42 protein-coding genes, 2 tRNA genes and 1 rRNA gene (1 of these 45 running past the window's edge) are annotated in these 57,671 nt (G+C 39.4%); 35 read left to right on the plus strand and 10 right to left on the minus strand.

Annotated elements, in window-relative coordinates:
- The first annotated feature begins 136 nt into the window (after positions 1–136).
- The 4 genes from rrf (at position 137) to BN6556_RS11300 (ending at position 3,235) form a co-directional block, all read left to right on the plus strand.
- Positions 137–251: ribosomal RNA gene (rrf, locus tag BN6556_RS11285) — 5S ribosomal RNA — on the plus strand.
- Between the two features lie 26 nt (positions 252–277).
- A tRNA-Met gene (locus tag BN6556_RS11290) sits at positions 278–354 on the plus strand.
- A gap of 2 nt (positions 355–356) precedes the next feature.
- Positions 357–433, plus strand: a tRNA-Asp gene (locus BN6556_RS11295).
- Between the two features lie 1,056 nt (positions 434–1,489).
- Positions 1,490–3,235 (plus strand): glycoside hydrolase family 32 protein, encoded by a 1,746-nt coding sequence (locus BN6556_RS11300; RefSeq protein WP_235817514.1) that lies wholly within the window; start codon positions 1,490–1,492, stop codon positions 3,233–3,235.
- Positions 3,236–3,295: 60 nt separating this feature from the next.
- Here the strand turns inward: BN6556_RS11300 and BN6556_RS11305 are convergent, their stop codons facing one another.
- Positions 3,296–3,778 carry a MarR family winged helix-turn-helix transcriptional regulator gene (locus BN6556_RS11305; RefSeq protein ID WP_066191345.1) on the minus strand — a complete coding sequence of 161 codons (483 nt, stop codon included), beginning with the start codon at positions 3,776–3,778 and terminating at the stop codon, positions 3,296–3,298.
- Positions 3,779–3,903: 125 nt separating this feature from the next.
- Between BN6556_RS11305 and BN6556_RS11310 the strand changes: the two genes are divergently transcribed.
- The 7 genes from BN6556_RS11310 (at position 3,904) to BN6556_RS11340 (ending at position 8,600) form a co-directional block, all read left to right on the plus strand.
- Positions 3,904–4,491 carry an NAD(P)H-dependent oxidoreductase gene (locus BN6556_RS11310; protein ID WP_066191348.1) on the plus strand — a complete coding sequence of 196 codons (588 nt, stop codon included), beginning with the start codon at positions 3,904–3,906 and terminating at the stop codon, positions 4,489–4,491.
- 113 nt (positions 4,492–4,604) lie between these two features.
- Entirely contained in the window at positions 4,605–5,582 is a 978-nt protein-coding gene (thiL, locus tag BN6556_RS11315) for a thiamine-phosphate kinase (protein ID WP_066191351.1), read from the plus strand.
- Between the two features lie 4 nt (positions 5,583–5,586).
- Positions 5,587–6,042 carry a tRNA (adenosine(37)-N6)-threonylcarbamoyltransferase complex ATPase subunit type 1 TsaE gene (gene tsaE, locus BN6556_RS11320; RefSeq protein ID WP_066191354.1) on the plus strand — a complete coding sequence of 152 codons (456 nt, stop codon included), beginning with the start codon at positions 5,587–5,589 and terminating at the stop codon, positions 6,040–6,042.
- Complete coding sequence (gene tsaB / locus BN6556_RS11325) at positions 6,039–6,743, plus strand: tRNA (adenosine(37)-N6)-threonylcarbamoyltransferase complex dimerization subunit type 1 TsaB (protein WP_066191359.1); 705 nt, start codon at positions 6,039–6,041, stop codon at positions 6,741–6,743. Before tsaE ends, tsaB begins: the two co-directional genes overlap by 4 nt.
- The gene (gene rimI / locus BN6556_RS11330; protein ID WP_066191362.1) at positions 6,730–7,176 is read left to right on the plus strand and encodes a ribosomal protein S18-alanine N-acetyltransferase; all 447 of its coding nucleotides are present in this window, start codon (positions 6,730–6,732) and stop codon (positions 7,174–7,176) included. The genes tsaB and rimI overlap by 14 nt, the downstream gene beginning before the upstream one ends.
- On the plus strand, positions 7,173–8,201 hold the full coding sequence (tsaD, locus tag BN6556_RS11335) for a tRNA (adenosine(37)-N6)-threonylcarbamoyltransferase complex transferase subunit TsaD (protein ID WP_066191365.1): 1,029 nt from the start codon (positions 7,173–7,175) through the stop codon (positions 8,199–8,201). Before rimI ends, tsaD begins: the two co-directional genes overlap by 4 nt.
- A 111-nt stretch (positions 8,202–8,312) precedes the next feature.
- Positions 8,313–8,600 (plus strand): hypothetical protein, encoded by a 288-nt coding sequence (locus BN6556_RS11340; RefSeq protein ID WP_066191368.1) that lies wholly within the window; start codon positions 8,313–8,315, stop codon positions 8,598–8,600.
- Position 8,601: 1 nt separating this feature from the next.
- Here the strand turns inward: BN6556_RS11340 and BN6556_RS11345 are convergent, their stop codons facing one another.
- Both BN6556_RS11345 and BN6556_RS11350 read right to left on the minus strand, forming a co-directional pair.
- The gene (locus tag BN6556_RS11345; RefSeq protein ID WP_066191371.1) at positions 8,602–9,507 is read right to left on the minus strand and encodes a nuclease-related domain-containing protein; all 906 of its coding nucleotides are present in this window, start codon (positions 9,505–9,507) and stop codon (positions 8,602–8,604) included.
- 284 nt (positions 9,508–9,791) lie between these two features.
- Positions 9,792–11,717 (minus strand): ABC-F family ATP-binding cassette domain-containing protein, encoded by a 1,926-nt coding sequence (locus BN6556_RS11350; RefSeq protein WP_066191374.1) that lies wholly within the window; start codon positions 11,715–11,717, stop codon positions 9,792–9,794.
- A 269-nt stretch (positions 11,718–11,986) separates the two neighbouring features.
- On the opposite strand from BN6556_RS11350, the gene BN6556_RS11355 reads away from it, so the two are divergent.
- Positions 11,987–12,655 (plus strand): redox-sensing transcriptional repressor Rex, encoded by a 669-nt coding sequence (locus tag BN6556_RS11355; protein WP_066191381.1) that lies wholly within the window; start codon positions 11,987–11,989, stop codon positions 12,653–12,655.
- 52 nt (positions 12,656–12,707) lie between these two features.
- Here the strand turns inward: BN6556_RS11355 and BN6556_RS11360 are convergent, their stop codons facing one another.
- Both BN6556_RS11360 and BN6556_RS11365 read right to left on the minus strand, forming a co-directional pair.
- Positions 12,708–12,914, minus strand: a complete 207-nt coding sequence (locus tag BN6556_RS11360) for a YdiK family protein (protein ID WP_066191384.1) — start codon at positions 12,912–12,914, stop codon at positions 12,708–12,710.
- A 7-nt stretch (positions 12,915–12,921) separates the two neighbouring features.
- Positions 12,922–13,629 (minus strand): CPBP family intramembrane glutamic endopeptidase, encoded by a 708-nt coding sequence (locus BN6556_RS11365; protein WP_066191386.1) that lies wholly within the window; start codon positions 13,627–13,629, stop codon positions 12,922–12,924.
- 320 nt (positions 13,630–13,949) lie between these two features.
- On the opposite strand from BN6556_RS11365, the gene groES reads away from it, so the two are divergent.
- From groES to BN6556_RS21935, 5 genes are all read left to right on the plus strand, one after another.
- Positions 13,950–14,234: a co-chaperone GroES gene (groES, locus tag BN6556_RS11370; RefSeq protein ID WP_066191389.1), complete on the plus strand. Its 285-nt coding sequence runs from the start codon at positions 13,950–13,952 to the stop codon at positions 14,232–14,234.
- 60 nt (positions 14,235–14,294) lie between these two features.
- Positions 14,295–15,926 (plus strand): chaperonin GroEL, encoded by a 1,632-nt coding sequence (groL, locus tag BN6556_RS11375; protein ID WP_066191391.1) that lies wholly within the window; start codon positions 14,295–14,297, stop codon positions 15,924–15,926.
- Positions 15,927–17,367: 1,441 nt separating this feature from the next.
- A complete protein-coding gene (locus BN6556_RS11380) occupies positions 17,368–17,844 on the plus strand; it encodes an AbrB/MazE/SpoVT family DNA-binding domain-containing protein (protein ID WP_066191394.1) in 477 nt (158 codons plus the stop codon).
- Positions 17,810–18,229 (plus strand): AbrB/MazE/SpoVT family DNA-binding domain-containing protein, encoded by a 420-nt coding sequence (locus tag BN6556_RS11385; RefSeq protein ID WP_078060073.1) that lies wholly within the window; start codon positions 17,810–17,812, stop codon positions 18,227–18,229. The genes BN6556_RS11380 and BN6556_RS11385 overlap by 35 nt, the downstream gene beginning before the upstream one ends.
- Before the next feature lie 247 nt (positions 18,230–18,476).
- A complete protein-coding gene (locus BN6556_RS21935; RefSeq protein WP_066191397.1) occupies positions 18,477–27,713 on the plus strand; it encodes a Cna B-type domain-containing protein in 9,237 nt (3,078 codons plus the stop codon).
- Between the two features lie 275 nt (positions 27,714–27,988).
- Here the strand turns inward: BN6556_RS21935 and BN6556_RS11395 are convergent, their stop codons facing one another.
- A complete protein-coding gene (locus tag BN6556_RS11395) occupies positions 27,989–29,110 on the minus strand; it encodes a response regulator (protein WP_066191400.1) in 1,122 nt (373 codons plus the stop codon).
- A 356-nt stretch (positions 29,111–29,466) separates the two neighbouring features.
- On the opposite strand from BN6556_RS11395, the gene BN6556_RS11400 reads away from it, so the two are divergent.
- The 17 genes from BN6556_RS11400 (at position 29,467) to BN6556_RS11475 (ending at position 52,185) form a co-directional block, all read left to right on the plus strand.
- Positions 29,467–32,478: a hybrid sensor histidine kinase/response regulator gene (locus tag BN6556_RS11400; RefSeq protein ID WP_066196283.1), complete on the plus strand. Its 3,012-nt coding sequence runs from the start codon at positions 29,467–29,469 to the stop codon at positions 32,476–32,478.
- A gap of 59 nt (positions 32,479–32,537) precedes the next feature.
- Positions 32,538–33,266 (plus strand): nucleotidyltransferase family protein, encoded by a 729-nt coding sequence (locus BN6556_RS11405; protein ID WP_066191403.1) that lies wholly within the window; start codon positions 32,538–32,540, stop codon positions 33,264–33,266.
- Between the two features lie 926 nt (positions 33,267–34,192).
- A complete protein-coding gene (locus tag BN6556_RS11410) occupies positions 34,193–35,989 on the plus strand; it encodes a sensor histidine kinase (RefSeq protein WP_066191406.1) in 1,797 nt (598 codons plus the stop codon).
- Positions 35,967–37,562: a response regulator transcription factor gene (locus BN6556_RS11415; protein ID WP_066191409.1), complete on the plus strand. Its 1,596-nt coding sequence runs from the start codon at positions 35,967–35,969 to the stop codon at positions 37,560–37,562. The genes BN6556_RS11410 and BN6556_RS11415 overlap by 23 nt, the downstream gene beginning before the upstream one ends.
- Positions 37,563–37,574: 12 nt before the next feature.
- The gene (locus BN6556_RS11420) at positions 37,575–38,912 is read left to right on the plus strand and encodes an ABC transporter substrate-binding protein (RefSeq protein WP_066191412.1); all 1,338 of its coding nucleotides are present in this window, start codon (positions 37,575–37,577) and stop codon (positions 38,910–38,912) included.
- Between the two features lie 417 nt (positions 38,913–39,329).
- Positions 39,330–39,947, plus strand: coding sequence for a YesL family protein (locus BN6556_RS11425; protein WP_066191414.1), 618 nt, complete (start codon positions 39,330–39,332; stop codon positions 39,945–39,947).
- A 103-nt stretch (positions 39,948–40,050) separates the two neighbouring features.
- Entirely contained in the window at positions 40,051–40,209 is a 159-nt protein-coding gene (locus BN6556_RS22120; RefSeq protein WP_161485699.1) for a hypothetical protein, read from the plus strand.
- Between the two features lie 354 nt (positions 40,210–40,563).
- Positions 40,564–41,520, plus strand: coding sequence for an ABC transporter permease (locus BN6556_RS11430; protein ID WP_066191416.1), 957 nt, complete (start codon positions 40,564–40,566; stop codon positions 41,518–41,520).
- Between the two features lie 15 nt (positions 41,521–41,535).
- Positions 41,536–42,426, plus strand: coding sequence for a carbohydrate ABC transporter permease (locus BN6556_RS11435; RefSeq protein ID WP_066191418.1), 891 nt, complete (start codon positions 41,536–41,538; stop codon positions 42,424–42,426).
- Positions 42,427–42,451: 25 nt separating this feature from the next.
- Positions 42,452–44,077: an extracellular solute-binding protein gene (locus BN6556_RS11440; RefSeq protein WP_066191421.1), complete on the plus strand. Its 1,626-nt coding sequence runs from the start codon at positions 42,452–42,454 to the stop codon at positions 44,075–44,077.
- Between the two features lie 317 nt (positions 44,078–44,394).
- A complete protein-coding gene (locus BN6556_RS11445; RefSeq protein ID WP_066191424.1) occupies positions 44,395–45,867 on the plus strand; it encodes a sodium:solute symporter family protein in 1,473 nt (490 codons plus the stop codon).
- Positions 45,868–45,879: 12 nt separating this feature from the next.
- On the plus strand, positions 45,880–47,112 hold the full coding sequence (locus BN6556_RS11450; RefSeq protein ID WP_066191429.1) for an AGE family epimerase/isomerase: 1,233 nt from the start codon (positions 45,880–45,882) through the stop codon (positions 47,110–47,112).
- Complete coding sequence (locus tag BN6556_RS11455; RefSeq protein WP_066191432.1) at positions 47,113–48,357, plus strand: neutral/alkaline non-lysosomal ceramidase N-terminal domain-containing protein; 1,245 nt, start codon at positions 47,113–47,115, stop codon at positions 48,355–48,357.
- Positions 48,354–49,121, plus strand: a complete 768-nt coding sequence (locus BN6556_RS11460; RefSeq protein WP_066191434.1) for a glucosamine-6-phosphate deaminase — start codon at positions 48,354–48,356, stop codon at positions 49,119–49,121. Before BN6556_RS11455 ends, BN6556_RS11460 begins: the two co-directional genes overlap by 4 nt.
- Positions 49,108–50,259 carry an N-acetylglucosamine-6-phosphate deacetylase gene (locus BN6556_RS11465; RefSeq protein WP_066191437.1) on the plus strand — a complete coding sequence of 384 codons (1,152 nt, stop codon included), beginning with the start codon at positions 49,108–49,110 and terminating at the stop codon, positions 50,257–50,259. Before BN6556_RS11460 ends, BN6556_RS11465 begins: the two co-directional genes overlap by 14 nt.
- Before the next feature lie 3 nt (positions 50,260–50,262).
- Positions 50,263–51,015: a sugar isomerase domain-containing protein gene (locus tag BN6556_RS11470; protein ID WP_066191440.1), complete on the plus strand. Its 753-nt coding sequence runs from the start codon at positions 50,263–50,265 to the stop codon at positions 51,013–51,015.
- A gap of 30 nt (positions 51,016–51,045) precedes the next feature.
- Positions 51,046–52,185 (plus strand): ROK family transcriptional regulator, encoded by a 1,140-nt coding sequence (locus tag BN6556_RS11475; protein WP_066191442.1) that lies wholly within the window; start codon positions 51,046–51,048, stop codon positions 52,183–52,185.
- Positions 52,186–52,239: 54 nt separating this feature from the next.
- On the opposite strand, the gene BN6556_RS11480 is transcribed toward BN6556_RS11475, so the two are convergent.
- The 4 genes from BN6556_RS11480 to melA form a co-directional block, all read right to left on the minus strand.
- Positions 52,240–53,088, minus strand: coding sequence for a carbohydrate ABC transporter permease (locus tag BN6556_RS11480; protein ID WP_205410329.1), 849 nt, complete (start codon positions 53,086–53,088; stop codon positions 52,240–52,242).
- A gap of 1 nt (position 53,089) precedes the next feature.
- Entirely contained in the window at positions 53,090–53,980 is an 891-nt protein-coding gene (locus BN6556_RS11485; RefSeq protein ID WP_066191444.1) for a carbohydrate ABC transporter permease, read from the minus strand.
- A gap of 77 nt (positions 53,981–54,057) precedes the next feature.
- Complete coding sequence (locus BN6556_RS11490) at positions 54,058–55,326, minus strand: ABC transporter substrate-binding protein (RefSeq protein WP_066191450.1); 1,269 nt, start codon at positions 55,324–55,326, stop codon at positions 54,058–54,060.
- 18 nt (positions 55,327–55,344) lie between these two features.
- Positions 55,345–56,832, minus strand: a complete 1,488-nt coding sequence (gene melA, locus BN6556_RS11495) for an alpha-glucosidase/alpha-galactosidase (RefSeq protein ID WP_066191452.1) — start codon at positions 56,830–56,832, stop codon at positions 55,345–55,347.
- A 493-nt stretch (positions 56,833–57,325) separates the two neighbouring features.
- Between melA and BN6556_RS11500 the strand changes: the two genes are divergently transcribed.
- On the plus strand, positions 57,326–57,671 hold the 5' portion of the coding sequence (locus tag BN6556_RS11500) for an extracellular solute-binding protein (protein WP_066191455.1). It continues 956 nt past the right edge of the window; 346 of the gene's 1,302 nt are visible here — the first part of the coding sequence; the start codon lies at positions 57,326–57,328; its stop codon lies off the right edge, out of view.

Below are 57,671 nucleotides of genomic sequence, written 5' to 3' on the forward strand. Positions count from 1 at the left end.
AATCGATCGAGGACTTATCTATACATGATGTTGGCTTGTCCGATGAATTCTTATCTAGTTTTGAAAGTATATAAAAAACACTTGCATTTCGTATAAGGCATGCGTTATAATATGTCTTGTCCTTATCGAAAGAAAGTCTGGTGACGATAGCGAAGAGGTCCCACCTGTTCCCATGCCGAACACAGTAGTTAAGCTCTTCAGCGCCCATGGTAGTTGGGGGTTTCCCCTGCAAGAGTAGGACGTTGCCAGGCAGTATTTTTTTCTAATTTTATATCATCGCGGGGTGGAGCAGTCTGGTAGCTCGTCGGGCTCATAACCCGAAGGTCGCAAGTTCAAATCTTGCCCCCGCAACCAATGGTCCGGTAGTTCAGTTGGTTAGAATGCCTGCCTGTCACGCAGGAGGTCGCGGGTTCGAGTCCCGTCCGGACCGCCAGATCATAACTTGACTCTAATAAATATACAAAAGGATTTTCTTATCGAGAGCCGATAAGGGAATCCTTTTTTTATTGGTTAGGAAATTATAAAATGGAATGCTTGTGGATAACTACTTGTTAACAATAGGCCACGTCCAGCTCCAAGCGCCCAGCAACTAGCGCAACTTCCCTCAGCTTCGTACGATAAGGTAACATCGGCTCCTAACGTCGCCGTGTTACCTTTATCTCCTACGCTTCAGTCCAGTTGAACGGGCGCTTTGCGCTTTTGTTCTGTATATCAGGCAGAATGATAGATTCTCAAGTTTTGTGGAAATGTTAGAGTGATATTATAGTATGGTAATGCTGAATTAAAATTGAAATGAGAATTTTTACTGAAAGCTAACCGAAAGCATAGGCTAAAAGGTTGTAGACCAAATAAAATGTTAGTCTAAAATCAGGGATTAGGCTCTTAGCAACGCTGTTCTGATGTGACGGAGAATTACGTCTATTTCTTATCTATAAGTCAACCGGTTGACATACATATTAAAAGACAGTAAACTATGGTTTAATAAGTTATTTCACTCCGAGGCACTTATTATCTGGCATTACCTAAAAATATTCAAATATCTGTTATAAAATACTATTTATTCCACGCGAGGTAGGCTTTGATGAAAAAGCATGATAAGTATAGTTTCATTTCTACACTTTTCCAATTTTCGATTGTCTGCATTTGTTATCATAGGACAACAGCTTATTGCAAGATCGTCAGATAACACTAATTTTTAAAACTTGCGATGCTTTGTTTTCTTCTCTTCTCCATGACCGAAACATAAACAGATTACTTGAAAACGATTTCTAACATTTGGTTGTTTGAGCATTAAAGGAGAGCGCTCATAAAATATTGGCTTTTGAGGAAAATTCTTTTTTAGTTTTTCTGAGGGATTTGGATAATCGACGCATCGGAGTGTTTCTAATAAAAAAAGGGGGAGTACCATCTGAAATTTAAATTCTTAATGTTGGGCTTTATGTGCATGGGGTTTCTTATTGGCTGTCAAATAATAGAGGGGGGTTCCGATGTGGAAATAGAATATAAAGCAGGTAGTGATTACTATACAGAAAAACATAGACCGCAATTTCATTTTTCAACGTTTTCAGGTAACTTGGCGGATCCTAATGGTTTAATCTACTATGAAGATGAATATCACCTATTTCATCAAAAAAATGGGATGTGGGCGCATGCGATTAGTCCAGACCTCGTTCATTGGGAGCACATGGATATTGCACTTGAACATGATGAGTTAGGTCAAGCATTATCCGGGAGTGCTGTAGTGGATTGGAATGACAGCTCTGGTCTGTTTGATGGGGAGACCGGTCTTGTCGCGATTTATACCAATACAACTGGTGGAGAAGCGCAAAGTATAGCTTACAGCAACGATAATGGAAGGACCTGGGAAAGGTATGAAGGAAATCCTGTCATTGAGAATCCTGGTATTAAAGATTTTCGGGATCCTAAGGTTTTCTGGCATGAAGAAACGGAAAAATGGGTGATGATTGTTTCAACCGATAAAAGTGTTACCTTTTATAATTCGGATGATTTAATTGATTGGGAATATCAAAGTCAATTTGGCGATGGTCATGGTACACATGTTGCTGTATGGGAGTGTCCAGACTTGTTTCGTTTACCCGTAGACGGTGACGAGGATAATCAAAGATGGGTGATGCATGTTAGTGTAGGCGATAATGAGGAAACAAATGGTTCCACTGCGCAATATTTCGTTGGCGAATTTGATGGTACACAATTTATTCATGAACAGGATCCAGAACTTGTAACGATCACGGATGCTGGACAGGATTTTTATGCCGCTCAGAGCTTTTCCGGTATGCAAGAAGAGGACGGCCGTCGTGTTTGGCTGGGATGGATGGCAAATTGGCGCTACCCTTATCAATCACCAACCGATCCATGGATGGGCTCAATGTCGATTCCAAGAGAATTATCGTTAAAAGAGAGTAACGATGGACGCATTCAACTTATGCAACAGCCGATAGAAGAGCTAGAAACACTGCGTGAGACAGAACTTTCCTTGGATCCTTTTGAAGTAGAGGGCACGTATGATGTAGACTTTGATGGCACCAATTATGAATTTCGTTTAAAAGCGACTTGGGAGGACTTAGAGGAACTCGGTATTCGATTAAGAATGGGCGAGGAAGATGAACAAACCATCGTCGGTGTTCAACCGGAAGAAGAAAAAGTATTTCTCGACCGCAGCTTAGCTGGTTTAGAACAATTGACAGATAGAAACGGGGAACCCTTCACGTTTGGGGCGAAGTTCGAGGAAGCATATGAGGCTGATCAAAAAGAAATTGAAATCCATGGTTTTGTCGATGAATCCTCTGTAGAAATGTTTATCAATGATGGAGAAACGGTATTTACTAATTTAATTTATACGACCCCAACGAATCATGGATTACAGCTTTACACCAAAGGAGGTACAGCAGAAATAGAGGAGTTTACTGCTTATCATTTACGATCCACCTGGCGGCAAACACCAGAAAATAGTGACATAGAATATCTTGTTGTGAACGAGGAGAAAGTAGAACTTCAAGTAGGAGAAGAACATGTACTAACTGCTTATGCCAAGCCTGATTGGGTAAATGAAGAACAGGTAGACTATGAATGGAGTGTGGAAAACGAGGAATATCTCACATTAACCGAGGAACAAGACGGCGTGAGGGTTGTCGGAGAACAACCTGGAAGTACAGAGATTATGGTAAAAGACGTAAGTTCGGATGTAGAAACAAGGATTACCGTACGGGTGGAATGATGGCGGGAATGAACTGGAGCAAGGTATTATGATTGTGCGTATACTCCAGTTCCTTTTTGATTAAAGTTTATCCGCTTGGGTATTGGATTGACTAGGTTTGCGGGCCGTTGAAGTGGAATCAAAAAAACGCTCTTGCAATATATCAAGTGCCTCTTCCATTTTGGCGAGCTCTTCGGTGGAAACCTGCTGTATGCGTTCTTGAAAAGAGACTTCCATAATTGAGAAGGCTTCATTCATTAATACTTCTCCCTGCTGAGACAATTGAATATAGTGTTTGCGCCGATCATTGGTATCGGTGCTTTTTTTTATGAGAACTTTCTCTTTGAGTTGTTTCAATTCTCGACTTGTATTGGGCATGGACATGTGCAGGCAATCGCTAATTTCGCTAGGTGTGACGGGTTGGTTTATCTTTACATATTCCACTATCTTGTATTGTACTTGTGAAAGAGTCTCTGGCTTGGCCATTTTTGTCCATTCATGTGTGGTTTGATGGACAGCGGCCGAAAATGATACGAATTTATGAAATAATGAGATATCTTTCATTTTCCTCACCCTTTCTTCTATATAAAGATACCAAAAAAATTATCATTAAACAATTATCATTTGATAACTAATCAGCAAGGTGCTATTATTTAGTTATCAAATGATAATGAAAAAGGAATGATAGAATGAATGTACTAATCGTGTTTAGTTACCCTAACCAAGAGGGATTAAATTATGCTTTTTTGCAGAAGGTGATCAAAGCTTGTGAAGAGAATCCAGATGTCCGTTCTTTTCAAGTGCTGGATTTATATCAGCAAGGTTTTGATCCGGTTCTGGTATTTAATCATCAGAAAAAAAGAAGGCACATGTATAAAGATCTGGAGCTGCAATCGTATAGAGATCAAATCGTTTGGGCGGATAAATTGGTGTTTATTTACCCGATTTGGTGGGGAAGACCACCGGCAATGTTGCTAGGCTATATTGATCAATTATTTGCTTCTAATTTTGCCTATCGGGATAAAGGAGGATTATTTCCGGAGGGCCTCCTCAAAGGAAAATCGGCAGTTTGTGTATCCACGATGAAAGGACCGACCTATTATCCATTGATATGGCTGCACAATGCCCATAAGACGCTTATGAAAAGGGCACTCTTTCGTTTTGTTGGAATTCGTAATGTGAAATTTTTTGAATTTGGAAATATGGAACGGGAAAATGGCAGTCAGGTCAAGAAATTGCAAAAGGTATATTATTACTTGAGAAGAATACATCATTAGAATATCACCTCAATCTTTTCATTGTGTGTATCATGAAACTTTTGGTATGATATTGTTATCTAGTATGTTACAGGGGTTTCCTAAGCGTTGGAAATCTGATTGGGAGGCTAAATATGGAAGAGTTCGACTTTATCCGTTCTATCACCCCTAAATACTATCGCCAGCCATCGATTATAAAAGGGATCGGTGACGATGCGGCGATTATTCGTCATCCCTATGAAGATCTGATTACGACCGTTGATACGATGGTGGAGAACGTTCATTTTTCGTCACAGACGACAGAACCATTCCATATTGGTTATCGTGTGTTAGCAGCCAATATTAGTGATATTGCAGCTATGGGAGGCAAACCTACCTCTTATCTGGTTTCCATGGTGATACCAGACCACTGGGAATTGTCGGATATTCGTATGATCTATCAAGGTATGGATCAGCTTGCCCGACAGTTTCAGATGGATGTTATTGGCGGTGATACCGTCTCTGGGGATCAGTTAAGTATCTCGATTACGGTATTTGGTACGGTGCATGCGAACAAAGCGCGATATCGAAGTGATGCCAAGCCAGGTGATGTCGTATTTGTTACAGGAACGCTGGGTGATGCGGCTTGCGGTCTGCATGTGCTTTTACAGGAAGATGAACAAGCCAAACAGAATTATCGGTATATGGTTAATCGTCACCGTATGCCCATGCCGCGCCCTGTTTTTATACAAGCCTGTCAGTCATTACCACGGATCAGCCTAAACGATGTCAGTGATGGTATTGCTAACGAAGCGAACGAAATAGCAGAAGCCTCTCAGGTAAAACTGCATATTTATTATGATCAAGTACCAAAACACCCGCAGTTATCTGATTTTAGCAAGGATCAGCAAAAGGAGTGGTCCCTATCTGGCGGCGAGGATTTTGAACTGATTGGCACGATTCCGGAAAAAGATATCCCTGTCTTGGAAAAAGTAGCAGTTGCTACTAATATTCCAGTTACGCTGATTGGTAAAGTAGAGGAAGCAGATAAGCATCAAGTGGGAGTATGGCTTCATGAGCAGGATCAAGTAAACAAGCTGGATCACACGGGCTATACCCATTTAAGAAGGTGAGATAATGCAAGCATATATCATAGAAACAAATACGGAAGCAGAAACCAAACAGCTGGCTTATCAATTGGCGCAAGGGTTAACACCAGGAGATGTGCTTACCCTGGAGGGCGATCTCGGTGCTGGTAAGACGACATTTACCAAAGGGCTGGGCGCAGGATTAGGCGTCAAGCGTGTGATCAACAGTCCTACTTTTACTATTGTCAAAGAATATATGGGCGATGTCCCCTTTTATCATATGGATGCCTATCGTTTAGAAGACAGTGATGAAGATATTGGTTTTGCAGAATATTTTCAACAGCATGGGATTACGGTGATTGAATGGGCACATTTTATTGCTGATTATTTGCCGGCGGACAGGCTGAATATCGAGATAACGCGTATCGATGACAATCGACGTCAAATTAAATTCCAGCCAACGAATGCACATTTTGAAAAGGTATGTAAGGAGCTAAAGGCATGAATATACTGGCAATCGACACATCCAATCAAGTATTGGGTGTAGCAATAAGTAAAGATGGGGAGTTACAGGCGGAGTATACAGCCAATGTGAAACGAAATCATTCGATTGGTTTAATGCCCGCAATTGAATATGTGATGGAGAAGAGTAACATCACGACGGATCAATTGGATCGACTAGTTGTGGCAAAGGGGCCAGGATCTTACACAGGTGTGCGCATAGGTCTAGCTACAGCGAAGACGATGGCATGGGCATTAGGTATACCTATAGTGGCCATATCCAGTCTAGAGCTGTTGGCGTATAATGTGAGGGAAAAGGGTGTTGCTGTTTCTCCTTTTTTTGATGCGAGGCGTGGTTTGGTTTATACAGGTTTATATCAGTTAGATCATGAAGGTATGCAGGTACTCGAAGCCGATCAAAATATTGCGATGGAGACATGGCTAGAGCAATTAAAAAGGCTGGAGCGTCCGGTGCTTTTTTTCAGTCAGGATATAGACATACATGAGGCTGTTATTAAAGAGAATCTCGGTGACTTGGCGAGGTTGCCACATCGCATAGACCATCTACCGAGACCGGGCATGTTGGCATTAATGGGCAATTACTATCCAGAGACACCTGTACATCAGTTGACGCCCAATTATATTCGTTTAGTGGAAGCAGAAGCAAATTGGTTAAAGGAACAGAAGCCACATGACACAAATTGACATTCGATCGATGACAGAGGCCGATATGGAGGCGGTGAAGCAGATTGATCGACGTTCGTTCACCGATCCTTGGCCTGATTATGTGTATCAAGAAGAATTAACTAATAATCAACATGCCAAGTATTTTGTTATGACTAATGATCAAGAAGTAATCGGATTTTGCGGCGTATGGATGGTCTTAGATGAGGCACAGATTACAAATATAGCGATTGATCCCAATTATCAGGGAAATGGTTATGGAACGGTGTTGTTTCAATATGTGATAAACTATGCCATCGCACATGGTATCATACGACTTTCGCTAGAGGTGCGCGTTTCAAATACAAGGGCACAAGCGGTATACAAAAAGTTTGGTTTAAAACCAGGTGGGATTAGAAAAAATTATTATTCAGATAATCAAGAAGATGCTTTAGTATTGTGGGTGAATTTATGAGTGAATACATTTTGGGAATAGAAACGAGTTGTGATGAAACAGCAGCGGCGATTGTGAAAGATGGAACGAAAATAATATCGAATGTGGTTGCCTCACAAATTGAGAGTCACCGCCGTTTTGGTGGAGTGGTACCAGAGATTGCTTCTCGCCATCATGTGGAACAGATTACTATGGTGTTAGAGGAGACCTTTCAGAAGGCTGGGTTAACGGCAGAGGATATCGATGCCATTGCAGTGACAGAAGGGCCAGGGCTTGTTGGTGCCTTATTAGTCGGTGTGAATGCCGCCAAAGGATTAGCATTTGCCAAGCAAAAGCCCCTTGTCGGTGTTCACCATATCGCTGGTCATATTTATGCCAATCGGCTGGAGAAGGAATTCGCTTTTCCGTTATTGGCCTTAGTGGTGTCTGGCGGACATACGGAATTGATTATGATGAAAAAACATGGAGATTTTGAAATTGTCGGAGAAACGCGGGATGACGCAGCCGGTGAAGCTTATGACAAAGTTGCAAGAACCCTGCAATTGCCGTATCCAGGTGGGCCGCAGATTGATAAGTTAGCAGCAGAAGGACGTGCAAGTATTGATTTTCCTAGGGCATGGCTGGAAGAAGGTTCGCTAGATTTTAGCTTCAGTGGTTTAAAATCAGCGGTTATCAATTCCCTACACAATGCCAAGCAAAAGGGAGAGACGTTAGCGCCAGAAGATGTAGCTGCCAGTTTCCAGGCCAGTGTGATTGATGTATTAACCGCAAAGACATTTCAAGCAGCGGAGAAATATCAGGTGAAGCAAGTCATTGTTGCGGGAGGGGTCGCGGCCAACAAAGGATTAAGACAAGTGATGACGGAGAAATTCCAACAAGTCCCTACGATCGATTTAATGTCCCCGCCTTTATCTTTATGTACGGATAATGCAGCCATGATTGCTGCCGCCGGATCCGTTGCCTTTCGACAAGGACATCGAGCCGATTTGGATTTAAATGCCAATCCCAGCTTGAGCCTGGAACGATATGCCGGCCGATCGGAATAAGCAGAGATGTAATGTCTCTGCTTATTTTTTTGGGAATGACGACCAAAAAAGCACTCGGGTCGGGAAAACGGTCGCCATCTCGGAAATGACGTCCAAAATCGGAGAGAACATGTGACAAACGGTCGTCATCGACGAAATGACGCCCAAAATCTGTGGGGACTCGTGACAAATGGTCGTCATCTCGGAAATGACGCCCAAAATCCGGTAGAACTCATGGCAAATGGTCGTCATCTCGGAAATGACGTCCAAAATCCGGGGGAACATGTGACAAATGGTCGTCATCTCGGAAATGACGCCCAAAATCGGAGAGAACTCGTGACAAATGGTCGTCATCTCGGAAATGACGCCCAAAATCCGGTAGAACTCATGGCAAATGGTCGTCATCCGAGTACCGTATGATTCAGATATAGTAAACCCAACTATGTTCCCCAACTGGTTTAAAATGTTTCTCTAATAATCTTTTTATCCTTTTTCTGGATATAATACCGCCACTCCACTCGTACACCAATTTTGAGGTTAATTTATCATCTGGGAATAATAACTGCAATTCTACGATATGTCGTAATAGGGCTTCTTCCATGTTATCGGCGGCTCCACATCGGGAACAAGTTAAATTCCAACCAGTTGAGGATAACGCCAATCGACCACATGAGTGACAGCGAATCCCTTTTTGCAAATCAGTAAATGAATAGGCAGGTAACTCAGGATAGGGATAGTCACCTAAGTCAGCAGAGACCAGCTGCTGCGCTACTTCTCTCTCTTTTTTTCCTGCTGGAGCTGCTCGGTTCATGGATTTTATAAAGGCAGACAGTTGCGAAGAAAAAATAAACTGTTTTAACAAGGGCGCTTGATAAAGGAAAAACTGTGGATGGGTAAACACAAGTCGGCTTTCTACTTGCATATGGACATGGTGAGTTTGCAGCCATCTACGCAGCAATGATTCACTTCGTTGTATTTGTAACAAAGGATTGGTAATTTCTTGATGAGGGAGCTTGTACCAGTTTTTTTCTTCGTACTTATGGTTACCAGCATAGTGTTTTACCTCTAATAGGAAAATGGTGTCACCAGTGATGATAAGGGAATCCAGTTGGAAAGTGGTCGTGCCTAGTTGAAGGTAGAGATCGTTGAGGAGTAAAACAGATGGTGAAAGCCTTTCAGTAAGCAATGACTCTAATTGAGTTTCACCTTGGTAGCCTTGCTGCAAATTTTGCAGGGTGGTCTTGTCTTGAGAAGAAAAAGGAAGTCGGTCTTGCAAGGCTTGATAAATTCTTAATTCTTTTGATTTTTCTAATGGTTTTATAATCATATATGCAGCTCCTTTTGTTACATCTTACAATAAGAATGGAACGAATGCAAAAACACTTCACTTATACACAAACCATGCCGAATAAAGTGGATAAAAAAACAGCAACCTTCCCAGCAAAGGTTTTGTATTCGCTTCAAAAAATGTGGATAAAACTCGATATTTTTGTGGATAACGGGGATAACTCTCTTAATAATTGCTATGCTAATAGTTGATAAGTGGATAACCTTGTGGGTAATTTAACGACAAAAAAAGACATTCTGCATCCCGCAAAATGTCTTTTACCATTAGTCATGAAGTGTCTCCCATTCCTCCATAAGTTCCTCTAATTGTTCGGCCAAGCGCTTGTTTTGATGGTTAAGTTCCGTGGTTTTCTCATGGTCTTGAAATATTTCAGGGTCACACAGCAGTTGTTCAATTTCTTCTATTTCCTGCTCATATCCTTCGATTTCACTTTCAATTTCGATGATCCTTCGTTCTTTTCTGCGCTTTTCCCGTTTGAGTTCTTTTTCCTTTTCAAAATCTGACTTGTTAGTTACTACCGTTTGCTCCGTTTTTATCTCAGCCTGTTGTAGTGCTGCTAGTTCTTCTTCCTCTTGTTTTTTGGCAATATAATAATCATAGTCTCCCCAATATAACGTCGTTTGTTCGGGTTGCATTTCGAGCACATGGGTTGCTAGTTTATTAATAAAATAACGGTCGTGCGAAACGAATAGAATCGAACCCGGGTAATCGATTAAGGCAGACTCCAGTACTTCTTTACTGTCCAGATCCAGATGGTTGGTTGGCTCATCCAGTAAGAGTAGATTGGCCTTTTCCATCATTAATTTGGCAAGCGCCAATCTGGCTTTTTCCCCGCCGCTTAAGGCAGAGACAGAACGTAAGACATCATCACCCGAGAAAAGGAAATTACCGAGGATAGTTCGGATATCCTTCTCATCTATAAAAGGATACTCGTCCCATAGTTCATTTAATACGAGTTTATTTGTGTGTAACTGTGTCTGCTCCTGATCATAATAACCAATCTGTACATTAGCACCTAATAGAATCTCACCAGTATCGGGCTGTAAGGCACCGATAATCAATTTTAAAAGGGAGGATTTTCCGACCCCATTTGGTCCTACTAACGCCACACTGTCCCCACGCTCCATGTGAAGCTGCAACTGACTAAATAAGCTGCTATCTTTATCCTGATAACGAAAGGAAAGGTCATTAATTTTTAAAACATCGTTACCGCTACGGCGATTCACCGTAAATGAAAATTTGGCAGAGCTTGCCTCGCCAGCGGGCTTGTCCATTACCTCCATCTTTTCCAGCTGTTTCCGTCGACTTTGTGCCCGTTTGGTGGTAGAGGCACGAACAATATTCTTCTGGATAAAGTCTTCCATACGTTTAATTTCTGTTTGCTGCTTTTCATATTGTTTGAGATCTCGTTCATAATTGGCGGCCTTTTGTTGTAAGTAGGCACTATAGTTACCTAGATATTTCGTAGAATGATGACGCGAGATTTCATAGATAATATCGACGGTTTTATCGAGGAAATAGCGATCATGTGATACGATAATGACAGCGCCGGGATAGCTGTTGATATAACCTTCAAGCCAAGTAAGTGTCTGAATATCCAAATGGTTAGTGGGTTCATCTAGAATAAGCACATCTGGTTTGGTTAATAATAACTTACCTAAGGCGAGCCGTGTCTTTTGTCCGCCGCTCAATGATGTGATCGAAGCAGACCACATGCTTTCTGGAAAATGCAGTCCATTTAATACTGCCTTTATTTCCGTTTCATATTGATAACCGCCAGCTAATTTGAATTGCTCTTGTTTGAAATCGTAGCTGGTCAACAGTTGTTGGTATGCCTGCTGGTCATCAAGTAGATCAGGATCACCCATCTTTGCTTCCATTTCGCGTAGGGCTTGTTCTTCTTGTTGAAAGTGTTGAAAAATCTGCAGCATTTCCTGCCAGATTGTTTCGTTGGAGTCTAAGCCAGTGTGCTGTGCAAGATAGCCAAGCGAGACCTCCTTTGGTTTGTGAATTTCTCCTTCATCATACCCAAGTTGTCCCGAAATGATATTTAATAAAGTGGATTTACCAGCTCCATTACGACCTACTATCGCAATCCGATCGTGCTGCTTGACTTCCAGCTTTATGTTTGACAAAATCAGTTCTGCACCAAACTGTTTTGTGAGATTGTTTACTTGTAAATAAATCATCTTTTTCACCTCTGCTGTCCTTAGTTTATCACAGCGCTAACCGTCCGTAAAATCCCCACGATTAAAGGCGGAACCGTGTGGAAAACGGTTGGTAACATCCTGATAAGTCTCGCTCTATCGTAAAGAGCTTCGTCCTGCAATGTGACCGATTGATTACTTAGTGAAATAGTTCACGACTTTTCTGTGTTTTTCTGTTAGAATAGAGATAGGTGAATCAGTCTTCATGAGGATACCTCACATTCACTAATCGAAAGTAAGGAGAATCAGTGATGCCAAATCAAAATAAAATACCACAAGCTACAGCGAAACGTTTACCACTGTATTATCGTTTTTTAAATAATTTGCATATCCAAGGAAAATCACGTGTATCTTCCAAAGAATTAAGCGAGGCTATAAAGGTGGATTCTGCAACGATTCGACGAGATTTTTCCTATTTTGGTGCATTAGGAAAAAAAGGATACGGCTATAATGTCGAGTATTTGCTTGGTTTCTTCCGTAAAACGTTAGATCAAGATGAAAGTACTCCTGTTGCCTTAGTCGGTGTGGGGAATTTGGGTACGGCCTTCCTTAATTATAACTTTACTAAGAATAATAATACAAGAATTGACATGGCATTTGATGCGGACCATGACAAGGTAGGGACACAGGTAGGTAATATTCAGGTGCATCATATCGATGACTTGGAGAAAGAGCTAGAAGATATTTCTGTAGCCATTCTGACTGTTCCTGTGTCGGAGGCGCAGCAAATGACCGATCGTTTAGTGGAGTTAGGGGTAAACGGTATTCTGAACTTTACGCCAGCAAGGATTACGGTACCGGACCATGTCCGGGTACATCATATCGATTTAGCGATTGAATTACAGTCTTTAGTCTATTTCATGAAGCATTACCCGTTGGAAGAAGAACCAAAGCAAGGTAGAAAAAAGACACGTACGTAATAAAAAAATGGAGTAGGACAGGCTGATGCTTGGTCCTACTCCATTTTTTGTGTTATTTTTTTTTGCGTTTTTCCTGCTTGATGCGTCGGTGTAGGCCAACCAAGCGAATCGCTAATACAAAGTCGATGGTTGCAAAGATCACTAATAATATTGTAAAAAAGTTAAAGACTGTATCCTCCACAAATCTTATCGCCAAAAAAGTAAATAATATCCCTAAAGCGAAATAAAAGATAGCAGAGCGTAATGGTGAAATACGCATGTGATGATTATCCCCCAATGAGTATGAGCATTAAGTCATTTAATTGTTTCATTTGTTCTTCTAATTCTTCCGGGTCAATTGATAGCTGGGCAATAATGGCGATGGTGTTCATCGACATATGAACAATAATAGGTACAAGGATCCGTTTTGTTTCTACATAGATAAAGGATAACACCATTGCTACAGCGGTATAAATTAGGATATGGCTAAAATCCATATGAACGACCGCGAAAACAACACCAGATAATAATGCTGCAAAGAAGAAATTCATTCGTTTATAAAGTGTACCAAAAATCGCCTTACGAAATACCAATTCCTCCAGAATAGGCCCTAAGATGGCAATAATCATAATAAAGATTGGCGACTGCCGGGCGATATTGCTTAAGTTCATCGTATTTTCTGAGCCAGGTGGAATTCCGAATACAAGGGCTTCAATAGCAACGGCTGCATATTGCGCCAGCATGACCATAATAAATCCTAACACGGACCATAGCACAATGGAACCAATCTTTTTTTGTCTCAGTTGGAAGAATTCCTTTATTTCATCTCGCAATAAATAAAGGGATAACAGCAAGGCTAATGCAAAAGTCACCACCGACCAGCCAACTGTAAATGCTGCAGGATCTTCAATCTGAGGAAGAAACGGTAATGCCAGATAAGCAGATAACTGCATGATGATATACGTTAAAATCACATAAATATATTTTTTCTCCAAAGTCAAACGTCTCCTTTAGATTCTTTTTAACCCATGCTAAATATTTTAACACATAACCTGCGTGAAATTGAACTAGTATGTCTGTAGGTGGTTTCAACTTTTAAAGTATATGAGAACAAACAGCCCATCATTCATGCAATCCATGTAGTGATGTTGCAGGTGGCTGAGTAGGTATTGCTTTTTTCCTATTTAAAAAAATAAAATTAAAATACTTGCAAAAAAGTGAAGTTTTCATTATTATAATAATTGTGTTAGCACTCCTCTTGAATGAGTGCTAATAAAACAAAATGAATGAGAAAATCAAGGAGGTAACATAAAAGATGCTTAAACCATTAGGTGATCGTGTCATTATCGAACTTGTAGAGCAAGAAGAAAAAACGGCAAGTGGAATTGTTCTTCCAGATTCTGCGCAAGAAAAACCACAAGAAGGTAAGGTGGTAGCTGTTGGTTCAGGACGTGTAACAGAACACGGAGAAAAGATTGCACCAGAGGTAGAAGAAGGCAATACCATTATTTTCTCTAAATTCGCTGGAACTGAAGTGAAGTATGAAGGAAAAGATTACTTAATTCTTCGTGAAAATGATGTATTAGCTGTTATTGGCTAAAGGACGAAGAACACTTATTTAAAATAACATAGTTCAAAAATTTAAGGAGGTTTTTTCATTATGGCTAAGGAATTAAAATTTAGTGAAGACGCTCGTCGTGCGATGCTGCGCGGGGTGGACACACTGGCAAATGCAGTAAAAGTAACATTAGGACCAAAAGGACGTAACGTTGTATTAGATAAAAAATTCGGATCTCCACTTATTACAAATGATGGTGTTACCATTGCCAAAGAAATCGAATTAGAAGATTCCTTTGAAAATATGGGTGCACAACTAGTTTCAGAGGTTGCTTCTCAAACAAATGATGTAGCTGGTGATGGTACAACCACTGCAACAGTTCTTGCACAGGCAATGATCCAAGAAGGATTGAAGAACGTGGCTTCCGGTGCTAACCCAGTAGGCGTTCGTCGCGGAATTGAGCAAGCAGTTGAAATAGCAACGAAAGAATTGCGCAACATCTCCAACCCAGTGGAAGGAAGAGAGTCGATTGCACAAGTAGCTTCGATTTCTTCTTCTGATGAGGAAGTAGGTCAGTTTATCGCTGAAGCCATGGAGCGCGTTGGTAACGATGGTGTCATTACGATTGAAGAGTCCAAAGGTTTTAACACCGAATTAGAAGTAGTGGAAGGTATGCAGTTTGACCGTGGTTATGCCTCTCCATATATGGTGACCGACCAAGATAAGATGGAAGCAGAGCTAGAAGATCCATATATTTTGATCACGGATAAGAAGATTAATAATATTCAGGAAGTATTACCCGTACTAGAGCAAGTGGTACAACAAGGTAAGCCGCTTCTTTTAATTGCAGAAGATGTAGAAGGGGAAGCTCTTGCTACCTTAGTATTAAACAAATTACGCGGTACATTTAATGCTGTTGCTGTGAAGGCTCCTGGATTTGGTGACCGTCGTAAGGCAATGCTTGAAGATATTGCTGTATTAACAGGCGCAGAAGTAATCACAGAAGACCTTGCTTTAGACTTGAAAAACACAACGATTGAACAACTTGGCCGTGCTTCTAAAGTTATCGTTACAAAAGATAATACAACGGTTGTAGAAGGATCTGGTGACCCAGAACAAATCGCTGCTCGTGTTGCTCAATTACGTGCACAAGTAGAAGAAACAACTTCTGACTTTGATAAAGAGAAATTACAAGAACGTCTAGCTAAGCTTTCTGGCGGTGTAGCAGTAGTGAAAGTCGGTGCTGCGACAGAAACGGAATTGAAAGAACGTAAGTTGCGCATTGAGGACGCTTTAAACTCTGCACGTGCTGCAGTAGAGGAAGGTATGGTTTCCGGTGGTGGTACGGCACTGCTTAACGTTTACGCGAAAGTAGCGGAACTAGAACTCGAAGGTGATGAAGCAACTGGTGCGAACATCGTATTACATGCATTAGAATCACCAGTTCGTCAAATCGCTGAAAACGCTGGACTAGAAGGTTCTATTATTGTTGAACGCTTAAAAGGCGAAGAAGTAGGTGTAGGCTTTAACGCCGCAACAGGCGAATGGGTGAATATGGTGGAAGCCGGTATCCTTGACCCTACCAAAGTAACACGCTCTGCCTTGCAAAATGCAGCTAGTGTATCTGCCATGTTCTTAACAACAGAAGCAGTAGTAGCTGACATTCCAGAAGAAGGCGGCGGCGCAGCCCCTGACATGGGCGGCATGGGCGGCGGAATGCCGGGCATGATGTAATGGGAAGTAGCATTGCTCTAAAAAGATAAGATTTGAAAAGTCCATTTCTCGTTATTCTTTCATTAAAATAACGGGAGGCGGACTTTTTTGTTGATTAAATTTGCTTACAGATAAATCCCCGCAAGATATTCGTAAATTACTAAATGATCTAGTTCATGAAGGACTATTTAAGATAGAGGTCTAGGGTCAGGCACTGTTTATGAACTTTCTGATATTTGAGCCTTTATTAATTGGGAACATTCAAAACAGAAAAGTCACAAGGGATAGCGTAACTAACACGGGGGGAACCGCAGATAATTCAGAGATCCATTAATTTTTAACGGTAAGAGAGTGATCCGTGCTCTTAGATCGTGAAGCAGCTAATTTTAGAAGACCATACATTAAACCATTAGTAGATAGAGGTTTACTAAAGCTTCGATATCCGCAGACTTATAAGACGAAGCGTAGATAATGTAACAACCAAAAAATAAAGATAGCCCACAACACTTCCACCTTAAATGATGCTGTTGAATGAATAAAGAACAGCTTGAACACATGATGAATACTGATTTTTAGGCTGATTCTATTTGTCAAAGTTGTATTGGGTTTTCTACGTTTTTTTGATCACGCCTAATGATCTGTATTGCTTACCAAAATCTAAGTCAAATGATTTTCCGATGTTTGCGAGTAGTTCATTATCATTCTTGTTTTGAAATCGCTAATATTTCTGGCTGTGTTTTTATTACAGTAGAAGCTTTAAATAGTAGCGTAGGATGGTATGAGAATTTAGGTTTTATAACACGTGAGAAAAATACGGATAAGTATAGGACAATGGTATTAATGGTATTGCAATTAAATGATCTCCTGTGATAGTCACTCTCTGTATACAAAAAAATCCTTGTCATGTTCCGTTCCATAATCAATGTGATCTTACATTATTGTTTTAAGGTATCGTTTATAAGAAATGAGAATGATTGGCATGCACTTACATCATGTCCGGCATGCTACCACCTATATTCAAAAGTCACCTAAAAAAAGGTGGCTTTATTATTTTGCAAATTTCTAAAAGAGGACGAGAGGCCGATAAAACGAAAAATAATGAATTTTCTTAAAACATTATAATAACTTATCTCACACCCAACCACCTTCAACCAAATAAAACATCTATTAACATTAGCGTTAAACCATAAAAATCCAAATAAATGATTCGAATAGCATATAAAAACGTTTGCGTTCTACATATTAAAAATTCATTATCATTTTTTCTAAGGTAATGGTTTTACAGATAAAACACTGAAGTATCACCATTTAAACATATGAAACAGAAATGATCTAGGCAAAAAAGAGTAATAAAAAATGACTATTGATTCAGTTTTTAGTCAGAACGAAGAAATTTTGATAAGAAAATGTATAGATGCTTTTCATATGATAAAGACACAGTGAATAAAGGCAGGTTGGGCATATGAAAAGTACAGAGATAACCAAGAAATCAATCAAAGGGAGAGTGGTTATACCGTATCAAATTCGTGATATGTATGGCGTCTCTAAGGGAGATACATTACAAATCAGCTTAGAGGAAAGTGAGATTATTCTCAGTAAGCCAGACTATAATCTTTTTGCGACAAGCATGCAAACGAAAATCGATGAACTTGGCAGGGTTAATATCCCGATGGAATTGCGCAAATATCTACATATTTCCAAGGATGATTATTTAACGATCACGCTAGAAGGGAATTATATTGTGATTAGGAAAGCAGTGAAATGCGTGGTAACAGGCAATACCAAGGGTGAAATCTACTATGTAGGTAATGGAAACATACCTATTAGTAAACCAGGTGCAGCGATGCTAATCGATGAAGTCAAGAACTTACTACAAAATCAGGAAGACTGGCAGGTGATCGGTGATGAAACCAATCGGCGTCATAAAACAAATGGATGATTTAGGTCGATTAGTCATTCCGTCATTAGTTAGAGAACACTTTAACTTTCAGGTCAATACGCCATTAGCTTGCAGCTATAAAAAGGGTTTTCTGATCATTGAACAAGCTAGTGGAGAACAATCCGATGCACGAAAATTGGATCGGCTCGGCCGCCTGTTAATCCCTTATCAATTAAGGATAGAGTATGGCCTGCATCCAGGAGACCATGTGGAATTTTACACGCAAGCTAATCGCATTGGCTTGAAGAAAGTTACACATGCAAGATGCCAGGTAACTGGTAAAACGGATGAACCTGTCTTTCCGCTATTGAATGGTCAGCTTCAAGTTAGCCAAGAAGGATTAGAAATCCTTTATCAAGATTTACAGCAATTATTGGAAGACTAGCTATCTACTTTTCGATAAGCCGAGATTATGCCGACAGTAGCTGTGGAAAATAGTATATCTTCTGTCTAGAGTTTGCTCTTTTTTTAACAGAAAAGAGTACTTTTGATGTTCAATAAACAAAAAAGGAGTCTTATGACCTATGAAACAGACATAATGTTCATTGATTGTTTAGAAGTTGGAAAGTTCACAAAGATAGACTAGAAGAGTACTAACTTACATTACTTTTAAGAAGAAAGGAGATTAGGCTTTGAAAAAATATCTGAGTTTATGGCTGATTTTCTTGCTGTTGATCCAGACAGCCGCTTCGGGTATGCTTCCGGCACAACTCGTGCAGGCACAGGAATCGCAGAATTCGATTTTTCAAGAACCTGCCGTAGTGGAAACGTCGGATGGCCGGGAATTACATATTGATTGGTCGTTAGCTGATCAAGAGATAATCCCAGGCGATTTGATTGCGTTAGAATCACCAATTGCCCTTGAAGTAGAGGACGGCAATTTAACAGCCGAAGAAACAGAGATTGCCGATTATAGCGTAGACGGACAATCTATTTCTGTTACTTTTTCAGAAGCCGCATTGGATTATCCTGAAGCGGAAGGGACGTTAGTATTAACCGTTGACGAACCAGAAGCTGTAGAAGAAACCAATGCAGAAGCAGAAGAAGCTGTGGAAGAGCAAGATCCCGCTGCAGAGGAAGAAGATGAAGTAACAGGGCAGGAAGAGAGCGGTTTTGAAGAAGAAACACCAGTATCAGAAGCAGAAGGAACAGAGGAAAATGTAGAAGAAGAAGGTGTGGAGGAGCAAGAATCTTCAGAAACTGAAAAAACAGAGCAAGAAGTAACAGGGGAAGAAGCAAATAATGAGAACAAAGAAGCCGAAGAAACTACCAAATCTGAGTTTGAAGAGGTTGAGGCGGATGTAGATCAGACAGAGGATATACCAGACATTGGAACTTCAAGCATTCAGCCACTTAGAGCATTAGGTAATATCTTTACTTTTGAATCTCTTACAATTGATAATGGTGTTGTTGGAGACGGAGATATTATTGAAATAGCAGATGGTACCATCGCTGACCTTAGATTTAGTTGGCATACACAGGGACTTAATGCTCAAGCTGGTGATACAGCAGAAATCGAACTTTCTGATGCCTTTAAAATGGTAACTACACCAACTCAAGATCTCATAGTTGATGGAACAAACGTAGGAACTTACCATGTTGAAAATGGTGTTCTAAAATTTGAGTTTAATGAAGGCATTGAAACTTCCGACGTTCAAAATGGATTTGTCAACCTTGGTTTAGAGTTCAATATGGAGAAATTTAGAGAAAATATTGAACAAGAAATTCCATTTAATGACGGTCACGAAAATAATATAACCGTTATTGCAAAACCAAATATAGACCACAGTGGTATTGACAAGGAAGGACATCCTGATACAGAGCATGATGCAAGAGAGGTCACCTGGACAATCGATGTGATCAATACCAATGATGAAGAGATAACAGACGCAACATTAGCGGATAACATTCCCGATGGATTAGGAGAAGCTAGAGATTTTGTGATTCATGAGTTAAGTGTAGGGTATGATGGAGATATAAGAGAAGGTGACGATGTAACATCTACGCTAAATCCATCTGCATTTCCAATTGATTTAGGCAATGTTGCACCTTTTAATGGTTATCGCGTGCAGTATACAACAACTATTGAAAATTATGCAGCAGAATCATTTACCAATGAGGCCACTTTTGAATACGGTGAAGAAAGTTTACCTGCCGATGCTACCATTGATGGATTAACAAGAAGTAATCCAATTGAAAAGGATGGCTGGCAAGTTGAAGATAGCGATGTTATTCAGTGGCAAATTGATGTCAATAAAAATGGAAGTATCATTCGTGAAGCAATTGTAGAAGATAGCTTGCCTGAGGGTTTAACCGTAGACCCAAACAGTATTGAAGTAGTAAGAATTACACAAAACGGAGATACTTGGAGTGAAGGAGACCCCCATGAGAATTTATTTACAGAATTCCCGATAAACTTAGGTGCATTAGGGCAAGATGACACCTATCGAATTAAGTTTAAATCAAATGTTAATTGGTCAGAAGTTAATGATAGTGATTATCAAAGAGAAAATGGTTTCCAAAATGAGGTAACTTTAAAAGATGGTGAAGATGAATTAAATAATGATGACGCAACAGTTAACATTGTGAGAGATCCTGTTCTTCGTAAAGTAGGGGCTTCCAATGTAGATTATGATAACAAAACAGTTACCTGGACCATTCATGTCAATGAAGCGGGCCATTCAATTGGAAATGTTGTGTTAACAGATTTAATTCCAGGAGGATTAGCCATTACAGCTGATGACATTGTGATCAGAGACGAGAATGAGGCAATATATATTCCAAACGACATTGAAATTAACCCTGACGCCGATGGTGGAACAGCAGTGGAAATCAACTTAGGAAATGTCGGTACAAAACATCTTAAAATTGAATACACCACTGCAATTACCGATTTCACTATCAATAATTTTAATAATAGCGTTGGCATGATAGGTGATGGTATTGGTGAAGACGGAGAAAATAGTAATGCAGAAATCCGACCAGAAGGAAACACGTATGATAAAAGTTTTGCAGGAATAGCCTACAACCAGAAAACAATGGATTGGCAACTAACTGTAAACCCTAGAAGAGAAGCAATCGATTCATTAGTAATAGAAGATACTTTCCCTAATAGGGGGATGATTTTATTACCAGGTTCAGTCGAAGTGCAACATGCTGGAGAGTCACTTGTAGAAGGTACAGATTATACGCTTGTCCCTCGAACAGAAGATGGTGAAACTGGCTATCACAAAGGTTTTACTATCGAATTTCTAGCTAATGCATTACCATTAGATGGTGGGCAATTAGTTGTGAATTATACAACTTCTTATGACCCGCAAAGAGTAGTTGATGGAAATACATTAGATCCACATGTGCGTGATGGAGAGCAAGATAGAGTATATCATAATCGTGTTAATTTTAATGGCGATACGGAAAATGATAATCCCATTGATGAAACTCGTAGTGCTGATACAACAGTAAGAGTAGACTCTTGGAACAGTGGTAAAAAAGAAGGGCAATTAATTAGTGTAGACAGTGAAGGTAACATAGTTGAAGAGAATGATTGGGTTAGCGGTAATGAAAGAAGAATTGCTTGGCAACTATACACAAACTATCAGCAACAAGACCTTGGAGAAAATGTCAGCATTACTGATACCTTAGGTTATACAGGGGAGATCGATGCAGATCGTATTCGAATTTCTGTTTATGATGTAGATGCTAATGGTGAAACTACTATTACAGATAATGTACTGAGCCCGAGCGAATATTCAGTAGTAGTGAATGGAAACGAGTTCACCATCACTTTTAACAACGAAGTAACCGAAAGATATGTAATTGAATTCACTACATCCGTACCAGATATCTCAGAATCAAATTATATTAACAACGCAATAGTTGAGGTTGAAGGTGAACCTTATCATTATGAAGCCACTATCAACTACAATGAGCATAATGACTTCTTGAAGAAAAGTACAATCGGTTTAGATGGTAATCAAGTATTTACCGGTGATGAAGTGGAGTGGGAAGCAACAGTCAACGAAAGTCTATCCATTATTCAGAATGCTGTGATTACAGATACCATTAGTGCAGGGCATGTTTATAAAGAAGATAGTCTTGAAATTTTCAGATCACATGATCAAGAAAATGCCTTAGAAGAAGGTATTGATTATGACCTTGAAGTTGTAGCGATAACGGATGAAAATGATGAACTTACTGGTGAAACAAACCTAGTTATCGACATGACTGAAGATTTAAAAGACACCTTAGTCTTACGGTATACTACGGTTGTAACTGAAACGGATGGTAATATTGGTAATAAAATCTCTTTAGATGGAACCTCTATTGAGAGACAAGAGCAAGAATCTAATCAATTAAATGCTAGGCAATTTTCTGACGCAGGCGGTGAATGGGCAGCGAATAGAGGCGCCTTAAGTGTTGCGAAAATAGATGCGGAGACTGAAGAAACAATTACCAACGAAGCGACCTTCACCTTATGGTATGAGCTAAATGGGGAAAGAGTTCAATATACACAAGAAGAGGCATTTACGACAGTAGATGGTGTTCTTGAAATTGGAAATCTACCACTTAGAACTTATTATCTAGTAGAAGAAGACGCACCAGCAGGATATGTTCTCTCAGAAGATGAAATAGAATTTGTTGTTGACACAGCTTATAATAACAATGAAGAGAACATTGTATCGAATACCTTCGAAAACACCAAGGAAAAAATCAACGTAACAGGCACGAAAGAATGGCAAGGCGGTGAAAATCAACGCCCTGAATCCATCGAGCTGCAATTATACAGAGATGGAGAAGCACTTGGCGATCCGGTAACCTTGGAAGACAGTGAAACAGAATATACGTGGTATGATCTTGATAGAACCGATATCGATGGCAATGCGTACGAATATATCGTCGATGAAGTCAATGTTCCAGACAACTACGAAAAATCTGTTTCCGATGATGGATTAACGATTACCAATGAATACGTATCTCCAACCACGGATATTTCCGTCGAAAAATCATGGGTGGATGCAGAAGATCAGGATGGTAATCGTCCAGAATCGGTTGAAGTCGCACTCTTTGCAAATGGTGAGGAAACAGATAAGGAAAACATCACGCTGAGTAATGACAATGAATGGCAAGCTTCTTTTACAGAACTGCCAGAGTTTGATAACAGTGGGTCTGCAATTATCTACACCGTTGAAGAAGTAAATGTGCCAGAGGAGTATGAGAGTGATGTTACTGGTGATGCTACAGACGGGTTTGTCATCACAAACAGCTATACACCAGGTAAAGTAGATATCCCGGTAGAAAAAGTTTGGGATGACGCTAATAATCAGGATGGCAATCGTCCGGATGGCATTAGAGTAAACCTGTTGGCAGATGGAGAAGAAACATCTCGAAATATCATCTTGAATGAATCAAACAATTGGGAAGCTTCGTTTACTGATTTAGATGAGTATCAAGATGGAGAACAGATTGAATATACCGTTGCGGAATCCAATGTTCCGGATGAGTATGAAAGTGCCGTTGGCGGAAATGCTGAAGATGGTTATACCATCACAAACAGCTACACACCAGAAGTAACAGATATTACGGTGGAAAAAGCTTGGGACGATGCCAATAATCAAGATGGTGAACGTCCAGACAGCATTACGATCCATCTGTATGATAATGATCATTCAGAATTTGTAGCAAGCGAAGAAATAACAGCAGATGAAGATGGTAATTGGTCGCACGTCTTTGAGAATTTACCAAAATATCGTGACGGCGTAGAAATCGCATACAGCATAGCAGAGGATACGGTAGAAGATTATTCCACTTCTATTTCTAATAATAGTGATGGAACATTTACCGTAACGAATGAACATACGCCAGAGCAGACTTCGGTTACCGTCAATAAACTCTGGGACGATGCCAATAATCAAGATGGCGAGCGTCCAGACAGCATTCGCGTTCAATTGCTCGCAGACGGTGAACCATTAGGAAATACGGTGCTCGTTACAGCAGGAGATAACTGGTCCTATACATGGTCTGGTTTAGATGCGAACCGTGATGGCGGGGAAACGATTGAATATACTGTCAAGGAAGTCGATGTTCCAACAGGATATGAGTCGGAAATAAACGATGAAAATCACGGTGCTATTACGATTACCAACAATTATGAGCCGGAATTGATTAATATCCCGGTAGAAAAGGAATGGGATGACGCCAATAACCAAGATGGCAATCGACCAGACAGTATCACGCTTAACGTTGTCAATGGAGCTTCTGAAATTGTTAAAACAGCAGAAGTAACTCCAGACGAAGATGGTAATTGGTCTCATGTATTTGAAGACTTACCTAAATACCAAGACGGTAATGAAATCGAATATCGTGTGACAGAAGATGCCATTGAAGGCTACTCTGTAACTACCGAAAAACAAGCAGATGGATTTGTCATCATCAACAGTTATACACCAGAACAAAAATCATTAACTGTTGTAAAAGGCTGGGAAGATGGTGACAACCAAGATGGTGTTCGTCCAGATAATGTCACCGTTCAATTATTCGCTGATGAAGAACCTGCTGGAAACCCTGTTCGTTTATCACAAGAAAATGATTGGACCCATACATGGACCGAATTGAATGTTAACCAAAACGGTGAGCCAATCCATTATACGGTGGAAGAAACAGAAATCCCAGAAGGCTATGAAGAACCGACAGTAACAGAACAAAATGGCAATGTGCTGATTACAAACAACCGCACGCTAGATACAGTAGACATCCCTGTTACCAAAGAATGGAATGATGCAGAGGATCAAGATGGAGTCCGTCCAGACAATGTAACAGTACAAGTTATCAATGATCGATCAGAAGTCGTTGATACTGTTGAATTAAATGAAGAAAACAATTGGACCCATACCTTTGAAAATTTACCAAAAAACCGTAACCAAGGTGAAGAAATTGGTTATCGTGTAACCGAAGATACAGTGGAAGGTTATTCCACAGAAATAGAAATAAGTGAAGATGATGAACGAATAATCACTAATGCTTATACACCAGAACAAACTTCGGTCACCGTTACCAAAGGCTGGCAAGATAACGATAATCAAGATGGCCTCCGTTCTGAACAAGTAGAAGTTCAATTGTATGCAGGAGAAGACGCAATTGGTGATACAGTTGCCTTGTCTGCAGAAAATGATTGGATGCATACGTGGTCAGGTTTGGACACTTATCAAAACGGTGGAGAAGAAATTGACTATACGGTTCAAGAAGTATCTATACCGGACGGCTATGAAGTTTCTGTCAATGATGAGGATCATGGAAATATCATATTAACCAACCATCACACACCAGAACAAACCAGTATTAATATCTCTAAAACATGGAATGACGCCAATAACCAAGATGGTATTCGTCCAGATTCGATTACAGTGAATTTATTTGCTGATGACGAAAAAATCGCCTCCATCGAATTAAATGAATCCAACAACTGGCAAGCAAATATCACCGAGCTAGATAAATTTAAAAAAGGTGAATTAATCGACTATACGGTGGAAGAACTAACCGTGGATGGTTATGAATCCGAAACAACCGGAAATGCAGCCGATGGTTATATCATTACTAATATCCATGAACCAGAGCTAATTGATTTAGCAGGAACGAAAGAATGGAATGATGGTAACAATCACCATGACCAACGTCCAGACTCCATCACCGTTAATCTTTTAGCTAATGGAGAGAAAGTAGATTCTGTTGAAGTAACATCAGAAACAGATTGGACATTCGTATTTACAAACCAGCCAAAATTCGAGAATGGCGAAGGAATTAATTACACCGTTGTCGAAGAAAAAGTAGATGGCTACGTGAGCTCTGTCGATGTAAAAGATCTGAATAATGTCGTCATTGTGAACCGCCCTGAAAAAGTAAGCGTCGGCGACTACGTCTGGTTCGATGAAAACCGAGATGGTCTGCAAGATGATACAGACATTCCAGTCGAAGGTGTTGTATTAACACTTGAAGATGAAGATGGCAATCTAGTAACCGATGTATATGGTGATCCAGTAGAACCAACCACTACTGATGATGAAGGTTGGTATACATTCGACAATCTGCCAATCGATCATACGTACACTGTTCGCATTGATCGTGAGGCATCGGAGGACGCCTTAAGAGGTTACGAACCAACATTGCATGAAGAAGGAGACGACAATGCAGTTGACTCCTCAACATGGGAAGCCACTTCTCGTCACTTAACAGAGGACGAAGAACGAGATCCAACCTTAGATTTCGGTTTCGTTAAATCGAAGAGAGTAAGTGTCGGCGACTATGTTTGGTACGATGAGAACCGAGATGGTCTGCAAGATGACACAGACATTCCAGTCGAAGGTGTTGTATTAACGATTGAAGATGAAGACGGTAATCCAGTAACCGATGTGTACGGAGAGCTAGTCGGACCAACCACAACGGATGAAAATGGCTGGTATACATTTGATGATTTACCAGCAGATCATACGTATACGGTTCACATTGATCGTGAAAAATCGGCAGACGTTCTACAAGATTACGAACCAACGTTGGATGAAGAAGGAGACGACAATGCAGTTGACTCCTCAACATGGGAAGCCACTTCTCGTCACCTAACAGAAGACGAAGAGCGTGACCCAACCCTAGACTTTGGCTTTGTAAGAGTAGTAACTGATCTATCAGGAACGAAAACATGGAATGATGCCGATAATCAAGATGGCAAACGCCCAGATTCGATCATGGTTCATCTTTTAGCAAATGGAAAAGAAGTAGATTCTGTTGAAGTAACAGCAGAAACAGATTGGACATTTGCGTTTATCAATCAGCCAAAACTTGAGAATGGCGAAGAAATTAATTACACCGTTCAAGAAGACAATGTAGAAGGTTATTCAGCTGCGATGGATGGCATGAATATCACCAACAGTTATACGCCAGAACAAACCAGTATCAATGTGGTGAAACACTGGAACGACGGTAATTATAAAGAGGTACGCCCAAAGGCTATTACCATTAATTTATTAGCCGATGGTGAAAAAGTAGATTCTAGAGAGTTAAACAAATCGAACAACTGGCAAGCTGATTTTACTGGCTTAGATCTCTTTGCCGACGGAGAAGAAATTGACTATACCGTTGAAGAAGAAGAAGTTACAGGCTATGTGAGCTCTGTCGAAGTAAAAGATTCGAGCAACGTAATCATCGTGAACAGTCCCAAGAAAGTAAGTGTCGGCGACTATGTTTGGTACGATGAGAACAAAAATGGTTTGCAGGATGAAACAGACATCCCAATCGAAGGTGTGGTACTAACGATTGAGGATGAAGATGGTAATCCGGTAACCGATGTGTACGGTAATCTAGTTGGACCAACCACCACCGATGAAGATGGCTGGTATACATTCAACGATTTACCGATCGATAATACGTATATTGTTCGCATTGATCGAGAAGCATCAGCTAAGGCGTTGGAGGGATATGTACCAACCTTAGAAGGAGTAGGCGATGATATCACGATCGACTCTTCTACTTGGTTTGCAACTTCTCGTCATTTAACAGAAGACGAAGAACGTGATCCAACGCTAGACTTTGGTTTTGTCAAAGAGGAACTTGGAGAGCCAGAATCTCCTGATCCAGCAGATCCGGCGAAACCAGCAGATCCTGGAGATCCAGAGGAACCGACTAAGCCTGAAGATCCAGAAACAACCGATCCAGGTGAAGGGGACACCGAGAGCACTACTGATCAACCAGGATCCGATGAAACAGGTGATGGTGAATTGCCAGCGACAGCAACCAACACCTTCAATTTGTTACTAATCGGTTTAGCTTTAACAATCTTAGGCGGCGCATCCATCTTGATCGCCAAACGCAGAAAAGAGTCCTAAGTAAGAGATGACAGAAAAGCCCTTACCATTGCGGTGAGGGCTTTTCTTCAAATAGGCTTAGAAATATGAAACGATGGAGGTTGGCAAATAAAGCTTCATCACTTCGTGGATATTCTGACTACCACCAGAAAAAATGACGCCCAAAATCTCGTCGAAAGCACGAAAAAAGATCGTCATTCCGAAAATGACGACCACAACAAGTTTTTATCTTGAGATTCTTAGCTACAAAGACTCAACGGAGTACCTTAACCAACAAATAAAACATCAACTCAGCTTCAGCTCTCCATCCACTCCTGATACCATTTCCTAATGGACGGTTGAATCGAAACGTCCAAATCTTTTAAGGTTGATCTTAATAGTTTATAATGATGATGTACAAGCATGCCATAATTCAAGGAAGCGTATAACCGCATTAATTTCCAGGCGATGGTCTCATCATCAGGTTTTATTTCCGTAATGTATGTGTACCATTCAATCGCTTTATCCAACTGATGATGGTCAAAATAGTAGTTAGCTAGTTTAACAGTCTTGGATAGCCATATTCTTTCTATTTTATATCGTTCGGCTTCTAGCCATATATAATCATTATTGTGTAAATAACTTCCAGGGTAAGTCTTTAATAAATCTTCATAATAACTCAAGGTATCTTCTCGAATAGACGTATCTTTTTTTAATTGTTTCTCCCACTCCAGACGGTCAACCGTGACTCTATGTAATTCTAACAGGTAACCATCATGAATATTGGTAATCGTAATATGATTGTTAAAACTGCCAAGTGTTTTACGTATGTGATAAATAGTGACATAGAGTTGAGCATATGCTTTCTGTAGCTCAATATCTGGCCAAAATAATTCAATCAGCTGGCTTTTCAATACACTTTGTCCTTGCTGATGTAATAAGTACAAAAATAACTCTTTCGTTTTCGATGTACGCCATTTTATTTTTCGTGTTTCCGTTTCATCAGCAAATTGGAACCTTAAATCTTGAAAGATGTCAATATGTAAATGTTTGTGAGCCGGTACTTGTTTACTTTGACTTTCAATGAGATAATCAATTCGTTTTAAGGTGACATTCAATCGTTTCACATCAACTGGCTTAAGTAAGTAGTCTAAGGCGTGGATTTTAAATGCTTCTATGGCATACTGATCATATGCCGTGACGAAAACTAAACTAATAGCTGGGTTTATTTCGATAATAAGTTCTGCTAATTCCAGACCGTTTATGCCAGGCATTTCAATATCCAAAAACACAATATCTGCTTGTTGAATAAGCGATTCACGCTGCTCAATACTGGCATCTTGGAATTTGTGCATTTGTGTTATTCGATTGGTCTTTTTCAACTGGTGTTCAAGGAAATCAAGGGCTAAGGGTTCATCGTCGAATAATAAAGCTCGCATGATAAATTCACCTGACCTTTTTGAGAGATTGATGTTGCTCTGGTAGTATAAAATGAGTAAATAATCGTAGTAAACAAATCTCAAATAAAATGTATAGTATATTTTAATTATAAAGGATAAAAAAGCGTTTATAAAGAGATTGATACCTCATTCTTGGTATCAAAAACAATGATTATCTAGTGCAAAAGGAATATAAAATCTGGTTGGGTTGTGTGATATAATAGTGTACGAAAAAAGTTTATACTGATAAATTGAAAGATGATACTTCTAACTAAATCGCTCTCATGTTGCTGGGATGATAAAGCAGAAGAACACCAATTATGTTGAGTTCAGGGACAGGAAGAGGGAGGATGTATATGAAACGACAAAATATCAGACTACTTAGTTTTCTCCTTCTATTTCTTCTCTGTTTAATGGGTCTGCGCTTCATTTGGATGGGGATATTCCAAGAAAATTACCAACCGGATATTCAAAATGGTGTCATTGATTTACGAGAATGGCGATGGGAAGAGCAGGAAACTTTATTACTTAATGGAGAATGGAAGTTTTATCCCTCGCAATTTATGATGGATGAGACACTATCTGAACCAGTTACAGAAATGGTTCCAGGAGGCTGGAAGGATACATTAGGTTCTCCATTTGGGTATGGCTCTTATCGATTACAAATCAAAGTGGATCCGCAGCAAGATGAACCATATGCATTATACATACGGGAAGTTCGTACATCAGCAGAGATTTATGTGAATGGACAAAAAGAGGCAGAAGTGGGACGACCAGCTAAAACAGAAGCAGCCTATCAAGCAGATTTAATGCCCCGAATGATTGTTCTTACCCCCGATGAAACAGGTAATCTGGACATTGTGATTCAAGCAGCCAATTTTAAAGACAGCAGAAATGGTGGTATTAATTTCTCGGTCCGGCTTGGGACAGAGTCTGCCATAACCAATGACGTGCAACTTTCGAATTATTTACAAGTTTGTATTGCGGCTGTGCTTTTTATTTTCTTACTGTTTAGTTTGATTATTTATGCTATTGGAGATCGCGAGAAAAAAATTCTCTATTTTGCCTTGTTGAGCTTTAGTCTGTTTACTGGTTTTCTATTCTATTCTGGCGGGAAAGTCTTTCAGCAGTTTGTCAATATTAGCTATGACCTGGAATATTGGCTGATTCATACAGTGTACTTAATCATTTTTTATGCCCTAGTGCAGTCAACCGATCACCAAAAACTGCCGTATTGGCCTAAACTGTTCCCTTTTTGGAAATGGGGGATGATAATCCTCGCTATGGTCAGCTACTTTTTGCCCATGTCATTAGTGTTTACGATACGACCCATTTATAATATATTTGCCTTTATTACCGTTATTATTGTGATTGCTTCTGTTATGCAAATGTTGCGAAACAATAAAGCCGTTACACTAGTGTTATGTAGTTTTATCGCTATTTCGCATCATGGGATATGGAATTATTTAAGGGATGGGCAAGGGATGCGTCTGACGTTTTATCCGTTTGATCTAGTGATTGCCTTAATCTGCTTTTCCTTGGTTTTAGTCCAACGATATTTTAACGTGTACAAAGAAACGAATGAATTGGCCAATAGATTAAAGCAAATCAATCGAGAGAAGGATCAATTTCTTGCGAACACGTCGCATGAATTCCGTAACCCGTTAAATAGTATCTTATTACTATCCCAGTCAGTGAAGGAGCGAGAAGAAGCAAATCTGTCTAATAGAAGCATCCACGAATTAGATACGGTCCTGAATGTGGGTAGGCAGATGAATCTATTATTGACCGATTTACTAGAAGCAAGAAGACTGGAAGATAGTAAACCAAATCTGCATAAACAGGCGATTATATTAGAGCCAATCGCCACTATGGTATTGGATGTCTTAAATGCTTCCTCTAGTGTGAAAAAACTGGAAACGATTAATCAAATTCCAAAGAATTTTCCAGCAGTATATGCCGATGAAAATCGCGTGCGGCAGATTATCTATAATTTAGTCGATAATGCCGTTAAATATACCAATCATGGTCAAATTATATTATCTGCATTGGTGAAAGATTCGTTTGCGGAAATCTATGTTTCAGACACGGGAATTGGTATCAGCCCAGACAAGCAAAAGCAATTGTTTCTCCCGTATGAACAGGGGCAAAGTTCTGCCCCTATTTCTGAAGGTGGTTTTGGCTTAGGTTTATCGATTACCAAGCAACTAGTCGAACTGCATGGTGGTACGATTCGAGTCTCAGCTAATGAAGAGCAAGGAACGACCTTTGCTTTTACATTGGCACTGGCAGACCCGGAGACGGCGGTTTCCTTACCTCAAGATGGTATAAGATCTACTAGTCAAGCAGAAGAGAGCGAACCCCTCTTTCCAAATCGTAAGGAACTTGCGCCGACTGTTTTAATAGTGGATGATAATCCAGCTAGTTTGCTTGCTATCGAGGCGTCCCTTCCTGCTGAAGTATATGAAACGGTGCTTGTATCGGATGCTCATCAAGCGTTGGAAGAATTGAAAAAAAGAAAATGCGATATCGTTATTTCCGATATCATGATGCCGGAAATATCTGGGTATCAACTAACGGAAATGATCCGTCAGCGGTATTCATTGACAGAACTTCCTGTATTATTGTTGACGGGTGGAAACACGGATCTGCCATCTGCCTTTATGGCTGGTGCCAATGATTTTGTCACAAAGCCGGTTGATCCGATTGAATTGAAGGCAAGGATGGACTCCTTGATATCACTGAAACATGTGGCGGAGCAGCAACTACAACTAGAAACAGCATGGCTGCAAGCTCAGATTCAACCACACTTTATATTTAATACGCTAAATGCCATTATGGCCTTTAGTGAATGGAATATCGAGGAAATGAAGAAGTTATTGAATGAGTTTAGTCATTTTCTCAGAAGTAAATTCCAGTTCCAACAGATGGAATCCTTAATACCTTTAGAAGAAGAATTAAATATTGTTCGTTCTTATTTGTATATCGAACAAGTCCGCTTCCAGGATGCCTTGCATGTCAAGTGGGATCTGGACAGTTGTCAACAAGTGCAGGTACCTTTTTTAACCGTACAGCCTTTGGTGGAAAATGCGGTAAAACATGGTATTAGAGACAAGCAAGGGGAAGGTACGGTCACCATCAAAGTGAAGAAAATCCCGCAAAAGTCTAAACTGCGTATTACAATTGAAGATGATGGAACAGGTATGGAGTCAACGGAGATATCCATGAGCAATAGAAACGGTGAATCTGGTGTAGGAATTGCCAACGTAGAAAAAAGATTAAGACGTTTTCTGGATCAAGGATTAACGATCGAGAGTTCTCCAGGGAAAGGAACGAGCATATCATTTGAGATAGATATTGATGATTGAAATACCTTCCATCCGCAAGAACCTGATAGCTACGGATTACAACACAAAGGAGCGATTGGATGAAATGCATCATTCTAGCAGCTGGCTATGCGACAAGACTGTATCCATTGACCAAAAATAAGGCGAAACCATTATTGGAGATAGGAGGTAAACCACTGATCAATCATATTATGGAGAAGATTGAACCGATTGATAGCATCGATCGTGTCTATGTGGTTACCAATCAGAAATTTGCCGCAAGCTTTGAAGAATGGGCGAAAGATAGTGCCTGGCAAAAGCCATTAACCATTGTCAACGATGAGACCACATCGAACCAAGATCGCCTAGGAGCTATTGGCGATATCGCATATGTTATCAACCAACAACAAATCAAGGATGATACGATGGTCTTAGCCGGTGATAATCTGTTTGACTTTGATTTAACCGATTTTGTTCAATTCTATCAGTCAGCACAAACGGATTGTATTACTTATCATAAGTTGGAAGATAAAGAAGCCTTGCAACAAATTGGTGTGATGACCTTAAATGAACAGGGAGAGGTTCAGACGTTTGAAGAAAAACCAAAGGTACCAAAATCAAACTTAGCAGTCCCACCTTTTTACATTTATCAACAGTCAACTTTGCCGTTGCTAAGACAATATATAAGAGAAGACAATAATCCAGACGCCCCAGGTAACTTCATCCCATGGCTTATCAAGCATCGTCCTGTCCAAGCATTTCCGCTGGCAGAGGCTTGTTACGATATCGGTACCTTAGAAAGTTATCGGAAGGTGCAGTCGTTGTTTTAAAAAGCGAAAGAGTATAGTATATTAGCGATCTCTGCTTGGGTTAAAGCAGAGTTTTTTTGTCAGATAATAAAGCATATGATCCTTGGTATAATAAGACTTGGAATGATTTTGACCTGGAACGAACCGCGATACCGATAAGTTGGATGATGTTAAGTCGCCAGTCCAACTATTCCATCTAGTAAAGTTGATTGTTTGTGCTAAGAAGCGCTCCGAAAATAGCTTCCGCTTTCACCCACCGGGCATAAGTCAATAAGCGATTCGAGCACAGAACGCTCTCATCGTGTTTTCTATACCGTAAGACAAGGGGGTTCAGTCTCTTCGTCAACCAACCGATGGGATCTTTACACTGTGCTTTGATGCATAGGGTGTGCAAGTGCAGGCGTGGTCTGAACCTTTCAACTATTTCCTCGCTGGGTAGTAGACAATCGAATGGACTGCTTGTATGAAGGACTCTAAGCGCCATCATCATGCTAGATCAACAATGATTCGATCCTATGTTATGGTTCTTTATAAATGCTTCTCAAGTCAACCGGTTGACATGTGAAAGCGGTTGCTATATGATGAAAAATAGTTACTTATCATTTGTATATTCTACAATCAACAAATTGCAATAAGGGAGCAATTGTATCTGGATTAACCAACCAATTTAGTAGAGATGAAATGACAAATGATTCATTGTGAAGTGGTAGAAACAGCAATAACATGTCTATCAAGGAAAAGTATGGAGTATGAAGTAATACCTAAAGCAGATTATACAGTTTCAACCGTTTGTAGTATATTGAGAAAGGCACAGTATACCAGTTGATGTTTCGAATGGACAGATGGAACGACAAGAATTGCATAGATATCTTTCATTCCATTCACACAATGCAAATTTCACAAAAAGTCTGAAGCTGGCAATTCAAGTATATTCTGGAGGAACTGATATGTTTCTATCCTTACGAAATAAATTATTTCTTGTTTTTTTATGTTTATTAACGATCCCCTTCTTTGTGCTATCCCTTGTTATACCGAGCCTGTTTACTAGCTATATTAAGGAACAGACACAGGAGTTGACGATCGGAATGATGGATCAATTCTCTATCTATGCTGAGTCCATTACAACACAGGCAGCGGATGCAGGACAGCAAATTCTGGTCAATCCCGTTACACAGGAATGGCTCCGAACAGCGGAAGTAGATGACGATGCCAATTTAGCGACTAATAGATTTTTGGTGCGAAATCAGTTAAATGGTTTACTAAGCTCAATGATGGTCAATAGCTCCAACAATATTTCTGTATCCATTTTCACTCATGATGGTGAAGGTTTGTGGGGAGACTATCCAGGATTGGATCAGACTGAATGGTACACCGATTTTATTGAGTATGATCAAACGTTTACTAAATCCCATGTCGACAGCAACCAGCAATCTGCTTTAATGCGTGATATGAAAATAAATAGTCACTTAATTCCATTAGTGGATTTGAACACACTAAAAGATAGTGGTGTGATCAAGGTTAATTTTTCAACCAAGCTGTTGGAGGAATCTTTGCAAAGAATAAAGGTAGGGGACCAGGGCAATACCTTTATCATCGATCAATATGGTGACAATGTATTATCTGGGAGTATAGATACACCAAAGCATATTATCAATTCTTTTTTATCCGATGTGGAGGATATGCCTCGTGAGCAAGGTTTATTAGAGATAGAAGATAACGAAGAGAAATATTTCCTGTTCTATCAACAATTATCGGTAGGTGATTGGATACTAGTAAGTGAAGTGACAGAGCAAGATCTGTTCTCACGCCCGAATCAATTGCAAAAGAGTATGCTATTACTTAGTGCAGGGCTATTTTTCATTACGATGATTGCTTCTTTCCTGTTCTCTTCTTCTATTACAGACCCTTTGCGATCACTTACCAAAGCAATGCATCATTTGGAGAAAGGAGATTTTGAAAAAGCGCAAAAATTAATGCCAACGATCCGGTCTGGTAATAATGAAATTGGTTATTTGTTACAAGTATTTGCGCATACTGTGGACCGCCTAAAGCAATTGATCGATAGTGAATATAAAACCAATATTCGCAGACGAAATGCGGAGTATAAGGCACTGTTATTGCAGATTAATCCGCACTTTTTAAATAATACGTTAGAAATAATTGGAGGTTTGGCAGCTCAAGGAAAGAATCGAGATGTAATGAATGTCAGTGTCTATCTTGGCAAAATGCTGCGTTACTCTTTGAATACCAAATCGAATGTGGTCACACTGGCTGAAGAAATCCAGTATATTCGCAACTATGCTAAGATACTGCAGCTTCGATACGAAGAGGATTTAACGATCACCATTGAGGAAGATCCAGAGGCAAAGGAACTTCCTATCATCAAATTTATTATTCAGCCATTAGTTGAAAATGCTGTAAAATATAGTTTGCTTTCGAAAAACCAAGCAGAGGTAAAAGTGGAAACCAATTACCAGAAAAATCAATTGATGATACAAATAATAGACGATGGGGTGGGTATACCAGGTGAAGTGATTCAGAAGCTGTCTGTTTCTCATAATGGTAACACACTAGAAAGCGGTGGAAATAGTATTGGATTAAAGAATGTATTGGATCGTTTACACTTATATTACGGAGAAGAGTTCACTTATCACATAAATAGTGAGGCAAATAAAGGGACGACCATTACATTAATGATTAATCAAGAAAGAGGGACTATTCATGAGGAAGGTTTTGATCGTTGATGATGAAATGCAGATTCGTAAAGGATTACAATGGAAAGTTGATTGGAAGGATATGGGGTTTGAGGTGATTGCAGAAGCAGGTAATGGGAAAGAAGCATTGGAGGTGTTAGCAAAACATAGATTAGATTTAGTAATGACCGACGTAAGAATGCCTGTGATGGATGGAATAGAACTGGCAAGGCACTGCCAGGAAAGGTATCCACAGACGAAAGTTGTAGTTCTATCAGGTTATTCAGACTTTGAGTATGTAAAAACCTCTATGAAGAAGGGTGTACGGGATTATTTGCTAAAGCCTGTAGATCCGGATGAACTAGAAGAGGTATTAGAACGGATGAAAGCAGTTATAGATGAAGACAAACATAAACAATTGGAATTGGATCGTGTGCAGAGACAAGCAAGAACACAACTTCAAGAGGTTCAGGAACAATGTTTGTTATCGTTAGTAAAGGAAGAATGGGTGCAACAAAGCTTTTTGCAAGAACGGCTCAAGCAGCTTAAGTTGGATGTATTACTCGACGGCGAGTGGGAGGCACAGTTCATAACAGTTGAAGTAAGAGAGATCAATCAACAATCAAATCGTGTGAATCAACTGCGTGGTGCCTTTCAAATGCTCTGTAAAGAAATGTCTGATCACCAGCATGGCATATATGCTTTTTATGATCCTCATTATACCCATATGATGCAATTTCTTATTTTGTTGGAACCGGCTTTTCATAACCAACCAAGTGCTCTTGCCAAATCTATTCAACATCATGTCAAAAAATTGTTGAAATTAGAAACAGTGGTAGGAGTAGGCAGTCAGGTAAGCGGTTTGGATGAACTAAAGACTGGCTATATCTCTAGCTTGTTGTCTTGGAGCCAAAGTAAGCTGGGGAGTCGTTCACAGGTGATAGATGAGAGTGTGAGACCAGAAGATTTGACAGATTTTTCACCGGAGTTAGAGAAACGAATCATCAATGCGATTGAACAAACGAATATAGCTAGGTTTCAATCAGAACTAGAGATGATGTTAGGTGAGGCAACGCCACAATCGGTATTATCCTTTTCGGTCGCAGCTAATCGAGTTTTATTTTGTCTAGGTTCTCTCGCTAAGAAGTATGGTGTGGAAACCAAGCATACCCAGCAGCTTATCTGGCAATGTCAACAAGCAATCTGGGAACTGAATGCACAGAAAAAAGTGATGGCGTACTTAATCCAATTGGCAACTGTAGTAATGGAGTGGATTAATGATACCAAATCATCGGATGGACAACGAATTGTTGACGGGGTACGAAGTTATATTGACCAATACTATGGTAATGATATTTCATTAACGACATTATCAGATTTATTCCATATTAATGCTGCTTACTTATCCGAAATTTTCAAAACACAAACTGGGAAGAATTTCAGCGAATATCTGGCAGAAGTGCGTCTGAAAGAATCGAAAAAATTTCTTGAAGATCACCATTTAAAAATTATTGATGTGGCCAATCTGGTTGGCTTTTCAAGTTCCGCCTATTTCAGTACGGTTTTCAAAAAACATGTAGGTAAGACACCGGCAGCCTATCGAAAATCATTAGAATGGGAGTAAAGGGTGTGGATCATGTCCAAAAAAAGGTTCTATACTATTTTATTTATGCTCATGATAGGAGGAATAATTGGTTATTTCGTTATATTGATTCAACCATTTGTGCTCAATGAAAAGGAAGAAGAAACAGAGCAAGAGCCCCAAACGGAAGATAAAGTAGAGATCACTTTTTGGCGTAACTATGGAAATGAAGCAGAAAATCAAGCGTATAATCAGATCATTTCTGATTTTCATCAGATACATCCAAATATAACGGTAAATATGCAAAATGTGGAGTATAACAATTATGAGGTGAAACTGCGCACAGAAATTGTTACCGAAAAAGGGCCAGATGTAATGGCAATTGATAGTCCATATCTAGCTTTATATGCAGAGTCAGGTGTTCTTACGCCATTAGATCATTATTTGTCTAGTAGTGATGACGTGCAGGATGACTTTTCCGAACAGGTAATGGAAGGACTAATTTATAATGACCAACAATATTTAATGCCTTTGATTGAGTCAAGTATTGCTCTATATTACAATATCCCATTATTAGAAGATGCCGGAATTTCTCTTCCATCAAAGGATCCATCTCAACCGTTGACATGGGAAGAAACAATAGAAATGGTCAAGACAGCCCAAAGTCCGAAAGACGGAGTTTATGGAATTGATCCTGCCCAAGGCTTTGGCAACGGGGAAGCACCTGCTTATTTTAAGCTTCCGTTTCTTTGGCAATTTGGTGCGGAGGTGTTAAATCCAGAAGGTACCACCGCAAGTGGCTATTTAGACTCTCCAGAAGCCATATCGGCCTTGCAATTTTATCAGGATTTGTATCACGAGGATAAGGTGGCCGAACGTGAAATACCAGCAGAAGCCTTCCAAAAAAATCAGCTAGTGATGACCGTTTTGGGTTCATGGGCTATTACAGAGTTTGAGAACAATGGTTTCGTATTAGGAGAAGATTTCGGTATTGCCCCTTTACCCAAAGCAGAATACCAAGTGACCCCTAACGGGAGTTGGGCGCTTGGTATGTCATCGAATACCGAGTATCCTGAAGAGGCATGGGAGTTTATCCGTTATGTAACTAGTTATGAAGCAACGAAAAAATACGTGACGATTACCGGCGATATCCCAGCTAGATATTCAGTAGCTGAATCATTGCCGGTTTATAATAAATATCCTTATAATATTTTTGCAGAACAGGCATATTTACACTCGAAAAATCGTCCAGTGACACCAGCTTATCCTGTGATAAGTAGAGCTATTAAAGAATTGTTTGAAAATATTGGTCTGGCGAATCAGGATGTAGAAACATCTGTCGCAGAGGCGGTAGAGACGATTAATCAAAGGTTAGCAGAAATAGAACCATAATAGTGCGTGTTCAAAAATGCCGATAAATAGGACCTCGTTGGCTAAAACCTCAGGCGTCCTGGGACTGCGATTACTCGCCCCACCGAACCCATTTGTTGCAACGCCGACACTAGTACGTCCTGTACGTCGAAAGTTCAAGGCGGCGCAGTCTCCCGGTACCGGAACGTATTTTTAATACATGAGGAACGGACTCACGCAGGATGTGTTGACTTCTGCGTTGCCTATAGGACGTGGGCGGTCTTAGTAGAAGTTCCTATATAGCCAACGCAGAAATTCGCTGCGTCATTTTTGTTGGTCTTTTTGAACATCCTCTAATAGACTCAAATGCCAAAAATATTATAAGCGATAATCCAAAAATATTATAAACCTTTGGCTGCCTTTTTTGATACATTGAATATAAGGAGAGGGTGAGCCGTAATGATTGAAAAAAGATGGTATATGCGAGTAGGAAATCTAGGCTTTAATCTGATTGTATTAAACATGCTATGGGTCATTTTTACGCTGTTAGGGCTAGTAGTATTTGGACTCTTCCCGGCAACGGTGGCTCTGTTTTCTGTCTTGAGAAAAATGATACTGGAAGATGAGGATACAGCCATCTTTTCCGAATTTGTTAAGCAGTATAAAACAGAATTTAAGGGAGCTAATAAAATAGGTTATGTTGTATTTTTAGTTGGTTTATTTTTATTAATAGATTTCCGGATTATTCAGAATATCAGTCAGTCCAATGTACAGGTTATTTTGTTTAATCTCACCCTAGTGATTGGCGTTTTTTACCTGATCGCTGCCTTATATATTTTTCCGGTGTTCGTCCATTTTCAATTGAAATGGTCACAATATTTCCAATATGCCTGTATTATTACTATTGCTCGCCCCATTCAAACGATTATGCTGATTGCATTAATAACTGGTCTTATATTTCTATATATGTTGGTTCCTTCTTTAGTGTTAGTGCTAGGCATGAGTTTGATGAGTTTTATAGTAATGAAGGTTGCGACCTTATCCTTTCCGAAAGCAAATGTGATACAAGAGTCTTAAGTGATGGAAATGGCGAAGCGTATCCCCGTTGCTCTCGATTGTGTGACGCATAAATCATAGTGAATGGGTTCGAACATCATGTAGAAGTGGGGAAGTAACAGGGATGAAATATGCAACGGCAAAATTTTGGTCATTTGTAGCTTTTATTTTAATCGGTTGGGCAGTTGGATTAGTTATCGAGCAAGTATTTCCAAGTATTGTTGCTGGCACTGGTGTTGGCATCTTGGCGATTATTACTATCTCTTTATTTATAGAAGATTAGAAATGTCGTGCTTGTTTACACGGTTGCAAACATTCGTTAACTATACATGGATAGATAGAACCTTGCTTTGGCGAGGTTTTTTCTATTTTATAAAAGGTTAAAGGGTATTTTTAGCGAAAATCCATTACAAAGATGGTCAGATACACTTTTCTTTAGGTGATGATCTTACCATGGTTCTAAATAATGTACTTTGAACCATCCTTTAAGACTACTCTCTCCCAAAATACACAACCCAAAGATTTTAAATAACATCACCCTAAGAAATTGAAATAAAACGATTTCAAGTTTTGATATATTAAAAATACAGAAGCAATACAAATTAGGTGAAAGCCTAGAAAGAAAGAAGGGGTTTTGATGAATTCATCAAAGTCAGGCGCACTGACGAGTAAGGCACCTCGGACAAAGAATAAACAAGGTGCGCTAAGCTATATCAAGAAAAATTATGTGTTATATCTTTTTTTATTGCCTGCGTTTATTTTGGTACTTATTTTTAACTATATTCCGATGTATGGAGTATCTATCGCCTTTAAAGACTTCAGTCCATTGAAAGGGATTGCAGGAAGCGAATGGGTTGGCTTTGAACATTTTCAAGCATTTCTACAGTCGCCTAACTTCCAACAGATATTTATGAATACGATCAAGCTGAGTTCTTTTGATTTACTATTTGGTTTTCCTGTTCCAGTTATCTTGGCATTGATGTTGAACCAAGTGAGACGAGCAAAAATTAAAAAGAATATTCAACTGATTATTTATGCACCCCACTTTATCTCCGTAGTGGTAATTGCCGGTATGATCTTTATCTTTCTATCTCCTGCTGGTCCATTGAATGCTCTATTAAGCGTTATATTAGATAGACCCATATCGTTTATGTCAGAGCCAGGGTACTTTCGAACGATCTTCATTGCTTCTGGAATCTGGCAGGGTGCAGGGTTTGCCTCGATTATTTATGTAGCGGCATTATCTAATGTAGATCCACAGTTACATGATGCAGCAACGATTGATGGGGCCTCTCTATTACAGCGGATTCGCCATATTGATTTGCAAACATTGAAACCAACCATGACGGTACTCTTTATTTTAGCAGTTGGCGGTATTATGACGATTGGTTTTGAGAAGGCGTATCTTCTTCAAACATCGATGAATATACCAGCTTCTGAAATTATTGATACGTATGTGTACAAACGAGGGTTGCAACAAGCAGATTGGTCGTTTGGTGCGGCAATTGGGTTATTTAACTCGATTATCAGTTTAGTATTGTTAATAGCAGTTAACACGATTGTGAAACGAGTTAATGGAGAAACACTTTATTAGAGAGGAGGCTGTGCCATGAATAATTCATTAATTAACAACTCAAAGACAGATAAGTTCATTTTACTTCTTAATAAGATTGTGTTGAGTATCATCGTTTTAATTGTGACAATTCCTCTATTGTATGTCCTATTGGGATCCTTTTTACAACCAGATGTACTACTCACACAAGGTATTTCCTTAGACCCTAATCATTGGACCATTAATGGTTACGTCAAGATATTCCAAGATGGATCGATTATGAGGGGCTTTTTGAACTCTATCTTATATGCTGCTGGCTTTACCCTTGTGGGCGTGGTATTTACTATTATGGCCGGTTATTCCCTGTCAGTAGATGGTTTAGTAGGAAAAAGAGCACTGATGTTATATTTCATTTTTACGATGTTCTTTAATGGTGGTATGGTTCCTACTTATTTATTAGTAAGAGAATTAGGTATGTTAAACACACCATGGGCCATGATTTTGCCAGGCGCCATTACGGTTTGGAATATTATTTTAGCAAGGACCTATTTTAAAGGGCTGCCAAATGCTTTGAAGGAAGCGGCAAGAATTGACGGGGCTTCAGACGCTAGAATTTTTCTAAGTATTATTTTGCCTTTGTCAAAACCAATTATTTTTGTACTGGCCTTATATGCCTTTATCGGTCAGTGGAATGCCTATTTTAACGCGATGATCTATTTAGAGGATCGAAGTCTTTATCCATTGCAATTAATATTACGTGATCTATTGATTCAAAATGAAGTCGAACCCGGTATGATTGGGGATCAAATGGCAAGGGCTGAAATGCAGCGTCTTGCAGAAATGATCAAGTACTCTGCGATTGTGATAGCCAGTTTACCATTGATGATCATGTATCCATTTTTCCAGAAGTATTTTGAGAAGGGTGTTATGGTCGGGTCATTAAAATAATATAAAAAAAGCGAGGGGTAAAAGAATGAGAAATTTTTATCGTTACTTAGCAGTTAGCATGTTTATTGGTTTATTGATTATTGCGGGTTGTTCTAATAGTGATGATTCAGCCTCCTCTGAGAATTATGAGTTAAGTGATATTACGTTCCCAGTAGAGGAAGAAGACGTTAGTCTGAAGTTTATTACCGAAAGTTCACCAATGGCTCCAGAAGATCCGAATGACAAGCTAATCTTGCAACGATTGGAAGAAGAAACAGGAGTTCACATTGATTGGAAAAACTATACCGGAGAATCTTTTGCAGAACAACGTAACTTGGCAGTTGCGAGTGGTGACCTGCCAGATGCTATTATGAACACAGCTTATAGTGATTATGAATTATTAGATTTAGCCAATGATGAAGCGATTGTCCCAGTAGAAGATTTAATCGATCAGTATATGCCAAATCTACAAGCGGTATTAGAAGAAGCACCAGAGTATCGGGCAATGATGACCGCTCCCGACGGACATATTTATGCCTTTCCTTGGATTGAAGAATTAGGTTCAGGTAAAGAAAGTATTCACTCGTTGGATGCAACGGGATGGATTAATGTGAAGTGGTTAGAGGAATTAGGTTTAGACATGCCATCCACTACGGAAGAATTAAAGGAAGCCTTAGTAGCCTTTAAAGAAAATGATATGGCTGGAAACGGCGAAACGATTCCATTATCATTTATTATTAGCCACGGCGGGGAAGATGTTTCCTTCTTATTCTCTCCATTTGGTGAGGGGGAGAATTGGGATCATACCGTTGTTACCAATGATGATGAGGTACTATTTACCTCTGCACAAGAAGGTTATAAAGACGCCATCAATTATTTAAATGAACTATATGAATTGGATTTAATTGACGTGGAGGCTTTTGAACAAGACTGGAATTCTTATGTAGCAAAAGGGAAGGAAGGTCGTTACGGTTTATATTTTACTTGGGATAAAGCCAATATTTCCGGAATGGAAGATTATGAATTGTTACCTCCATTAGAGGGACCTGATGGTCGTAAACATGTGGCGCGTTCAAACGGAATGGGCTTTGACCGATCCAAGATGGTCATCACATCAGCCAATGAAAATCTAGAACTAACAGCAAAATGGATTGATAAGCTATATGAACCGTTGCAATCTGTCCAAAATAATTGGGGTACTTATGGGGATGAAGAAAAGCAGAATATTTTTGAATATGATGAAAATGAAGAAATGTTAAAACACTTACCGTTAGAAGGTACAGCACCCGTTGAATTACGTGAAGAGACATCCATTAGTGGTCCTTTAGCTGTTTTGGATAGTTACTATGACAATGTAACGACTATGCCGGATGATGCAGCTTGGAGATTGGAACAATTACATGAAACCTTAGTTCCTTACATGAATAATGATAATATTTATCCACCAGTATTCATGTCTCTAGATGAATTGGATCAGCGTTCTGAGATTGAAGCCGATTTGTTCCCTTACGTGGAGCGTAAAAAAGCCGAGTGGATTACCAATGGTATGGCAGATGAAGAATGGGAAGAGTATCTTGCTGAATTGGATCGTTTAGGCTATCAAGACTGGTTACAAATCAAACAAGATGCGTATGATCGGAATTTGGAAGCAGAAGAAGAAGCTACCGAGTAAACACTAAGATGTTTATCAGAGGACGAACCTTCCAGATGCTAAAAGAAGCTATGTAGGAGAACGGGCGATAACCATCCTGAAAGTTGCAGGAAATAAAAGGATCTGTCACACGATGCGTGAGATATACGTAGTGACAGATCCTTTTCGCACTATAAGAAAATACGCATTCCTATTTTTATGATAAAAACGGGTGTTAGTTACGACGAAAATGTCATACATTATTACAAAAGCCTTTACAATAAAAAAGACATGTGGTAGACTTCTTTTTAATTAATCATAGTCTATGACTAAATACTTTGGAAAAGGAGAAATGCTTCATGAGTGGGTTGGATTGGTTCGTGATTTTGCTGTTTGTCCTTGTGATGGTACTTATCGGTTTTTATTCTTACAAAAAAGTAAGCGATTCCAAAGATTTTTATGTGGCTGGAGGTAAATTACCATGGTGGCTATCAGGAATCTCTCACCATGTGTCAGGCTATAGCGGGGCGGTGTTTGTCGCTTATGCAGGTCTTGCTTATACCCATGGTTTCAGTCTTTATGTATGGTGGGCATTGGTAATCTTTGTGGCAGTTATTATTGGAGCATATACACTTGCCCCAAGATGGTCTAGATTACGAATCAATTATCATGTCGAATCACCGACAGAATATTTGAAGCTTCGTTATAACTTGCCGACCCAACAGCTAATGGCATGGTGTGGTGTGCTTCTCAAGTTGTTTGATGTTGGTGCAAAATGGGCGGCTATTGGAATCTTATTAAATGTGTTTACGGGAATACCGATTATTTATGGCGTGGTCGTGTCTGGTATTGTTTCGCTTATTTATATTACCATTGGCGGTCTATGGGCAGACATCTGGACCGATTTTGCACAATTTGTTATTCAAGCGGTAGCCGGGTTAATTATGTTTTTTGTGGTACTCCAACGTTTTGGTGGGGGATGGGATGGTTTTATAGGTATTTGGTCAGAATTGCCAGCTTCACACTCCCAACCATTTCTTGAACCATATACTTTCTGGTATGTTCTCTTCTATTTATTAGTTGTCTTTCTTAGTTATAATGGTGGAACATGGAATTTGGCAACACGGTTTATTTCCTCACCTAGTGCAAAAGAAGCGAAGAAAAGCGCTTTGTTATCGGGTGTTTTATATTTGATTTGGCCAATCTTTCTGTTTTATCCCATGTGGGCAGCTCCTCTTATCTTACCAAATATTTCAGACCCAACGCAGTCATATGGGATGTTGGCCCAAGAATTATTACCAGCAGGATTAGTCGGACTGGTCTTAGCCGGTCTCTTTGCAGCAACCATGTCGATGACTTCTTCTGATGCCAATACGATTTCAGCTGTTATTACTAGAGATATTCTACCCGTTCTGTCAACTAAATTTAAAAATTTAAAACAAAAGGAATCATTAAGAATTGCTCGAGTAACAACCTTTATATTTACTTTCCTAACGTTAATTATTGGTATTCAAAATCAATATTTCGGTGGTGTATTAGGGTTAATTATTTCATGGTTTGGGGCATTGGTTGGGCCTATATCTGTGCCTATGTTATTTGGTCTCTTTCCTATATTCAAACATTCTGACTCCAAGGCGGCGATTACTTCAGTGATAGCAGGTTTGTGTATGTTTGTCATCACGAAATATGCTGTTACGGTTCCATTATCGATAGAGATTGGCGCACCAGTATTTACTTCAGCTATTATTTTTATTGTGATGGGATGGTTAAACCGTAATAAGAAAATGAATCCGGAAGTGGAAAAAATGGTCTACGCTTTAAGTAAAGATTAAAAGGGTGATTAGATGAATAAACCAATAGAACGATATCAAACAGAGTTAAGTCAACAGTTGCTCCCTTTTTGGAAAAAAGCAATCGACACAGAATATGGCGGCGTATATACTTGTTTTTCCAATGATGGTGCACAACTGATTAGTAAAAGGAAGTATATTTGGTCGCAGGGTCGATTTTTATGGATTGCTTGTAAATTACAGCAATTACAAAACGAAAACAGACTCACAGATGATTTTCAATGGAATCGTGTCGCTAAGCAGACCTACGAGTTTTTAAGAAAGAATGCCTTAATGGACAATCGGCATGTCGTATTTGCAGTAGAGAAAGATGGACGACATATAGCTGATCAGATGGATACCAGTATCTTTGCGGACTGTTTTTACGTATTAGGCTGTAATGCTTATGCCGATTTACAGCAGGATAAACAAGTATTTGAGCATGCTTATGCCATCTATCAAAAAATAAATAATAGGATAGATCATCAAACATTTAAATCCGATCCGTATCCTATTCCTAAAGGATACACTTCTCATTCTATTGCGATGATCTTACTCAATGTTGCCCAAGAATTATATATCACAGCAACATCCTTTTCTAAAGAATATGAGCAAGCTTTAGAAAGAGATCAGCTTATTCTCATTAACCGCATTCTTGATGAGTTTGTGACAGGTAGCCGGATCAAGGAACTAAAACATTCTCAAGCAGCAGGAGATACGTTACTAGAAAGACATATCAACCCAGGTCACACTTTGGAGTCTGTTTGGTTTATGCTTCATTCGTTACAAGGGTTACAACAGGAAAAGCAAGAGACCATAACAAAGATAGAAGAGGTTGCTAAACAGGCATTAGAACTTGGATGGGATCAACAAGATGGTGGGTTATTCAGGTTTATTGACCATCTGGGTGGAGAGCCGACTGGAATATTAATTGACACCCCTTACGAACAATTAATACATGATACATGGAACTTAAAGCTATGGTGGCCGCATGCAGAAGCACTGTATACCACAAAGCTATTGGAGAGCATTACTGGAAAAACAGAATGGACGAATTATTATGAACAGATCGAGCGTTATGCGCTAGCTACTTTTCCGCAAACAGATCCTGCTATACGTGAATGGATCCAAATTAGAAGTCGGGATGGCACACCACTTGAAAAAGTGGTAGCACTTCCGGTGAAGGACCCTTTTCATATTATTCGAAGTTTTATTCTGTTAATCGAGCTGCAAGAAAGGAAGAAATAAATGCAACTAGGCGTTAGTAAAATAGATATTACACCAAATACACCGATAGAACTTGCTGGTTTTGCGCATAGAGAGGGTAAGGCAGATAGTGTAGCTACTCGGTTATGGCTGAAAGTATTTTATTTTCAAGCAAGTTCAAGCCAGTTTGTCTATATGATAGCTGATTTGATTTGGTGGGATGATCAATGGGTAGAAGCTATGAAAAGCGAAATAGAAAAGAAATATCAAATTGATCGCAAATATATTTGTTTGCAGGGCACACATAATCATTCTGGTCCACAAACAAGCGAAAAATTCAGCAGAGCACTTGGCAGAAGCGATGCTGCCTATTTAGCAAGTATACAAGCTGGTGTGTGGGCAGGCTTAGATATAGCTATGAATAATCAAGAGGAAGTAGTATTATCTAAACAAACGATGAATTATCATATGGGAGTGAATCGGCGCAAAATAATGGAGGACGATGTGGTGATGGCACCAAATAAGGAAGGATCAACAGATAATCTTGTTACCGCACTGACTTTTCAGACAAAACAGGAAGAAGTAAAAGCAATCTGGATCCACTATACCTGTCACCCAACGATTACCGATGCCAATGAAATATCTAGTGAATTTTGTGGTATATTGTGCGAAGAAATCGAGAAAAAACGTCCTAAAGCTATTGTGGCCTATCTACAAGGTTTTTGTGGAGATATTCGACCTAATTTGGTAACGGGAGAGTCTTTTACCAGAGGATCATTAGCAGATATGTATCATCTGGGAATAGCATTTTCAAAAGCTGTTATGGACATGTTGCATAAGCCCCCTATTGTTATCAATCTAGACCGGGAGATTAAAGTGAAGGAAACGCGCTTGTTGCTGCCGTTTAATCAATGGGCCGACCCAAAGCCTCCCGCTGATTTAGCTGATGAATGGAATAGACTATCAAAGAATTATGCACATCCTCCGTTCACACTGCAATATATTCAATTATCTGAGGAACTCAAGCTGTTTGCCTGTAATGGGGAACTGGTACATCAATATGGTTTATATTTGAAAACCTTGGATGAGAATGTCCTTCCTTTAGGGTATGCAAATGGGATGGTAGGATATGTTCCAACGGCTAACCAAATGGAGGAAGGGGGATATGAGTCCTATGATTCTATCTTCTACTTTGGTTTGCCGTTACCTTATGATCCTTCCCTTGAAACACAAATAAAAAGCAAGATGAGAACGTTAATGAATGATGAAAGGATGAATAACATATGATACAGCAACGAATAGATAAGTTATCTTACTATGTTTGTGAGAATCGACATGAAATGGGGAGAACAGCCGCAGCATTGGCTGCAGAACGGATAAAGCAGGCTTTGTCCAAGAAAGAAGAGGTAAGAATCATATTTGCCGCTGCCCCATCACAACTAGAATTTATTGACGAGCTAACCAGTGATTCATCTATCGATTGGTCGAGGATAATCGGTTTTCATATGGATGAATACATTGGCTTAACCAACTACAAAGATCAGCGATTTGCAGTGTTTATTAAAGAGAATATTGCAGATAAAGTGAATATGAAAGACATGCATTATTTTGATACGTTAGCTGATCCAGAAGAAGAAACGATCCGATATACAAGATTACTGCAAGAGGCACCTATTGATTTGGTATGTTTGGGAATTGGGGAGAATGGTCACATTGCTTTTAATGACCCTCCGGTTGCCGATTTTAATGATGTTAAGCTAGTAAAGCAAGTAGAGCTTGATCAAACATGTAAGCAGCAACAAGTCAATGATGGTTGTTTTCCAACGATTGATGAAGTACCAAAAATGGCTTGGACGTTAACGATCCCTGCCTTAGTTTCGTCAAAATCCATGGTTTGTGTGGTACCTGGAGAACGTAAAGCACAAGCCGTTTATCATATGTTAAAAGGAGAAATAAGTACGGCATGCCCTGCTTCTATTTTAAGAATCCACTCAGATGCCCACTTAGTGATGGATAGAGAAGCCTTTGGAGTGGTGAATGATGGTAAATAACATCATAGGATATAACTATCAAACGAAGGATCTAGAATCAATCGAATGGGATAATGGTGTCATTACTAATATCCAGCCGGTAAAAGGAGTAGAGAGTTCTGATAATATCATTGCCCCAGGATTGGTAGATATGCAAGTCAACGGTTATAGGGGAATTGATTTTAATCAATCTCCCCTTAATCAACAAGAGTGGCAGACAGTTATGTTGGATATGGCGAAACATGGTGTGACTACCTTTTACCCTACCATCATCACTAATTCTTTTGAAAAGTTAGCTGATCTGTTTCATGAATCGGTGAAGATACTTGATCCATTAGAGGTTTCGACGATTGGTGGTTTTCATTTGGAGGGGCCCTATATTTCAACCGAAGATGGACCACGTGGGGCTCATGATAAGTCTTTTGTCCGAGCGCCCAGTTGGCAAGAGTTCTCTCATCTGCAACGTAAAGCAAATGGAAAAATAAAACTAGTTACCTTATCACCCGAATGGGAAGAAGCTCCCCTGTTTATTGAAAAGGCGAAAGATGAAGGCGTAATCACGGCCATAGGTCATACAGCTGCCAATAGCGATGATATTCGAAAAGCAGTTAACGCCGGTTCCAGTTTGTCGACTCATCTTGGTAACGGAGCCCATGTGTTATTGCCAAGGCATCCTAATTACCTATGGGACCAGTTGGCAGAGGATGATTTATCTGCTTCTGTTATTTCAGATGGACATCATCTACCTGCTTCTGTATTGAAGGTCATTCATCAAGTAAAGGGTGATCAGATGGTTTTAGTAAGTGACAGTGTAGCGCTTGCTGGATTACCTCCAGGAAGCTATACATCTCCAGTAGGAGGAAAAGTAGTGTTAACGAAAGAGGGAAGGTTGCATCTAAAAGATAACCCGAAGCTTCTAGCGGGATCGGCTATGAACTTGCTTCAGGGAATTCACCATCTTATTCATACAGGTATTACAGAGTTTGCAGAGGCTTGGGATAAAGCTTCCATCCTCCCTGCCAAGTTATTAAACCTACCTCAACAGCGGGGACTATCCATCGGAGCACCTGCCGATTTGGTCATTTATAATAAAGAAACGAATCAGGTGATGGAAACGTACAAAGAAGGAATACCACTATTAAATAGAAAGGAAGGATAAAAGATGCAAATTATGTTAGATTATTATAAAGAGATTCAAACCTATTTAGAAGCAATTATACAAACAGAAGAAGAACATATCCAAGAAGCTGCTGAAGCAGTAGCACAGCATATTGAAAAGGATCGCACATTTTTTGTCTATGGTCCGGGAGGTCATTCCAATTTAGCATCACAAGAAGTGTTTTTTCGAGCCGGTGGTTTAATGCATGCCAACGCGATACTAGATGAAGGTACATTACTTAGTAGCGGAGCACTTCGTTCGATGGCCATTGAGCGAACACCTGGATATGGTAAAATAGTGATGGATAACTATCAAATAGGTGATGGCGATTTGCTGATTTTAGTAAACGCATATGGCATCAATACAACCGTTATTGAATCGGCTATCGAGGCAAAACAACGAGGGGCTAAGGTGATTGGTATATCATCGGTAGAACATGCGAAAGATACACCAGCAACACATCCTGCTCGCCATCCATCTAAGAAAAATTTACATGACATTGTTGACATACATGTGGATTCTAAAGTGCAAGTTGGCGACGCGGTGATTTCCATTGAAGGAGTGGAACAAAAAGTTGGTGCCGTTTCTACCTTTGTTAACGCTTTTATCATGAATTCGATAACCATGCAGACAACGAAGTTATTGAATGCTCAAGAAGTGGAACCACCGATTTGGAAAAGTGGTAACGCAACAGGAGGAGATGAATGGAATCAACAATTCTTGGGTCGATTCCAAGGTAAGATGAAGCATTTATAATGTCAATGATGCTCTGAGGAGTGTATGACTGTGTCAAAAGGTACTGGAATATTAAGAGAAGTAAATAAGCGCAAATTATTGTCTTTAGTAAGAAGATATAAGCAAACATCGCGAAAAGACCTTGTTGCTCAAATGGGGGTAAGCAAAAATACGGTTTCCCTGATTGTAGAAGAGCTAATGATTGCCGGTTTGATAGAAGAGGTGGGAATAAATGGGCAGTCTTCTAAAGGAAGACCAAAAATTACGCTTCAATTGGCAGAATCAGCATACCAATCAATTGGCGTTTTAGTGAACGATGATCATATTCAAGTAACCGTGATGCATTACAATGGTGATATATTAGAGAATCAAAAAATAGATTGTTCGTGTCAACATATAGAACAGACGAAAGATACCATTGTCTCTGTCATTAAGGACATTCAAGGTCGGTATAGTAACATTGTAGGTGTAGGGATTGCTATACCAGGTATTGTTAATTGCGATCAGTCGATTGTATATGAATCAGCAAGGTTAGGATGGAGGAATGAGTTATTTGACCTCAATAAAGAATATGGTTTGGCGATCCCTGTTCGAATTCAAAATAGGGTGAGAATGAACGCCTTGCAAAGTATAGAACAAGATGTTGCAACGTCAGAAAAAAGTATATTTTTTCTTCAGGTGAGCGAAGGAGTTGGTGGTGCATTTATTGATCATCATCAGATATTGAGTGGAGGAAGCTGGACAGCAGGGGAAATTGGACATATTTCCGTAAAGGATAATGGTCCGCTTTGCACTTGCGGTCAAAACGGATGTCTAGAAGTATTGATTAGTGAGCTGGCATTTGCCAAACGAATACAAGAAACGAGGGGAAAGAAGGTAGAATTACCACTACAAGATATCCATTCAGAGGAAGTGGAAGTGATAGCCAATGAATTTGGCAATTACCTTGGCAAAGCACTAATCCATATTATTCACCTGATGAATCCAGATCAAATTATTATCGACTCTCCTTACAACGCTTCCCAAGCATTTACGAATGCCTGCATGGAGAGGGTGCGATTATCGGCTTTACAAATCCCATTGATGATGACAAATATCCAGTTTCAAAAGAAGACGTATGATCAAGTCACGGGAGCTGCATTGTCTGTATTCCTTGATTTTGAACATAACAAGTTATCGTTTCATACATAGTTCGTTGGTGGTAAAGACGTCTATCGGTAATAATAACCGATAGACGTCTTGTTGTTATCCTTTAGTAGATCCGGCAGTTAGACCACTGATTAAATATTTTTGAATAAACACAAATACAATCGCAATAGGTATAACAATGAGAACTGCAGAAGCCATTAGTCTTCCCCAATCCACAATCCAGAGCCCCATAAAATTAAATACTCCTGTAGATAAAGTTCTCATGGAATCATCAGATACAAAAGTAAAAGTTAGAACAAATTCACTCCAGGCATGTACTAAAGCATAAATACCTGCAGAAATAATAGCAGGAACAGACAGGGGTAGCATAATTCGGATGATGATGTAAATCTTGCTACAACCATCCAACATCGCTGCTTCTTCAATCTCGACTGGAATGGTATCAAAAAAACCTTTTAGCATCCAAGTAATGATTGGAACAGCAAATACTGTATAGGAAATAATTAAACCTAAGTAGGAATCAAGTAATCCTAGATTCATCATTGTCCGATAAAGCGGTATCATTAATAAAACTACAGGAATCATTTGAGCAAGTAGCATACCAACCCCAAATGCTTTAACACCAGGTGCTTTGCTTAGTCTGCTCAAAGTATAAGCACCCAACACACCAATTACAATAGATAATAATACACTACCCACTGATACGATCAAACTGTTCATAAAATACGTAGGAAATTGTGTATCAAATAAAACAGACCGAAAATTTTCAAAGGTTGGGTTTGCTGTGAATAGTGTTGGTTCTGGTGATCTCACCTCATTTGCTGGTTTAATAGCGGTTAAAAATGCCCAAAAAATAGGGAATAAACTATAGATGCCCGCAATCACTAGTAAGAAATAAGTAACTATGTTTAACAATTTCTTCTTTGTTTTTCTAGAGAAACGCACACTACCCCTCCTTTGTCCCTTGTCTATTTTGTAGCCAGAAATATAGTCCCATCAAACATATTAATATAATTACCATTAACACAGAAATGGCTGAAGCAGACCCGTAGTGGTATTTCATAAAGGCCTCTTTATATGTTGCAATTGCCAATGTTTCTGTTGCATTTAAAGGACCACCTTCTGTTAAAATCCAAATGAAATCGAAATTGTTAAAGGTCCAAATTAAGTGTAATACAATTAGGATACTAGAAATTCCTTTTAATTTTGGTAATGTAATATGCCAAAACTTTTGAAACATATTTGCGCCATCTATTTCAGCAGCTTCTAATTCATTTTTATTAATCGTTTGTAAGACGGCTAAAAAAGAAATAGTATAAAATGGGAAACTTCTCCAAACGTTAATCCAAATAACAGAGAACATTGCAGTAGACTCACTTCCAAGCCAATTAATACTTTGATCAATGATTCCCATATTTAATAATAATACATTAATGATCCCGTAATCAGGATTTAACATCCATCTCCAAGTCATCCCTGCCACTACAATTGGAACAACCCAAGGAATAATCATAATACCTCTAAAAAAAGATCTTCCTTTTATCTTTTGGTTTAATAGGATGGCTATGCTCAAGCCTACAATATATTCTCCACCAACTGAACCGAAGGTATATACAATACTATTCTTTATATGCGTCCAAAATAGCGGGTCTTGTATAATGTTTTTGAAGTTTTCGAAGGCAATAAAAGTATCATCTTCTGCAATAAGTAAATTTGCTTCATATAAGCTGTTAATAAATACTTGTATAATAGGAACCAATAATAATAAAACCAAAAACACAATAGCTGGTAACATAAAGAGATATGCTATGCCATGTTTGTTTAAATATCTGATCATTTTAGCAACTCCTTTGTTTAGTGAGAGAGATACTATCTAGTTTTTAGTGCTCCTTAACTAAATAGTATCTCTTCTTTTTATTGACTTAGTAGATCGTTATCAGCAAGGGATTGATTAATTTGATCAGATAGCCAAATGGCTGTTTCCTCTGGTGTTGATTCACCTAGTAAAACCTTTTGAAGGGATTGCGTCATAGAATCAATGATTCCTCCCATTGGAACTGGTGGCCAAGACTTTCCATACTCTGCAATGTCGGTAAAGACTGTATTCCATTCTCCTTCCAATTCCATATCATTACGAATCGTTCTATTGCCCTTCGCATAAATACTTTGTCCTTCTTCAGAACCCATCCACTCAATAAAATCTAAAGCAGCTTGTTGTTGATCAGAGTCTTCAAACACATACCATTGAGCTACTTCTAAGAAGGTGGCAGGAGTTTCCTTGTAAGGAGGAACCCCGTCTAATTTTACATCTGCCATCCCTTCTGGTTGTTGTTCTTCATAATCTGCAATCCAAGGTCCGTTTTGGGTAATAGCAACACTTCCTTGGGTGAAGTTCTGATCTAATTCTTGATATCCCCAACTAGTTTGATTTTGTGAAATCACACCTTGGTCAAGCATATCTTTGTATAACTGGAACACTTCTGTTGCCCTAGCTAATTGTTCTTCATCATCTGTCCAAGTATTTTTATAAGAACCTTCGTCGATTTCTTCGAGAATTTCAAGATTATTTGACCAAATAAAAACAGCTAGTTCTTGAGGAGCACGTGCAGATGTTGCACTTATTCCAAATGGATTTTCAACGCCTGCCTCATTAAGCTGCTGCCCTATAGTTAGTAGGTCATCCCATGTTTCAGGTGTTTCAACTCCAACTTCGTTCAACGTATCTTCATGATACATTTGAGCTCTAGTACCAATATAGCTTGGAAAAGCTACTATTTCATCATTCATAGACACACTATCCCAAACAGATTGAGGTACGCTATCTTTATCGCTCCAATTATTCACAAAATCTGTTAAGGGATGGAGCACACCCATAGAATTAAAATCTGCCATCCATTCTGCCAATCCTTGAGCAATATCAGGTGGGTTTCCATTTGCGGCAGAAGTAGTTATCTTTTGTTTCAGTTGCTCATAAGGAAGAACTTGAACATCAATATTTATATCAGGATTTAGTTCTTGGTATTTTTCGATTGCATCATAGTAACCACTGCGGTCCTCTGCTTCGTCTACATTCCACCAAATTTCAAGTGTGTTTTGATTACTACTTTCACTGCCAGTGCTATCATTTGAACTACAACCAAACAAGATTCCTAAACTCAAAGTTATAAATAATAATTTTTTCATTACCTCTCACCCCTATTTTTAAAAATTACCTTTATCCGCTTCTCCCGCATTCTTAACGGCTTCTTCGCGATTTTGTGCCATCTCATCAACCGTCTTCACATGCAACCTGGCTGCTCCCTGATAATCTTTAGTAGGTATTAACTCCTCGTTTTGCAAGCGGTCTTTGGCAGCTGCGGTAGCTATTTTATATTGCGGCAGCCACTGCTCCTGCGCAACTAAGAATTCATCAACCATTTGCCAAATCTCTTTTGGATTACAAACAGCTCCTACTAATGGATCCATCATCATGGCTTGTCGTAAAAGATAATCATCACCGTGAACTGCTGCCTCCACAGCCAGCCTTTGTACAGAAATACTGGCATTACAAACAGCTGCTGGCCCAAGCGGTAAGTCGCCAACAAGTGGCATATTAATCCCGTTTCGATCGACATAACCAGGTGCTTCGATGACAGCATCATCAGGTAAATTAGCAATCACTCCTTGATTGATATAATTGAAGTGACCGCGATACGTTCTTCCGGTTTCTAATCCTTCTAAAATATAGGAGCCATGTTCTTGGCCTCTATTATCTTCTTTATACTCAAATGCAGGTTCTTTTAACCAATTGGGAAAGTCTGTTTCAAACCAATGACGTCCCTCGGTACAAACCCTTAAGTAACCGCCTGTTTCCCCATTGATCCATGTGCTTAAGTCAATCCACTCGTTAATTTCTTCCGGGCGCTTGCGGTACCAAGGCAAGTACTCGCTTAAGTGTCCGTTAGATTCGGTACTGAAATAACCGAAGCGGCGCAGCATATCAATGCGGACCTTCTCTTCTTGACTATACTCGGGATGTTGTTCAAATGCCTCTAATAAGTCAGCAGTGCGATCTTCGCCATCGGTTTGAACCTGGATATACCATGTTTGATGGTTAATCCCTGCGCAAATGATATCGACTTCTTCTTTCTCTCTTCCCAATGCTTCAGCAATTTGTTTATGCCCATTCTGCACCCCATGACATAGCCCAATTGTATGTACACCGCCATATGTGTTACATGCCCAAGTCATTATAGCCATTGGATTAGCGTAGTTCAACAGCAGGCACTGCTCATAAGCAACTTCACGAATATCCTTACAAATTTCTAACATTTCAGCAATACCACGCTGCCCATACATAATCCCGCCAGCACATAGGGTATCACCAACACATTGATCCACCCCATATTTTAATGGAATCTCAATATCATGTTTGAAAGCTTCTAATCCACCAATTCTCACAACATTAAATATATATTTTGCGTCTTTTAATGCTTCGCGTCGATTGGTGGTAGCTTCAATTTGAATCGAGAGTCCATTCTCGTCAATATCGCGTTGACAGAGCTGGGTCACCATATCTAAATTTTTCTGGCTGATATCAGTGAAAGCAATTTCTATCCCTTTAAATTCAGGGACAGATAAAATATCTCGCAATAACCCTCGTGTAAAACCTATACTTCCTGCGCCTATGAATGCTATTTTAAATGAAATGATAAAGACCTCCTTGTTTTAATAATAGATATACTATAACATTGCAAAAATAAAAGCGCTTTCAAAATAATAACCAGAATAAGAATAGATGTATAAAATTCTAACTTTATTTATAATAGACGAGTAAAGTTAATGGCTAAAATCGAAATGAATATGCGATGTTAATGTACTATTGGATTTGTCACAGTGTTAACTGTCATTATATCCTCATTTCAAAATGTCAGAAGATCAAAGTATATGAGAGTGAGAGACAACAAGGGTTTAAAGTCCTGATATAACGATCGGTGGGGATGAAGAGAAACCCATGAATAGCAGTTCTTCTTTATATGAATCACGTAAGAATAGACAATAAACGTATCATTGTGTAATCCACCCTCAATCTAATTAATTTTTTGGATATTATTTTAACTTTGTTGTATTTTTTAGATGTTATGCTTATGAGATAATCCGTATTGAAAGCGATAACATTAATTGAAGGGGTGTTGATGGAAAAATGAAAAAATGGAATTATTTAATTTTATTGGGAATGGTCGTATTGTTAACTGTGCTTGTTGCTTGTTCTGATGAAAGTAGTGAAAGCAGCGGTTCTTCTGATCAAGATGATGATGTGGTCACATTGGAATTTTGGCGAGCAGAAGATATTGGTCGGGCAGATTTTCAGGTGTTTATGGATGTGGTGGATAAATTTAATGAGGAGCATCCAGAGATAGATCTTCAAGTAAATACAACACCACATGCTGATTATCGCACAAGACTTAACACACAAGCCGCGGGCGGACAGCTTCCTGATATTTTTCAAGTATGGCCTGGAGCTGAATTGGAGCCGTTAGTAGAAGGTG

Origin of the sequence: Gracilibacillus timonensis (genome assembly GCF_900086715.1) — a bacterium.
Lineage (GTDB): Bacteria > Bacillota > Bacilli > Bacillales > Amphibacillaceae > Gracilibacillus > Gracilibacillus timonensis.

Bases quoted from the DNA above. Each gene is read 5' to 3' on its own strand.
- thiL (WP_066191351.1), top strand. From the start codon at position 4,605: ATGGAAGAGTTCGACTTTATCCGTTCTATCACCCCTAAATACTATCGC.
- BN6556_RS11400 (WP_066196283.1), top strand. From the start codon at position 29,467: ATGAAACGACAAAATATCAGACTACTTAGTTTTCTCCTTCTATTTCTT.
- BN6556_RS11415 (WP_066191409.1), top strand. From the start codon at position 35,967: ATGAGGAAGGTTTTGATCGTTGATGATGAAATGCAGATTCGTAAAGGA.
- tsaB (WP_066191359.1), top strand. From the start codon at position 6,039: ATGAATATACTGGCAATCGACACATCCAATCAAGTATTGGGTGTAGCA.
- BN6556_RS11410 (WP_066191406.1), top strand. From the start codon at position 34,193: ATGTTTCTATCCTTACGAAATAAATTATTTCTTGTTTTTTTATGTTTA.
- BN6556_RS11385 (WP_078060073.1), top strand. From the start codon at position 17,810: ATGAAACCAATCGGCGTCATAAAACAAATGGATGATTTAGGTCGATTA.
- BN6556_RS11380 (WP_066191394.1), top strand. From the start codon at position 17,368: ATGAAAAGTACAGAGATAACCAAGAAATCAATCAAAGGGAGAGTGGTT.
- BN6556_RS11420 (WP_066191412.1), top strand. From the start codon at position 37,575: ATGTCCAAAAAAAGGTTCTATACTATTTTATTTATGCTCATGATAGGA.
- tsaE (WP_066191354.1), top strand. From the start codon at position 5,587: ATGCAAGCATATATCATAGAAACAAATACGGAAGCAGAAACCAAACAG.
- BN6556_RS11425 (WP_066191414.1), top strand. From the start codon at position 39,330: ATGATTGAAAAAAGATGGTATATGCGAGTAGGAAATCTAGGCTTTAAT.
- BN6556_RS11450 (WP_066191429.1), top strand. From the start codon at position 45,880: ATGAATAAACCAATAGAACGATATCAAACAGAGTTAAGTCAACAGTTG.
- tsaD (WP_066191365.1), top strand. From the start codon at position 7,173: ATGAGTGAATACATTTTGGGAATAGAAACGAGTTGTGATGAAACAGCA.
- BN6556_RS11355 (WP_066191381.1), top strand. From the start codon at position 11,987: ATGCCAAATCAAAATAAAATACCACAAGCTACAGCGAAACGTTTACCA.
- BN6556_RS11485 (WP_066191444.1), bottom strand. From the start codon at position 53,980: ATGATCAGATATTTAAACAAACATGGCATAGCATATCTCTTTATGTTA.
- BN6556_RS11395 (WP_066191400.1), bottom strand. From the start codon at position 29,110: ATGCGAGCTTTATTATTCGACGATGAACCCTTAGCCCTTGATTTCCTT.
- BN6556_RS11470 (WP_066191440.1), top strand. From the start codon at position 50,263: ATGCAAATTATGTTAGATTATTATAAAGAGATTCAAACCTATTTAGAA.
- BN6556_RS11305 (WP_066191345.1), bottom strand. From the start codon at position 3,778: ATGAAAGATATCTCATTATTTCATAAATTCGTATCATTTTCGGCCGCT.
- BN6556_RS11435 (WP_066191418.1), top strand. From the start codon at position 41,536: ATGAATAATTCATTAATTAACAACTCAAAGACAGATAAGTTCATTTTA.
- BN6556_RS11310 (WP_066191348.1), top strand. From the start codon at position 3,904: ATGAATGTACTAATCGTGTTTAGTTACCCTAACCAAGAGGGATTAAAT.
- BN6556_RS11455 (WP_066191432.1), top strand. From the start codon at position 47,113: ATGCAACTAGGCGTTAGTAAAATAGATATTACACCAAATACACCGATA.
- BN6556_RS11430 (WP_066191416.1), top strand. From the start codon at position 40,564: ATGAATTCATCAAAGTCAGGCGCACTGACGAGTAAGGCACCTCGGACA.
- BN6556_RS11440 (WP_066191421.1), top strand. From the start codon at position 42,452: ATGAGAAATTTTTATCGTTACTTAGCAGTTAGCATGTTTATTGGTTTA.
- groL (WP_066191391.1), top strand. From the start codon at position 14,295: ATGGCTAAGGAATTAAAATTTAGTGAAGACGCTCGTCGTGCGATGCTG.
- BN6556_RS11460 (WP_066191434.1), top strand. From the start codon at position 48,354: ATGATACAGCAACGAATAGATAAGTTATCTTACTATGTTTGTGAGAAT.
- rimI (WP_066191362.1), top strand. From the start codon at position 6,730: ATGACACAAATTGACATTCGATCGATGACAGAGGCCGATATGGAGGCG.
- BN6556_RS22120 (WP_161485699.1), top strand. From the start codon at position 40,051: ATGAAATATGCAACGGCAAAATTTTGGTCATTTGTAGCTTTTATTTTA.
- BN6556_RS11345 (WP_066191371.1), bottom strand. From the start codon at position 9,507: ATGATTATAAAACCATTAGAAAAATCAAAAGAATTAAGAATTTATCAA.
- BN6556_RS11350 (WP_066191374.1), bottom strand. From the start codon at position 11,717: ATGATTTATTTACAAGTAAACAATCTCACAAAACAGTTTGGTGCAGAA.
- BN6556_RS11360 (WP_066191384.1), bottom strand. From the start codon at position 12,914: ATGCGTATTTCACCATTACGCTCTGCTATCTTTTATTTCGCTTTAGGG.
- BN6556_RS11465 (WP_066191437.1), top strand. From the start codon at position 49,108: ATGATGGTAAATAACATCATAGGATATAACTATCAAACGAAGGATCTA.
- BN6556_RS11405 (WP_066191403.1), top strand. From the start codon at position 32,538: ATGAAATGCATCATTCTAGCAGCTGGCTATGCGACAAGACTGTATCCA.
- groES (WP_066191389.1), top strand. From the start codon at position 13,950: ATGCTTAAACCATTAGGTGATCGTGTCATTATCGAACTTGTAGAGCAA.
- BN6556_RS11445 (WP_066191424.1), top strand. From the start codon at position 44,395: ATGAGTGGGTTGGATTGGTTCGTGATTTTGCTGTTTGTCCTTGTGATG.
- BN6556_RS11490 (WP_066191450.1), bottom strand. From the start codon at position 55,326: ATGAAAAAATTATTATTTATAACTTTGAGTTTAGGAATCTTGTTTGGT.